Origin of the sequence: Salipiger abyssi (assembly GCF_001975705.1) — a bacterium.
GTDB classification, from domain to species: Bacteria; Pseudomonadota; Alphaproteobacteria; order Rhodobacterales; family Rhodobacteraceae; genus Salipiger; species Salipiger abyssi.
Window position 1 is genome coordinate 443,001 of sequence record NZ_CP015093.1, and the last position, 57,671, is coordinate 500,671.

Annotated in this window: 43 protein-coding genes and 1 pseudogene (2 of these 44 cut by a window edge); 28 read left to right on the top strand and 16 right to left on the bottom strand. The window is 66.5% G+C overall.

What is annotated here, in order from left to right; genetic code table 11:
* From Ga0080574_RS05800 to Ga0080574_RS05835, 8 genes are all read right to left on the bottom strand, one after another.
* Window positions 1-1,080, bottom strand: the 5' portion of a protein-coding gene (locus Ga0080574_RS05800) for a DEAD/DEAH box helicase (protein ID WP_076695997.1). It extends 213 nt beyond the left edge of the window; 1,080 of the gene's 1,293 nt are visible here — the first part of the coding sequence; its start codon is at window positions 1,078-1,080; the stop codon falls past the left edge of the window.
* Window positions 1,081-1,342: 262 nt separating this feature from the next.
* Entirely contained in the window at window positions 1,343-2,734 is a 1,392-nt protein-coding gene (locus Ga0080574_RS05805; protein ID WP_076695999.1) for an amidase family protein, read from the bottom strand.
* A 25-nt stretch (window positions 2,735-2,759) separates the two neighbouring features.
* Window positions 2,760-3,659, bottom strand: a complete 900-nt coding sequence (locus tag Ga0080574_RS05810) for a 2-hydroxyacid dehydrogenase (RefSeq protein ID WP_076696001.1) — start codon at window positions 3,657-3,659, stop codon at window positions 2,760-2,762.
* Window positions 3,656-5,275: an ABC transporter ATP-binding protein gene (locus tag Ga0080574_RS05815; RefSeq protein ID WP_076696003.1), complete on the bottom strand. Its 1,620-nt coding sequence runs from the start codon at window positions 5,273-5,275 to the stop codon at window positions 3,656-3,658. The genes Ga0080574_RS05810 and Ga0080574_RS05815 overlap by 4 nt, the downstream gene beginning before the upstream one ends.
* Window positions 5,272-6,111 (bottom strand): ABC transporter permease, encoded by an 840-nt coding sequence (locus Ga0080574_RS05820; RefSeq protein WP_076696005.1) that lies wholly within the window; start codon window positions 6,109-6,111, stop codon window positions 5,272-5,274. The genes Ga0080574_RS05815 and Ga0080574_RS05820 overlap by 4 nt, the downstream gene beginning before the upstream one ends.
* Window positions 6,108-7,085 (bottom strand): ABC transporter permease, encoded by a 978-nt coding sequence (locus Ga0080574_RS05825; protein WP_076696007.1) that lies wholly within the window; start codon window positions 7,083-7,085, stop codon window positions 6,108-6,110. Before Ga0080574_RS05825 ends, Ga0080574_RS05820 begins: the two co-directional genes overlap by 4 nt.
* Window positions 7,086-7,184: 99 nt before the next feature.
* On the bottom strand, window positions 7,185-8,732 hold the full coding sequence (locus tag Ga0080574_RS05830) for an ABC transporter substrate-binding protein (protein ID WP_076696010.1): 1,548 nt from the start codon (window positions 8,730-8,732) through the stop codon (window positions 7,185-7,187).
* Window positions 8,733-8,823: 91 nt separating this feature from the next.
* Complete coding sequence (locus Ga0080574_RS05835; RefSeq protein ID WP_076696012.1) at window positions 8,824-9,594, bottom strand: class II aldolase/adducin family protein; 771 nt, start codon at window positions 9,592-9,594, stop codon at window positions 8,824-8,826.
* Window positions 9,595-9,721: 127 nt separating this feature from the next.
* Here Ga0080574_RS05835 and Ga0080574_RS05840 point away from each other — a divergent pair, with 127 nt between their 5' ends.
* The 13 genes from Ga0080574_RS05840 (at window position 9,722) to Ga0080574_RS05900 (ending at window position 25,388) form a co-directional block, all read left to right on the top strand.
* Window positions 9,722-10,423, top strand: a complete 702-nt coding sequence (locus tag Ga0080574_RS05840; protein WP_076696014.1) for a GntR family transcriptional regulator — start codon at window positions 9,722-9,724, stop codon at window positions 10,421-10,423.
* Window positions 10,420-11,448, top strand: coding sequence for a histone deacetylase family protein (locus tag Ga0080574_RS05845; protein WP_076696016.1), 1,029 nt, complete (start codon window positions 10,420-10,422; stop codon window positions 11,446-11,448). Before Ga0080574_RS05840 ends, Ga0080574_RS05845 begins: the two co-directional genes overlap by 4 nt.
* Complete coding sequence (locus tag Ga0080574_RS05850; RefSeq protein WP_076696018.1) at window positions 11,445-12,728, top strand: ArgE/DapE family deacylase; 1,284 nt, start codon at window positions 11,445-11,447, stop codon at window positions 12,726-12,728. Before Ga0080574_RS05845 ends, Ga0080574_RS05850 begins: the two co-directional genes overlap by 4 nt.
* Window positions 12,729-12,824: 96 nt before the next feature.
* Window positions 12,825-14,207, top strand: coding sequence for an aspartate aminotransferase family protein (locus Ga0080574_RS05855; RefSeq protein ID WP_076696020.1), 1,383 nt, complete (start codon window positions 12,825-12,827; stop codon window positions 14,205-14,207).
* A gap of 513 nt (window positions 14,208-14,720) precedes the next feature.
* A complete protein-coding gene (locus Ga0080574_RS05860) occupies window positions 14,721-15,068 on the top strand; it encodes a hypothetical protein (RefSeq protein ID WP_076696023.1) in 348 nt (115 codons plus the stop codon).
* 20 nt (window positions 15,069-15,088) lie between these two features.
* Window positions 15,089-16,894, top strand: coding sequence for a calcium-binding protein (locus Ga0080574_RS05865; RefSeq protein WP_156876307.1), 1,806 nt, complete (start codon window positions 15,089-15,091; stop codon window positions 16,892-16,894).
* A 618-nt stretch (window positions 16,895-17,512) separates the two neighbouring features.
* Complete coding sequence (locus Ga0080574_RS05870; RefSeq protein ID WP_237219326.1) at window positions 17,513-18,931, top strand: hypothetical protein; 1,419 nt, start codon at window positions 17,513-17,515, stop codon at window positions 18,929-18,931.
* A gap of 70 nt (window positions 18,932-19,001) precedes the next feature.
* Complete coding sequence (locus Ga0080574_RS05875) at window positions 19,002-20,063, top strand: dipeptidase (RefSeq protein WP_076696027.1); 1,062 nt, start codon at window positions 19,002-19,004, stop codon at window positions 20,061-20,063.
* A 69-nt stretch (window positions 20,064-20,132) separates the two neighbouring features.
* Entirely contained in the window at window positions 20,133-21,734 is a 1,602-nt protein-coding gene (locus tag Ga0080574_RS05880) for an ABC transporter substrate-binding protein (RefSeq protein ID WP_076696029.1), read from the top strand.
* 40 nt (window positions 21,735-21,774) lie between these two features.
* On the top strand, window positions 21,775-22,794 hold the full coding sequence (locus Ga0080574_RS05885) for an ABC transporter permease (RefSeq protein WP_076705713.1): 1,020 nt from the start codon (window positions 21,775-21,777) through the stop codon (window positions 22,792-22,794).
* Window positions 22,791-23,702 (top strand): ABC transporter permease, encoded by a 912-nt coding sequence (locus Ga0080574_RS05890; protein WP_076696031.1) that lies wholly within the window; start codon window positions 22,791-22,793, stop codon window positions 23,700-23,702. The genes Ga0080574_RS05885 and Ga0080574_RS05890 overlap by 4 nt, the downstream gene beginning before the upstream one ends.
* 70 nt (window positions 23,703-23,772) lie before the next feature.
* Entirely contained in the window at window positions 23,773-24,630 is an 858-nt protein-coding gene (locus Ga0080574_RS05895; protein WP_076696033.1) for an ABC transporter ATP-binding protein, read from the top strand.
* Window positions 24,627-25,388 carry an ABC transporter ATP-binding protein gene (locus Ga0080574_RS05900; protein WP_076696035.1) on the top strand — a complete coding sequence of 254 codons (762 nt, stop codon included), beginning with the start codon at window positions 24,627-24,629 and terminating at the stop codon, window positions 25,386-25,388. Before Ga0080574_RS05895 ends, Ga0080574_RS05900 begins: the two co-directional genes overlap by 4 nt.
* 162 nt (window positions 25,389-25,550) lie before the next feature.
* On the opposite strand, the gene Ga0080574_RS05905 is transcribed toward Ga0080574_RS05900, so the two are convergent.
* The gene (locus tag Ga0080574_RS05905; RefSeq protein WP_076696037.1) at window positions 25,551-26,579 is read right to left on the bottom strand and encodes an LLM class flavin-dependent oxidoreductase; all 1,029 of its coding nucleotides are present in this window, start codon (window positions 26,577-26,579) and stop codon (window positions 25,551-25,553) included.
* 143 nt (window positions 26,580-26,722) lie between these two features.
* Between Ga0080574_RS05905 and Ga0080574_RS05910 the strand changes: the two genes are divergently transcribed.
* The 11 genes and pseudogenes from Ga0080574_RS05910 (at window position 26,723) to Ga0080574_RS05960 (ending at window position 41,453) form a co-directional block, all read left to right on the top strand.
* Window positions 26,723-27,562, top strand: a complete 840-nt coding sequence (locus tag Ga0080574_RS05910; RefSeq protein ID WP_076696040.1) for a GNAT family N-acetyltransferase — start codon at window positions 26,723-26,725, stop codon at window positions 27,560-27,562.
* A 99-nt stretch (window positions 27,563-27,661) separates the two neighbouring features.
* Window positions 27,662-28,246: an ANTAR domain-containing response regulator gene (locus Ga0080574_RS05915; RefSeq protein WP_076696042.1), complete on the top strand. Its 585-nt coding sequence runs from the start codon at window positions 27,662-27,664 to the stop codon at window positions 28,244-28,246.
* The gene (locus tag Ga0080574_RS05920) at window positions 28,243-29,418 is read left to right on the top strand and encodes an ABC transporter substrate-binding protein (RefSeq protein ID WP_076696044.1); all 1,176 of its coding nucleotides are present in this window, start codon (window positions 28,243-28,245) and stop codon (window positions 29,416-29,418) included. Before Ga0080574_RS05915 ends, Ga0080574_RS05920 begins: the two co-directional genes overlap by 4 nt.
* Window positions 29,419-29,688: 270 nt before the next feature.
* Window positions 29,689-31,050, top strand: a complete 1,362-nt coding sequence (locus Ga0080574_RS05925; RefSeq protein WP_076696046.1) for a CmpA/NrtA family ABC transporter substrate-binding protein — start codon at window positions 29,689-29,691, stop codon at window positions 31,048-31,050.
* Between the two features lie 102 nt (window positions 31,051-31,152).
* Window positions 31,153-32,235 (top strand): ABC transporter permease, encoded by a 1,083-nt coding sequence (locus Ga0080574_RS05930; protein ID WP_076696048.1) that lies wholly within the window; start codon window positions 31,153-31,155, stop codon window positions 32,233-32,235.
* Window positions 32,236-32,257: 22 nt separating this feature from the next.
* Entirely contained in the window at window positions 32,258-33,952 is a 1,695-nt protein-coding gene (locus tag Ga0080574_RS05935) for an ABC transporter ATP-binding protein (RefSeq protein WP_076696050.1), read from the top strand.
* A gap of 72 nt (window positions 33,953-34,024) precedes the next feature.
* On the top strand, window positions 34,025-34,966 hold the full coding sequence (locus Ga0080574_RS05940; protein ID WP_076696053.1) for a GAF domain-containing protein: 942 nt from the start codon (window positions 34,025-34,027) through the stop codon (window positions 34,964-34,966).
* A gap of 12 nt (window positions 34,967-34,978) precedes the next feature.
* Complete coding sequence (nirB, locus tag Ga0080574_RS05945) at window positions 34,979-37,411, top strand: nitrite reductase large subunit NirB (protein ID WP_076696055.1); 2,433 nt, start codon at window positions 34,979-34,981, stop codon at window positions 37,409-37,411.
* Window positions 37,412-37,532: 121 nt separating this feature from the next.
* Window positions 37,533-37,865 carry a nitrite reductase small subunit NirD gene (gene nirD / locus Ga0080574_RS05950; RefSeq protein WP_076696057.1) on the top strand — a complete coding sequence of 111 codons (333 nt, stop codon included), beginning with the start codon at window positions 37,533-37,535 and terminating at the stop codon, window positions 37,863-37,865.
* Window positions 37,865-40,497: pseudogene (locus Ga0080574_RS05955) on the top strand (molybdopterin-dependent oxidoreductase). The gene nirD and the pseudogene Ga0080574_RS05955 overlap by 1 nt, the downstream one beginning before the upstream one ends.
* Complete coding sequence (locus Ga0080574_RS05960; protein WP_076696059.1) at window positions 40,494-41,453, top strand: glycosyl transferase family protein; 960 nt, start codon at window positions 40,494-40,496, stop codon at window positions 41,451-41,453. The pseudogene Ga0080574_RS05955 and the gene Ga0080574_RS05960 overlap by 4 nt, the downstream one beginning before the upstream one ends.
* On the opposite strand, the gene Ga0080574_RS05965 is transcribed toward Ga0080574_RS05960, so the two are convergent.
* The 6 genes from Ga0080574_RS05965 to Ga0080574_RS05995 all read right to left on the bottom strand — a co-directional run bounded on the left by Ga0080574_RS05965 (window position 41,437) and on the right by Ga0080574_RS05995 (window position 49,372).
* Window positions 41,437-42,180 carry a maleate cis-trans isomerase family protein gene (locus Ga0080574_RS05965; RefSeq protein WP_076696061.1) on the bottom strand — a complete coding sequence of 248 codons (744 nt, stop codon included), beginning with the start codon at window positions 42,178-42,180 and terminating at the stop codon, window positions 41,437-41,439. The two genes, Ga0080574_RS05960 and Ga0080574_RS05965, sit on opposite strands and share 17 nt — an antisense overlap.
* A complete protein-coding gene (locus Ga0080574_RS05970; protein ID WP_076696063.1) occupies window positions 42,177-43,325 on the bottom strand; it encodes a M24 family metallopeptidase in 1,149 nt (382 codons plus the stop codon). The genes Ga0080574_RS05965 and Ga0080574_RS05970 overlap by 4 nt, the downstream gene beginning before the upstream one ends.
* Window positions 43,326-43,640: 315 nt before the next feature.
* Window positions 43,641-44,435, bottom strand: a complete 795-nt coding sequence (locus Ga0080574_RS25830; RefSeq protein WP_156876309.1) for a hypothetical protein — start codon at window positions 44,433-44,435, stop codon at window positions 43,641-43,643.
* A 135-nt stretch (window positions 44,436-44,570) separates the two neighbouring features.
* Window positions 44,571-45,679, bottom strand: a protein-coding gene (locus Ga0080574_RS05980) for an IS3 family transposase (RefSeq protein WP_156876303.1) whose coding sequence is annotated in 2 segments (ribosomal slippage) — window positions 44,571-45,430 and window positions 45,430-45,679 — 1,110 coding nt in all. Because the reading frame shifts where the segments join, the coding sequence is not laid out codon by codon here.
* Between the two features lie 368 nt (window positions 45,680-46,047).
* Complete coding sequence (gghA, locus tag Ga0080574_RS05990) at window positions 46,048-48,453, bottom strand: glucosylglycerol hydrolase (RefSeq protein WP_076696065.1); 2,406 nt, start codon at window positions 48,451-48,453, stop codon at window positions 46,048-46,050.
* A 313-nt stretch (window positions 48,454-48,766) separates the two neighbouring features.
* Window positions 48,767-49,372: a 2-hydroxychromene-2-carboxylate isomerase gene (locus Ga0080574_RS05995; RefSeq protein ID WP_076696067.1), complete on the bottom strand. Its 606-nt coding sequence runs from the start codon at window positions 49,370-49,372 to the stop codon at window positions 48,767-48,769.
* 395 nt (window positions 49,373-49,767) lie between these two features.
* Between Ga0080574_RS05995 and Ga0080574_RS06000 the strand changes: the two genes are divergently transcribed.
* From Ga0080574_RS06000 to Ga0080574_RS06015, 4 genes are read left to right on the top strand one after another with little or no spacing between them, the layout of a single operon-like run.
* The gene (locus Ga0080574_RS06000; protein WP_076696069.1) at window positions 49,768-51,237 is read left to right on the top strand and encodes a hypothetical protein; all 1,470 of its coding nucleotides are present in this window, start codon (window positions 49,768-49,770) and stop codon (window positions 51,235-51,237) included.
* 48 nt (window positions 51,238-51,285) lie between these two features.
* Window positions 51,286-51,873, top strand: coding sequence for an ImuA family protein (locus tag Ga0080574_RS06005; RefSeq protein ID WP_076705715.1), 588 nt, complete (start codon window positions 51,286-51,288; stop codon window positions 51,871-51,873).
* The gene (locus Ga0080574_RS06010; RefSeq protein WP_076696071.1) at window positions 51,788-53,278 is read left to right on the top strand and encodes a Y-family DNA polymerase; all 1,491 of its coding nucleotides are present in this window, start codon (window positions 51,788-51,790) and stop codon (window positions 53,276-53,278) included. Before Ga0080574_RS06005 ends, Ga0080574_RS06010 begins: the two co-directional genes overlap by 86 nt.
* Complete coding sequence (locus Ga0080574_RS06015) at window positions 53,275-56,613, top strand: error-prone DNA polymerase (protein WP_076696073.1); 3,339 nt, start codon at window positions 53,275-53,277, stop codon at window positions 56,611-56,613. Before Ga0080574_RS06010 ends, Ga0080574_RS06015 begins: the two co-directional genes overlap by 4 nt.
* 336 nt (window positions 56,614-56,949) lie before the next feature.
* Here Ga0080574_RS06015 and recN read toward each other — a convergent pair whose 3' ends face one another.
* Window positions 56,950-57,671: the end of a DNA repair protein RecN gene (gene recN, locus Ga0080574_RS06020; protein ID WP_076696076.1), read on the bottom strand. Its footprint extends 931 nt past the window's final position; only the last 722 of its 1,653 coding nucleotides appear in the window; its start codon lies beyond the right edge, outside the window — the gene reads right to left on this strand; the stop codon is at window positions 56,950-56,952.

Sequence of the window (57,671 nt, forward strand, 5' to 3'; positions counted from 1 at the left end):
GATCTGGCGCAGCAGATCCGCCTCGTCCGGCGCGCAAAGCGCAATCGCCTCGCCTTCGCGCCCGGCGCGCGCGGTACGGCCGATGCGGTGCACATAGTTGTCCGGCACCTCGGGCAGATCGTAGTTGACCACATAGGCCACGCCCGGAATGTCGATGCCGCGTGCCGCCACGTCGGTCGCCACCAGCACGTTGATCGTGCCGTCGCGGAACGCCTTGATGGCGCGGTCACGCTGGCCCTGGCTCTTGTTGCCGTGGATCGAGGCGGCGTTGAACCCGTCGGCCACCAGCCCCTTCATCAGCTTTTCGGCACCGTGCTTGGTGCGTGCAAAGACCAGCGTCAGCGCGTCGGTATCCATCGACAGGATCTCGCGCAGCTTGCGCGGCTTGGCGGGTTTTTCGAGGAAATGCACCGACTGGGTGATCTTGTCGGCGGCCTTGCCCGGAGGCGAGACCTGCACCTTGCGCGGGTTGGTGAGATAGGCGGCGCTCAGCTCTTCCATCTGCTTCGGCATGGTGGCCGAGAACAGCATGGTCTGGCGCGGCGTCCCCAGCGCCGGCGCGATCTTGCGCAGCGCGTGGATAAAGCCGAGATCGAGCATCTGGTCGGCCTCGTCCAGCACCAGATAGCTGGCGGAGGACAGATCCACCGCGCGCCGCTCCATCAGGTCGATGAGCCGGCCCGGCGTGGCCACCAGAATATCGGTGCCGCGCGACAGGAAATTGATCTGCCGGTTGATGGACTGGCCGCCCACCACGGTCGAGACGCGGATGCGGGTGCCGTCGGTGAGCTGCTTGAGGCTCTCGGCGATCTGGTTCACCAGCTCGCGGGTGGGCGCCAGGATCAGCGCCTTGACCGTCTTGGGCGCGGGCTTGCCCGGGCTTTGCAGCAGCCGGTCGATCAGCGGCAGACCGAAGGCCAGCGTCTTGCCGGTGCCGGTCTGGGCGAGGCCCAGCACGTCGTGACCTTCGAGCGCCAGCGGGATCGCCTGGTTCTGGATCGGGGTGGGTTCCTTGAAACCATTGCGGCTCAGGGCGTCGTTGAGCGCCGGCGAGAGGCCGAGCATGTCGAAATCGAACAAGAGATATCCTTTGTCGAACCGCGCCCGTCATCAGGTGCGCGGCAAAGCGTGCCGGACGCCGGAACGGCGGCGCGGCCAGGGTGCGGCGCGGCCTCGGGACAGGCGGGCGTATCCCGCGCCATCCGGCCGTCGCATCGAGAACCCTGCGTGATGGGGAATCGGACTGGGCAACGCTGATGCGCCCTCATGCGGGCGCGGCTAGCTCACGCGGCAGCGCAGCGTTACCTGCCCATTTGGGCCCTGAAAGCGCTTCTGTCAAGCTTTATCGCGGCAGCAGCGCCGGAAAGCCAAAGCCGCGTTCGAGCAGCTCGCCCGCCTCCAGGCAGATATCCTCGCGCCAGGGCGGCGCCACGAGCTGCACGCCGGAGGGGATGCCGTCCACCACGCCGGAGGCCACCGAGAGCCCGGGCAGCGCCAGCAGCGGGATGGCGATCTGCGGCAGTTGGACTTCCCAGAGCCGGGTCAGCACGTCGCCGCCGCGCAGGTCTTCGTCCTGCTGGAACGGCAGCTCGCCCGAGACCGGCATGAGCACCACAGGATAATCCTCCAGAAAGCCGCGCCAGGCGCGGATCAGCGCCGAGCGGCGCGCAAAGATCTCGCCGAAGCGTGCCACGTCGATGGCCGCCGCGCGGTCGGCATAATGGCGCAGCAGCGCGATGGCGCCGGCGTCGCCCTCCTGCTCGGCCTGTGCCAGCTTGGCCTCGTGCCCGTCCGAGAGCCAGAGGTCGATCTGAAGCTGCACCGCCTCGCGCAGATCGGGCAACTCGGTGGGCTCTTCGACCTCCCATCCAGCAGCGCGGAAGAGCGCTGCGGCGCGGTCGAGATCGTCGAGAATGCGCGGATCGGTGTCGATCCCGCCGGGGCGTTTCACCAGCGCCACGCGCCGGCGGAAGGTCGGCCCGATGAGCGGCACCGGCGCTGTCCAGGGATCGTCGGGCGCATAGCCCGCCATCGCCTCCAGACCCAGCCGCAGGTCGTCGACGCGCCGCGCCAGCGGGCCCGAGACCGCCATGATCTGCGGCCCGATCCCCCGGTCGGGACCGGAATGGTTGAACTGCGGCACGCGCCCCGAGGTCGGGCGCAGCCCGTGGATGCCGCAGGCATAGGCGGGATAGCGGATCGAGCCCGCGATATCGGTGCCATGAGCGATATGGCCGAGCCCCGTGGCCGCCGCTGCCGCCGCCCCGCCCGAGGAGCCGCCGGCGGTCAGCGCGGGGTTGTGGGGGTTCTTCGTCTCGCCATGCATCGCGTTGGTGGTGAACCAGCGATAGGAAAAGGCCGGCGTGTTGGTGCGCCCGACGACGATCGCATCCTTCTGCCGCATATGCCGCAGGAACGGGTTGTCCTGCGGCGCGATCACATCCTGAAAGAGCCGCGTGCCGTTGGTGGTGGCATAGCCCTTCTGATCCGACACCACCTTTGTCGTCACCGGCACCCCCGCCAGAACGCCCACCTGCTGTCCGTCCGCGATGCGCCGGTCGAGCGCCTCGGCCTCCGCCATGGCGTCGGCGCCGCAATCCTGCACGATAGCGTTGATCTGCGGATTGACGCGCGCGATGCGGTCGAGCGTGTCGCGGATGACGGTCGAAGCCCGGAGCTCGCCCCGGCGGATGCGGGCGGCGAGCTCGCGGGCGGAGAGGTCGTTGTGGTCCATGGTCGGAAATGCCTTTGAAAGAGGGTCAGCCGCCGCCAAGCGCCCGCATCCGGTCGCGGATGCCACGCACGACAAAGGTCGGCTCGGGGATGGAGGCCACATGCGGCGTGATCACCACATCGCGATGCGCCCAGAGCGGGCTGTCGGCCGGCAGGGGCTCGGTCTCGAACACGTCGAGCGTGGCGCCGCAGAGATGGCCCTCGTCGAGCAGGCGCAAAAGCGCCGCCTCGTCCACCTGCCCGCCCCGGCCCATCTGGATGAGCGCCGCGCCGCGCGGCAGCTTGCGCAGGAACGCCTCGTCGATCATGCCGCGCGTCTGATCGGTGAGCGGCAGCACGTTGATCAGAATGTCGGTCTCCGCCAGAAACGCGTCGAGCTGACCCTCCCGGAAATGCCGCATGCCGGGCTCGGGCGGCTGCGGGGCCGAGCGGGAATAGCCCGTGACCGGATAGCCCAGCGCCATCAGCCCGCGCGCGATGGCGCGGCCCATATGACCGAAACCGAGGATGCCCACACGCTTGTGGGTCGGCGACAGCCGGGTGATCTCGCGCTGCCAGACCCGCTCGCGCTGCCGGGCGAGATAGAGCGCCATGTGACGGTGGTGCCAGTGGACGTGAAAAGCGGCATACCCGGCCATCTGGAGCGCCTGATCGTCATCCTCGACCCGGAACACCGGCACGCCCTCGGGACGCGAGGGGCAGGCCATGATCGCATCCGTGCCTGCCCCGGCGGAGAAGATCGCGCGCAGGTTGGGATAGGGCGCAAAGGCATCCTCCGCCGGCTGGAAGGTGAAGACGAAAGAGACCTGCTCCGGCCGCTCGACGCTATGGGGCGCGACCACCCGGATCTCCGGCGCCTCGGTTTCGAAATAGGGCCGGTAATAAGGGTACATGTCGAAACCGGCATTGGTGACGACGCCGATCATGCGCTTGCCGTCCTTTGCTGCTCCCAATCGGCGCCGGGCACCGCCGCGAGAAGCTGGCGGGTGTAGTCCTGCTGTGGCGAGAGGAAAATCTCGTGCACCGTGCCGATCTCCACCAGCCTGCCCTTCTGCATCACCGCGATCCGGTCGCAAAGCTGGGCAGCGACGCGCAGGTCGTGGGTGATGAAGAGGATCGACAGCTCCAGCTTTTCGCGCAGCTCGCGCAGCAGGTCCAGCACCTGCGCCTGGATCGACACGTCGAGCGCCGACACCGCCTCGTCGGCGATGATCAGCTCCGGGTCCATGGCGAGCGCCCGGGCGATGCCGATGCGCTGGCGCTGGCCGCCGGAGAATTCATGGGGGAAGCGGCTGGCGGCATCGGCGCCGAGCCCGACGATCTCCAGCAGCTCGCGGGCGCGTGCCTCGGCCTCTTTGCGGGGAATGCCGCGCGTGATCGGCCCGTCGGTGATCGCCCCCATGATGCGCTGGCGCGGGTTGAGCGAGGCGTAGGGGTCCTGAAACACCATCTGCACCTTGTGGCGCTGCTTGCGCAGGTCTTCGTCGCTGAGGGCCGCCAGATCGGTGCCGCCCACCAGCACCTGCCCGCCATCGGGGGTGACCAGCCGCACGGCGGTACGGCCCAGCGTGGATTTGCCGGAGCCGCTTTCGCCCACCAGCCCCAGCACCTCGCCGCGCGCCACGGTGAGCGAGACGTCGTCTACTGCGCGCACCTCTCGCACCGGTTTGAAGAGCCCGCCGCCGGTGCGGTAGATCTTGCGCAGCCCCTTGATCTCCAGCGCTGGCGTTTCGCTGAGCTGCCGCGCGTCGGGCAGCGTGCCGGTGGGGATCGCGTCGAGCAGGCGCTTGGTGTAGTCGTGCCGGGGGTTGTCCAGCACCTCGGCGGCGGCGCCGCGTTCGACCACCCTGCCCTCGCGCATGACGATCACCCGGTCGGCGATCTCCGCCACCACGCCGAAATCATGGGTGATGAACATCACCGCCATGCCGCGTTTCTCGCGCAGATCCAGAATGAGTTTCAGGATCTGCGCCTGTGTCGTCACATCCAGGGCCGTGGTCGGCTCGTCGGCGATGAGCAGTTTCGGCTCCAGCGCCAGCGCCATGGCGATCATCGCCCGCTGCCGCTGCCCGCCCGAGAGCTGGAACGGATAGGCGCGGATGATCTTTTCCGGGTCGGGGAGCTGCACCTCGCGGATCAGCGCCAGTGCCTTCTCGCGCCGTTCCGATTGCGTGAAACGGTCATGCGCGGCAAACACCTCGGCGATCTGGTCGCCGATGCGCATCAGCGGGTTGAGCGCGGTCATCGGCTCCTGAAAGATCATCGCGGTGGAGGCGCCGCGCAGCGCCTGTTTCTCCGCCTCCGGCAGACGCAGCACATCGCGCGCCTCGAACATGGCGCGGCCGGCTTTCACGCTGACGCCGGGCGGCAAGAGGCCCATCAGCGCGTTGGCGGTCATGGATTTTCCGCTGCCGCTTTCGCCCACCACGCAAAGGATCTCGCCCTTCTCTATGGACATGCTCACATCCTCGACCGCAAAGGGCCGGTCGGCGCCCTGCGGCAGGCCGATGGTCAGATGCTCGATGGAGAGTGTCGTGCTCATGCCTTGCCCTTCCGCGACAGATGCGGGTTCAGCGCGTCGTTCAGCCCTTCGCCGATGAGGTTCAGCGCCAGCACCGTGATCACGATGGCGATGCCGGGGAAGAAGCTCAGCCACCAGCTCGACCGGATCACCGTGCGCGCGGCGCCGATCATGTAGCCCCAGCTCATCGCATTGGGATCACCGAGGCCGAGGAAGGAGAGAGACGATTCAAGCAGGATCGCGGTGGCGACCATGAGCGAGGCCATGACGATGATCGGCGACACCGTGTTGGGCAGCACCTGACGCACCAGAATGCGCGGCTTCGACAGGCCCGCCAGCGTGGCGGCATCGACGAATTCGCGCTTGCGCACCGACATCACCTCGGCTCGCACCAGACGTGCCACCGGTGGCCAGCTCACGATGGCGATGGCGAGTGTGATTGAGGCCAGCGTCGGCTCGAAGATCGCCACCAGCACGATGGCCAGCGCGAAATTCGGGATGGTCTGGAAGAACTCGGTGAAGCGCATGGCGCCTTCGTCGACATAGCCGCCATAAAAGCCCGCGAGCGCCCCGAGCGGCACGCCGATCAGCAGCGCCACCAGGGTCGAGACCAGCCCCACCAGCAGCGACACCCTTGCGCCATAGGCAAGCTGGGCTGCCACGTCGCGGCCCAGCGTGTCGGTGCCGAGCGGCAGCGCCTGCATGGTGAAGGGCGCGAGGAAGGGCCGCTGCACCATCTGCCATGGGTCGTGGGAAAACAGCAGCGGCGCAAAGATCGCGATGAAGATCACGGTGAGCAGCAGCAGCACGCCCACCATGGCACCGATATTGGAGGAGAAGCGTTTCCACATGCTCATGAGCGCGCTCCGATACGGGGATCGACGATGCGATAGACGATGTCGGTCACGATATTGAACAGGATCACCATGGCGGCGGAGACGAGGAAGACCCCGAGAATGGTGTTGTAATCCCGCGCGGCGAGGCTCTCGAACATCAGCCGCCCGATGCCCGGCCAGGCAAAGACCGTCTCGGTCAGCACCGCGCCGCCCACCAGCTGGCCGGCCTGAAGCCCTGCCAGCGTGACCACCGGCAGGATGGCGTTGCGCAGGATGTGGCGGCGGCGGATCACCGGGCCGGACAGGCCCTTGGCCTTGGCGGTCTTGACGAAATCGGCGGTCGAGACCTCCAGCATCGAGGCCCGTGTCATGCGCATATAGACCGCCATGAAGAACAGCCCCAGCGTCAGCGCCGGCAGGATCAGGTGTTTCAGGATATCGAGCGCGCGGGCAAAGCCGGAATAGGCCGAACCCACGGTCTCGTAGCCGAAGCCGGGCAGCCAGCCCAGCCAGACCGAGAACACCAGCACCGCCATCAGCGCCAGCCAGTAGAGCGGCGTGGCGTAGAACAGCAGCGCCAGCGTGGTCAGCAGCGAATCCGACACCTTGCCGACCCGCGCCGCCGCCGCGACCCCCAGCGCGATGCCGCAGCTCAGCGAGATCACGAAGGCGGTCAGCGTCAGCAGCAGCGTGGCGGGCAGCCGCTCGGCGATGAGGTCGATCACCGGCGCGCCCTGGCGGAAGGAATAACCCAGATCGCCCTGCACGATGCCGCCGACATATTTGCCGAGCTGGACGTAGAAGGGCTGATCGAGGCCGAAGCGCTCGCGCAGCTGTTCGATCATCTGCTCGTCGGCGGCACCGGCCTCGCCGGCCAGCACCACCGCCGGGTCGCCGGGGGCGGCGTGCAGCAGGAAGAAATTCAGGACCGCGATGGCCAGCAGCGTGAGCACCGCCTTGGCCAGACGCGCGAGGATGGCGGCGAAAACGGGCATGCCGGTCGCTTTCTCCTTGTCAGGCGTTCCGATTGGGCCGGGCAAATTCCTTCGAAGGAATTTGCAAATCTTTTCGAAAAGATTTGCCCGGCCCGGCGGTTACTTCTCGATCCAGGCGTTGCGCGGGCCGTCATTCACACCGATGCCGGTGGTCACGAGATCCTTGATGTTGCAGCGGTAGATGGTCGGGAATTCCAGCTCCAGCATCCAGGCGACCGGCACGTCGTCGACGATTTCCTTCTGGATCTCCTCATAAGCGGCCTGACGCTCCTCGGGCGAGACCATGGTCGCCGCGGCGAACCATTTCTCGTCGAGCTCGGGGTTCTCGTAGCCCTCGACATTGTTCCAGGGGCTGCCCTTCTTGATGCGGTCGGCGGTGTAGTTCCGCGACACGCCCAGCGCCGGATCGCCGTACTGGTAGAGATAGGTGAAGGCCATGTCGTAATCCCACTGGGAGGTCTTCTCGTTCCAGCCCGCGACATCGGCGCTGTCGATCTCGACATTGATGCCGACCTCGGTGAGGTTCTGGCGCACCGCCTCGGCCCAGCGCTGCCAGGTCTCGCCATAGGGCAGCGGCAGGATGCGCACCGGCTCGCCGTCATAGCCCATCTCGGCCAGCAGCTCCCTGGCCTTGTCGGGGTCGTAATCGTAATGGGTGACGTCGTCGGAATAGAAATTCGTCTTGGACGAGATCGGCCCCGTGGGCACCTTGCCGAAGCCGTTCCAGACCACATCCTTCATGAATTCGCGGTTCATCGCGTACATGACGGCCTGACGGAACAGCTTGTTCGAGGTCGGACCCTCGCGGTTGTTCAGCCACATCCAGGCATGCGGCGCGAAGAATTCCCAGCCCTCGCCGGTCGAGCAGACGCCCTCCATCTCGGTCAGCCGCGGCACATCCCAGTTCTCCACCGAACCGCCGGGCAGCACATCGACCTCGCCGGTCTCGAAGGCCACCGCGCGCGAGGCGGCGTCGGGGATCACCCGGTAATAGACCTCGTCGAGATAGGGCAGACCGTCGATATAGTAGTCCTCGTTCCTGACGAGATGGATATAGCTGCCCTTCACCCATTCATCGAACTTGAACGGGCCGGTGCCGATGGGCGTGGCGTTCATCTCGTTGGTGGCGAAATCGGTGCCCTCGTAGATATGTTTGGGGATCATCGGCATGGTCGCCGCCTCGAAGACGCTGATGAAGGGGCCGAAGGGCTCTTTCAGCTTGAACTCGACCGTCAGCGGATCGAGCGCGGTGACGCTCTCCACATAGGCCAGCGAGGCGCGCAGGCGGGCATGGGTCTCGCGCAGGAAGACATCGGCCGAGAACACCACGTCATCGGCGGTGAAATCCTCTCCGTCGTGCCACTTCACCCCCTCGTGCAGCTTGAAGGTGTAGGTGAGGCCGTCCTCCGAGATCTCCCAGCTTTCCGCCAGCCCCGGCTGGGGTTCGAGATCGGTGTTGTAGATCAGCAGGCCCTCGTAGATGTCGCCGGCCACGAGCTGGGTCGGTCCGTTCTGCACCAGCCCCAGCATGAGCCCCGGCGGTTCCGGCTGCACAACGATATCGAGACGCCCGCCGGCCTCTTGCGCGGCAAGCGGCGCCGCCAGCGCGGCGGCGATCAGAAAGGTTGTCGCTTTGAGATGTTTCATGGTTTCCCTGTCGGTTTTTTTCCGGTTCTGAGGTTCGGTCCGTCTTGTCGCGGACTCTGCCGCCCCGGATCTGGCCGGAGCGAACGAAGGGCTATCCCTGATAGCCGGGGGCCGCCGTTTCGAGCTGGCGCAGATAGGCGTCCCATTCGGGATCGCGCCCGCCCCGCTCTTCCTGCTTGTCATAGGCGGATTGATATTGCCGGGCGGTATGTTCGGCCACCTCGTCAGAGAGCACCACCGGCGTCAGCCCCATGCTCAGCGCCGCCACCTGCGCCTTGCAGGAGCGTTCGAGATTGATCGCCAGCTTCACCGCCTCGGCCACCGAGCGGCCGAGGATCAGCGTGCCGTGATTGCGCAGCAGCATGACCTGTTTCTCGCCGAGATCGGCGATGATGCGGGCGCGCTCTTCGAGATTGAGCGCGATGCCCTCGTAATCGTGAAAGGCGATGCGGTTGTGGAACTGCGCCGACCACTGGTTGAGCGGCAGCACCCCCTCGCGCACCGAAGAGACCGCCACCCCCGCCACCGTATGGGTGTGCAGCACGCAGGCGGCATCGTGGCGCGCCATGTGCACGGCGGAATGGATGGTAAAGCCCGCCGCGTTCACGCCGGCGCCATAGGGGTCGTCGATCACCGCGCCGGTCTCGTCCACGGTGACCAGATTGGCCGCCGTCACCTCGTCGAAGCGCAGCCCGTAGGGGTTGAGCAGAAAGCGCTTCTCGCCCCCCGGCCCGTCGGGCATGCGCGCCGAGATATGGGTGTAGATGCCGTCATCCATCCCGAAGAGCGCGATCAGCCGGTAGGCCGCCGCAAGATCGCGTCGCATCCGGGAAACCGTCTGTTCCAGCGCACCGTCGGGCATGAGAGTCGTCCTTTTCCGTTGCCTGCCTAAAGAAAGAACATCCTTGCATCTTTGGTCAAGGAAATTGTCGACAATCGACGAAAAGACAATTAACCTGACCGAAAGATGTGCTTTCACACCCGGCGCCATGGACCAGCAGAACGACAGTGACGGATTTCGGCCGCTCGACCGCGAGGGGCTCGTTCAGCGTGTCGCGCGGCGGCTGAGCAAGGCCATCGTCACCGGTCAGCTCGCCCCCGGCGCGCGGCTCTCCGAATCGGTGGTGGCACGGCAGCTCGGCGTCAGCCGCGCCCCGGTGCGCGAGGCGGCGCGGCTGCTGGAGACCACCGGGCTGGTCACCTACGAGCCCAATCGCGGCTTTTTCGTGCGCGGCTTCACCTCGCGCGAGCTGGACGATCTCTACGAATTCCGGCTGGTGATCGAGATCGCCGTGATCCGGCGGCTGATCCGCAACGGGCTGGGCGAGACCGAGGCCAAGCTCACAGCCCAGATCGACGAACTGCACCGGGTGGCGGGGCCCGCGTTCGACATGCTGACCCAGGTCGAGGCCGACATGCAGTTTCACCGGCTGCTCTGCGCCGGCTCCGGCAATCCGCGATATCTCGCGGTTTTCGAACAGATCGCCGTCGAGACCGAGCTGTCGATCATGCTGATCGGCCAGCTCTACGACGATCCGCAACGGCTGGCCGAGACCCATGTGCCGATCCTCGAAACGCTGCGCAGCGGCGACGAGGCGCGGGCGGTCGAGGCGATCAGCTATCACATCGGCGAGGCGCGCACGCTCGTCACCGAACAGTTTCGCAAACTGGAAAGCGACCGGACAGAATGAAATGCTACTACGCTCCCGAGACCGAGGCGCATGACCCGGTCTTCCGGCTGACCCACGGAAAGATCCTGCGCAACGCCGAACAGGCCGAGCGCGCCAGGCTGCTGCTGGCCGGGCTCGACGCGCTGTCCCTGCCCACGGAAGAGCCGCCCGAGGCGCCACAGGCAGCGCTGGAGGCGGTGCACACGCCGCAATTCCTGAGCTTCCTGGAAACCGCCTGGGAGGAATGGCAGAAACTGCCCGACTGCGGCCCCGAAGTGGTGCCCAACGTCTTTGCCCAGCGCAGCTTTGCCACCTATCCCGACAGCATCGTCGGGCGCGCCGGCTGGCATATGGGCGACACCTCCGCCCCCATCGGCGAGCATAGCTGGCGCGCCGCGCGCCGCGCCGCCGATTGCGCCGTGGCCGCCGCCGACGCGGTGCTGGCGGGCGACGCCGCCGCCTATGCGCTCTGCCGTCCGGCGGGCCACCACACCAGCGCCGACATCACGGCGGGCCATTGCCTGATGAACAATTCCGCCATCGCCGCCGCCCGCCTGCGCAAGGGGCACGACCGGGTGGCGACACTGGATATCGACGTGCATCACGGCAACGGCACGCAGGCGATCTTTTACGACCGCGCCGATGTGCTCACCGTCTCGATCCACGCCGATCCCAACAGCTATTACCCGTTCTTCGTGGGCTATGCGCATGAGACCGGCAGCGGCGCCGGCGCGGGGCACAACCTCAACTTCCCCCTGCCCCGCACCACCACCGACGAGCGCTGGCTGGAGAGCATCGCGCAGGGACTGGCGCGCATCGCCGCGTTCGCGCCCGGCGCGCTGATGGTCAGCCTCGGGCTCGACGCGCATGAGAAAGACCCGCTGAAGGGCATGCAGGTAAGCTGGGACGGCTTCCGCCGCGCCGGCGAGATGATCGCGGCGGCGGGCTATCCCACCGTGCTGGTGCAGGAGGGCGGCTATCTCTCGCCGGATCTCACCACCTCGCTCGTCTCCTTCATGACCGGCTTTCTGGGGCGCGAGACATGAGCCTGTCGCCGGAGCTGACGCAGAAGATTCTCGCCGAGGTCGCGGCCGGCTTCGAGGAACAGATCGCCTTTACCGAGGCGCTCGGCCGCTATCCCAGCCTGCGCGGGCAGGAGCACACCGCGCAGGATTTCCTGCATGACGCGCTGAAGACGCGCGGCTACGCCATGGACCGCTGGGCCATCGACGTGGACGAGATCAGGCACCATCCCGGCTTTTCTCCGGTGACGGTCGATTATTCCAACGCCATCAATGTCGTCGGCACCCTGCGCCCGCGCGAAGAGACGGGGCGCAGCCTCGTGCTCAACGGCCATATCGACGTGGTGCCCACCGGCCCGCTGGAGATGTGGAGCGCGCCGCCCTTCGAGCCGCACCGCGACGGCGACTGGCTCTATGGGCGCGGCGTCGCCGACATGAAGGCCGGGATTGCCGCGAATGTCTTTGCCGTGGACGCGCTGGCCCGGCTCGGCTACCGCCCGGCGGCCACGCTCTACCAGCAATCGGTGGTCGAGGAGGAATGCACCGGCAACGGCGCGCTGGCGGCGCTGCTGCGCGGCTACAGGGCCGATGCGGCGATCATCCCCGAACCGGTGGATGACAAGCTGGTGCGCGCCAATACCGGCGTGCTGTGGTTCCGCGTGCGGGTGCAGGGCGTGCCCGTGCATGTGCGCGAGGCGGGCTCCGGCGCCAATGCCATCGAGGCCGCCTATGAGCTGATCCGGGGCCTGCGCGAACTGGAGGCCGCCTGGAACGCCCGCAAGACCGATCACCGCTATTTCGAAGAGCTCGACCACCCGATCAACTTCAATGTCGGCAAGATCGCGGGCGGAGACTGGGCCTCGTCGGTGCCGGCCTGGTGCGAATTCGACTGCCGCATCGCGCTCTATCCCGGCGAGAAACCCGCCGAGGCCGCGCGCGAGATCGAGGACCATCTGCGCCAAGTCTCCGAGAGTATCTCCTTCCTGGCCAACAACCCGCCCGAAATCGTCTTCAACGGCTTTTTCGCCGAGGGCTACGTGCTGGAGGAAGGCTCCGAGGCGGAAGGCACGCTCGCCCGCGCGCATCTGTCGAGCTACAGCGCGCCGATGCAGAGCTTTGTCAGCCCCGCCTATCTCGACGGGCGGGTCTTTGTGATCTACGGCGACACGCCCTGCATGGTCTATGGCCCCGTCTCCGAGGCGATCCACGGCTTTGACGAACGGGTCAGCCTGTCCTCCGTGAAACGAATAACCGGCACCATCGCGCTATTCATCGCAGAATGGTGCGGATTGGAGGAAATATGATCAAATCTTCCGTGACCTTTCCCGTACACTTCCCCTAGTCTCTGACCCAGAGCGCCCAGCGCCACGATTCCCCTCACGTTCAAACCGGAGTATCCCATGAACCAGCGTCCGAATTCGCTTCACGCCTCCGACATCGCCCATTCGATGCACCCCTACACCAATATGCGCCTGCATGAGGAAAAGGGTCCGATGATCATGACCAAGGGCGACGGTGCCCGGGTCTATGACAGCGACGGCAAGGAATATATCGAGGCGCTGGCGGGGCTGTGGTCGGTGGCCGTGGGCTTCTCGGAAACCCGTCTCGCCGATGTCGCATACGAGCAGCTCAAGAAGCTGCCCTATTACCACACCTTCGCGCACAAGGCGCATGAGCCGTCGATCCGCCTGGCCGAAAAGCTGGTCGAGATGACGCCCGAGGGGCTGAACCGGGTGTTCTTCACCAATTCCGGCTCCGAGGCGAACGACACGGTCATCAAGATGGCCTGGTTCCTCAACAACGGCCTTGGCCGCCCGGAGAAGAAGAAATTCCTCGCCCGCAACAAGGCCTATCACGGCATCACCATCGCGTCCGGCTCGCTCACCGGACTGCCGGCGAACCACAAGGATTTCGACCTGCCGGCGATCCCGGTCACCCACCTGACCACGCCGCATTACTGGAAATTCGCCAATGAGGGCGAGAGCGAGGCCGAATTCACCGCCCGCCTGCTGAAAGAGCTCGAAGACACCATCCTCGCCGAAGGCCCCGAGACCATCGCCGGTTTCATCGGCGAGCCCGTCATGGGCGCCGGCGGCGTGATGACCCCGCCCGAAGGCTACTGGCCGGGCGTTGCCGAGATCTGCGCGAAATACGACATCCTGCTGGTGGCCGACGAGGTGATCAACGGGTTCGGTCGCACCGGCGCGCGCTTCGGCTGCGAGCGCTACGGCTTTACCCCCGACATTCTGGTGACCTCGAAACAGCTCACCTCCTCCTACATGCCGCTCGCCGCCATCGTGGTGAACGACAAGGTCTATAACGCCATCGCCGACAACACCGCCAAGCTCGGCACCTTCGGCCATGGCTTCACCGGCTCCGGCCACCCGGTCGCCTGTGCCGTGGGTCTCGAGAACCTCAAGATCATCGAAGAGAAAGACCTGATGGGCAACGCGGCGCGTCTGGAGCCGATGTTCCAGGAGGGGCTGCGCAAATTCGCCGATCACCCGCTGGTGGGCGAGGTGCGCGGCATCGGCCTGATCGCGGGCGTGGAAATGGCCAAGGACCGCGAAAAGCGCCAGTCCTTCGAACCGGCGGGCATGATGGCGGCCAAGGTCACCGCGCTCTGCGCCGAGGAAGGGCTGATCGTGCGCTCGGTCTACGAGACCGTGGCCTTCTGCCCGCCGCTGATCGTGACCGAAGAGGATATCGAGCAGATCCTCGCCCGCTTCGGCCGCGCGCTCGACCGGGCGCTGGACTGGGCCAAGGAAGAAGGCCTGCTCTGAGCAGCGTCACCGCGTGAACGGTTTGCGGCCCGGACGATACGTCCGGGCCGTTTTTCGTATTTGACGGGACCGGCCTCCGCCTGGGTGGGCAAAGCGATGGCATCGGGAAGCGCCCCCTGCCGCCATGCGCACCCGATCTGCCCCCTTTCGAGCGGGCATTCTCAAGACGGAACGCCCATCGAAAGCGCATCGGCGCCAGAACAATCATCGAATATTCGACACGATCGGACCGATTTGCGATCTATAAACCCCGGCAGACCGGGCGATGCACATCAGTGCCACCGGATATAGCGCGGAGAAAATCCGAAACGCTTTCATGCGCAAATCATGCCGCGCATATAGATCATCGCGCCCCATTGTATTCCGGTGTGTTTTTCGATTTGCTCCACTCTCGTGGAAAGGGTGTTCATAAGATCCCCTTCTCCCTTTACGTTACGTGACAGCCCTATGCCCGCTCTCACGGAAAGCCATCTATCCGGCGGGGCGACCCGCCTCGTATCGAGGAGCGAACCCATGTCTAACCATCTGCTTTTAGAAGAGATTCTCCCATTCACTTCGGCACCGGAGATTGAAACAAGTCTCGAAGATCCCGTGGTAAGCGACACGCAAAGCTTCGCGATGGCAGACGGGACGATTATGACCCTCAATAGCATCGACGGCTACACTTACCTATTTGGCGGGCTTGACGGATATGAGCGGGTTTCCGCCGGAGAAGTGCAATTAAACCATATCGCGGCTGACGGCACCCTGATTTCTTCCACAACGGTTGCGAGCGTCAGGAACGATCTCCGGGATACGGTCGTTACAGCGATTTCGCACAATTCCAGATTGGCCCGGATGGTCTGCCGCAGGCCTATATAAACTATGATTACGAGATTGGCGTGAATGATGACAGCATCTACTTTGGCCGTCATGTGTCCGTCGTGCCAATTTCCGAAGACGGCCTGATCGGCGATCCATTCGACCCAACCGACGGATACACGGATTTCATCACTAACGGTGGTGTTTTCGAGCTACCGGATGGAACCAGCGTTACGCTGAGATATGCGAACACATCGTCTGCCTTGATCCCCGCCAATAGTGGCTTGCTGATGCAACATGCGGACGCCGACGGCATGCCTCTGGGCGAGGAATCCGACCTGAGCGATCTTCTGGGACCGGGAAGCAGCATTGGCGCGCGCCTCGACGAATCGGGCAACATCGCCATCCTCCAGGCCAGCCGTGACAACGTCTTGACAGAGATCACGTTCTCGCCGGATGGCAGCCTGGTTTCGCGCGAGCAGCTTTACAGCCAGCAGGACACGTCCGAAATCCTGGAATTCTCAGAGCCCCAGCTCGAGCAGGTTTCGCCAGACGGTGGTGGCGCAAGGCTGAATCTGACACCGGAGGATGACGGGTACGACATCTCGGTCCTCAGTTTGGACGATGACGGGATGCAGGACGGTGTGCCGCTGTCTTTCGGTTCACGCGAAGCGGCCATCCGGTACGAGACGGCACTTGGGGATGACGGGACGGTCTGGATGCGGTTCGCCGACCGCACGATCGAAGATGGACGCTCGGTCTATTCATGGGAAAATGGCGCATTCCGGATCATCACCCCCCGCGACCTTAGCGACGAAGACGACTTCGAATTCCTGAGCGCCCCGGAAGCCGTGGATGGCGGCGCCGGAGACGATGTGATCATGGGCAGCGATGGGCTTGACCGCTTGCTCGGCGGCGAGGGCGCCGACGTGCTGGTCGGGGGCGCCGGCGACGATCTGATGCATGGCGGTGCGGGCAATGATGTGCTAATGGGCGGTGAGGGCGATGCCGATACCGCCTTTTACCGCGCGAACTGGGCCGATTACAGCGTCAGCGCCGATGGCGATCGACTCTGGATCACCGGCACCGGCGATGCGGCGATCGATGGTGAGGACCGGTTGACAGGGGTTGAGCGGCTCGTCTTCACCGACCTCGCCGTGAGCGTGGAAGATTTCCTCGCCCACTATGGCGACAGTTTCGCGGGCACTGAGGGGGACGACCTCTTCACCGGCAACGCCGGCGCGAACCGCCTGGAAGGGCTGGGCGGAAACGATACGCTGAACGGCGGAGACGGTCCCGATACGCTTCTGGGCGGTGACGGCGGCGATCTGCTGACAGGCGGCGAGTCTTCCAGCGATCTGCGTGACGAGATCCACGGCGGCGCGGGCAACGACATGCTGATCGCGGGTTACGGGAACGATTTTGCGGTGGGCGACGATGGCAACGACACGATCGAAGGTGGCTTTGGTGCCGACACATTGGCCGGCGGCTCGGGCGCCGATGTGGTCACGGGCGGTGCGCTCAGTGACATGCTGCTGGGCGGAGAAGGCGACGACTTCCTGAATGGCGGTTATGGCTTTGACCGCCTGAACGGCGGCGCAGGTGCGGACAGGTTCTTCCATCTCGGCACATCTCCGCATGGCACGGACTGGCTACAGGACTACGACAGCTCAGAGGATGACGTTTTGATCTGGGGCGGCGGCGCCGTGTCCGCCGACGATTTCCTGGTGCAATTCGCCGAGACTCCCGGCGCAGGACAAGCGGGCGTTGAAGAGGCGTTCGTCACCCATGTCCCGAGCGGCCTGGTTGTCTGGGCACTTGTGGACGGTGCCGACCTCGATTCCATCACGGTTCTATCCGCAGGCGAAAGCTTCGACATCATGTAGGTGCTGCGCCATGCGCCAGACCTTTCGAGCGGCGCTCGCGTAAACCGTTTCGGTTCCGCGCTTTATCTCGGGAGCCCCCGGACGGCGGTGCCCCTGATCCATCCTCTTCAGGAGGGTGGATCACGTCCCTACCGCTGCCCCACGCCCGGATCCGGTTTGCCGACCGCATCCCCGAAAGGCTCGTCCGGAACATCGCGTCCGGAACCAAAACCATGGGCGGTACTCTGATGCCGCATCGAAACACGCGGCACTCCGCGCCTCACTCCGACAAGGAGCAGGTGGGTACGACATCGCAATACAAATCATGGATGGACAAACGCGCCGCAACCAGTCGATGGCTTCCAACCAGACCGGGCTTTCGTCGCGACGAGCCATACCTCAGCGAGGGCAATAAAAACCTCCGCCCAAAATCGACCTGATCGGATTTTGGCTTTGGTTCCGTCGCGCGGGGCCTTTTTCGTTTGCCCGGATCCCGCGCCCGGTGACGCTTGGCTGACGGGTCGCGCCGGCGGCGGGGCGATTGCAGCCCGGCGGGAATGGTGATCTACAACGGGAATATCCCATCGGAGCCGCACCCTTTGGCGGCGCCGAGCTCCCGGACAGGCCGAAACGCGCCCCATGGCAGAGACTTCCAGCCCCGCGCAGGCGATGGCGCCCCCCCTTCCCGACCGCGTCGCCGGGCTGCTGCTGATGGCGGTCACCGGGCTTGTGGCGCTGCGCGAATGGGGCGGGCCGGCGGCGCTCGACCCGCTGCTCTTCGTGCTGCTGGGGCTGCTGGTGGCGGTGCTCTTCTTTCAGGTCCGGCCCGGGCGCAAGGGGTTTGTCATCGCGGCGCTGGCGCTCACCGGGGCGCTGATCTGGCGCGGCGGCGACTGGCAGGAGGTGGTGCTGCGCGCCGCCCGCTCCGCCGCCTTCATCGGCGCCTTCTTCACTGCGCTGGCGACGCTGCGCAGCGCCGCCGAGCCCTCGCAGGCGATCCGCGCGGGCGGCAGCTTTCTGGCGCGCCAGCCGCCGGGGCGGCGCTATCTGGCGCTGACCATGGGCGGCACCGCCTTTGCGCTGATCCTCAACTACGGCGCGATCTCGCTGCTCGGCAGCCTCGCCACCGCGGCGGCGCAGGAAGAGCCCGATGCCGAGATCCGCAACCACCGCCGCCGCCGCATGCTGCTGGCGATCCAGCGCGGTTTCATCACCTCGCTGCCCTGGTCGCCGCTGTCCTTTGCCGTGGCCATCACCACCGTGCTAATCCCCGGCACGAGCTGGGGCAGCGTGCTGCTGCCGGCGCTCGGCACCGCCGCGCTGATGACGCTGATCGGCTGGGGTCTGGATACGCTGTTCAAGCCGCGCCTCAGCCACCCCGCCAAGACACCCGAGCCCGAGGGCTCCTGGGCGCTGATGCTGCCGCTGCTGGCGCTGCTGGCGATCCTCGCCGCCAGCGTGCTGGTGCTGGGGGCGCTGACCGGCATTCGGGTGGTCGGGCTGGTGCTGGTGATCGTGCCGGCGATGGCGCTGGTCTGGGCGGTGCTCCAGGCGCGCGCCGGCGCCGCGCCGCTGCGCCGGCGGCTGTCGGATTACTGTTTCCGCGAAATGCCGGGCTATCGCGGCGAGGTCCTGCTGCTGATGATGGCGGGCTATATCGGCACGGTCGCGGCGCCGCTGCTGGTGCCGCTGGTCAAGGCCAGCGGCTTTCATCCCGAGGATCTGCCGCCCTGGCTGGTGCTGGCGGGGCTCGTCTGGGTGATACCCCTCGCCGGGCAGTTCGCCATGAACCCGATCCTCGCAGTCACCATGATCGCGCCGCTGCTGCCGAGCCCCGCCGAGCTCGGCGTCACGCCGGTGGCGCTGGTCACCGCGATCACCGCCGGCTGGGCGCTTGGCGGCATCAGCTCGCCATTCACCGCCACCACGCTGCTCACCGGTTCCTTCGGCAATGTCAGCGCACGTCATGTGGGTCTGCGCTGGAACGGGAGCTATATGGTGACCGCTTTGGTGGCATTGCCGCTCTGGGTTCTGGCCTATGCCTATCTGCTGAGCTGAAATTTGCTTGCACACGAATGACTCGCGGTGCCAGTCTCGGTCCAACCAAGACTGCGGAGCCCGCGATACCATGACGTCCCCCCTCATCGACCCGCCGATTTTCGACGGCCATAACGACCTGATCCTGCGCCTGCTGCGCGACACCGCCACCGCAGAGGGTGTCGCCTCCGGGCTGCCCGACGGCCATATCGACCTGCCCCGCGCCAAGGCTGGCGGCTTTGCCGGCGGGTTCTTTGCGATCTTCGTGCCCTCGCCCAGCAACAAGGCCGAGCGCCAGGACGAGATGAACAAGCCCGAATACGATATGCCGCTGCCGCCGATGATCTCCTTCGAAGAAGGCCATGACGTCACCATGCGCGGCGTCGCGGCGCTGGAGGCGCTGGAAAACGCCGGCGCGGTCACCATCTGCCGCAGCGTGGCCGAGCTGGAAACCGCGATCCACGGGCCGGACATGGCGGCGATCATGCATATCGAGGGCGCAGAAGGCATCGACCCGGAATTCGAGACCCTGCACGCGCTGCATGCGCGCGGGCTGCGCTCGCTCGGGCCGGTCTGGTCACGCCCGACGATCTTCGGCCATGGCGTGCCGTTCCGATTCCCCGCCTCGCCCGATACCGGGCCGGGGCTGACCGAGCATGGCAAACGGCTGATCGCCGAGTGCAATGCGCTCGGAATCATGGTCGATCTGAGCCACCTAAATGAGCAGGGGTTCGATGACGTCGCGTCGCTTTCCGACGCGCCTCTGGTCGCCACCCATTCCAATGCCTGGGAGGTCACCCCGCACTCGCGCAACCTGACAGACAGGCAATTGCAGGTGATTGCCGAAAGCGACGGCATGGTCGGAATCAACTTCGCTTCCGCCTTCCTGCGCCCTGACGGGCAGATGGACAGCGATTTTTCGCTTGACCTGCTGCTCCGCCATCTTGACCATTTGATCAAATTTCTGGGCGAGGACCGCGTGGGCTTCGGATCGGATTTCGACGGCGCGCTGGTGCCGAAGGATATCGGCGACTGCGCGGGCCTGCCCAACCTGCGGGCGGCGATGGCCGGTCACGGCATCGGGCCCGAGCTGATGGAGAAACTGGCCTACCGGAACTGGCTGCGCGTGCTGCGCCGGACCTGGGGCGACTGAAGAGCAAACGACAAGGCCACGCAATAACGGGCCGGACAAAAGACAACATAACCGTAGGGAGTAAATATCATGAAACAGTCACGCAGCTTGCGCGCCGCCGCGCTGGTCGCCGCCCTGATGGGCTCGGCCGCCCTGCCCGCCATGGCGGAAACCCCGCCCAACATGCTGGTGATCGCCAACCGCATCGACGACATCAAGACCTTCGACCCCGCCGAAAGCTTTGAATTCGCCGGTGCCGACGTGTCGCGCAACGTCTATGAAAAGCTGGTGAATTTCGACCCGCTCGATCTCGACGCGGGCTTCGGGCCTGAACTGGCCGAAAGCTGGGAGATCTCCGAGGACGGCACCGAGATCACCTTCACCATGGCCGAGGGTCATGTCTTTGCCTCCGGCAACCCGGTGACCGCCAAGGACGCGGAATTCTCGCTGCGCCGGGCGGTGATCCTGAACAAGACGCCCAGCTTCATCCTCACCCAGTTCGGCTTTACCCCCGAGAATGTCGAGGATACCATCGTCGCCACCGACGACAGCACGCTGGTGATCAAGCTCGACCAGAAATACGCGGTCTCCTTCGTGCTGAACTGCCTGACCGCCACCATCGGCGGTATCGTCGACATGGAAACCGTCATGGCCAATGAGGTCGACGGCGACATGGGCGCGGAATGGCTGCGCACCAACACCGCCGGCTCCGGCCCCTACAAGGTGGTGGACTGGAAGCCCAACGAATCCGTGCTGATGGATCTCAACCCCAATTACGGCGGCGAGAAACCGGCGATGGAGCGGGTGATCGTCCAGCATATCCAGGAATCCGCCACCCAGCGCCTGCAACTGGAGCGCGGCGATATCGACATCGCCCGCAACCTCAGCCCCGAGGACATCGCCTCTGTCAAGGAGACCGACGGGCTCAAGGTCATCGACGAGCTCAAGGGCCGTCTGATGTATTTCTCGGCCAACCAGAAGAACGAGATGCTGAGCGATCCCAAGGTGCTCGAAGCGCTGAAATGGGCCACCGATTACGAGGGCATGGCCGGCAGCTTCCTCAACGGGCAATACACCGTGCATCAGGCCTTCCTGCCGCTGACCTTCCTCGGCGCGCTCCAGGACAAGCCCTACAGCTTCGACATGGACAAGGCCAAGGCGGCGCTGGCGGAATCGGGCTTCCCCGATTGCGGTCCGATCAAGATCTCGGTCCGCGAGGCGCAGGAGCGCATCGACATCGCGCAATCGCTGCAAAACACCTGGGGCCAGCTCGGCTGCGAGGCAGAGCTGATCGTCGGCACCGGTGCACAGACACTCGACCGTTACCGCGCGCGCGAGCATGACATCTATCTCGGCGCCTGGGGCCCGGACTATCCCGACCCCAACACCAACGCGGGCACTTTTGCCTACAACCCGGACAATTCCGACGAGGCCGGCGCCACCGGCCTGCTCGCGTGGCGCAACGCATGGGGCATTCCGGAGATGAGCGAGGAAACCCTCGCCGCGGTCACCGAGAACGACACCGACACCCGCCGCGAGATGTATCTGGCGCTTCAGAAGGAGCATCAGCAGGTCTCGCCCTTCGGCATCATGTTCCAGCAGATCGAGCAGCACGCGATGCAGGAGAATGTGCAGGACTTCATCTCCGGCGGCGCCACCACGGCGGCCTCCTACTGGGTCGTGACCAAGTAACGTGGCCGATCTTTCGCAAACTCCGGGCGGGCAGCGCAGGCTGCCCGTTCCCCGCTGGCTGAAAAAGACCGCCGGCACGGCGCTGACCGTCGCGGTCACGCTGCTGGGGCTGTTGTTCGTCACCTTCATGATCGGCCGGGTCATGCCCATCGACCCGGTGCTCGCGGTGATCGGCGAGCGCGCGACGCAGGCGCAATATGACGAGGTGTTCCGCGAGCTCGGCCTCGACCGACCGCTGCTTGTGCAATTCGCGATCTATGTGAACGATGTGCTGCATGGCGATTTCGGCACCTCGATCCGCACCGGCCAGCAGGTCTCCGACGACATCGCCCGCGTCTTCCCCGCGACACTGGAACTGGCGACGCTGGGCACGCTGATCGGCGTCTTCATCGGTGTGCCGCTGGGGGTGCTGGCGGCGGTTTTCCGTGGCCGCTGGATCGACCAGCTGGCGCGGCTCGTGGGGCTTGTGGGCTATTCCATGCCGATCTTCTGGCTGGGGCTCGTGGGGCTCTTGATCTTCTACGGCATTCTCGGCTGGGTCGCGGGGCCGGGACGGCTCGGCGTGTTCTACCAGGGGCTGGTGCCGACGCGCACCGGGCTCCTGCTGGTCGACAGTCTGATCGCCGGCGACTGGACCGTCTTCAAGGACGCCTTCAGCCACATCATCCTGCCGGCCTCGCTGCTGGGCTATTTCAGCCTCGCCTATATCAGCCGGATGACCCGCAGCTTCATGCTGGAGCAGCTCAATTCCGAATACATTACCACCGCGCGGGTCAAGGGCCTGTCGGAATGGGCGGTGATCTGGCGCCATGCCTTCCGCAATATCCGCATCCAGCTCATCACCGTGATCGCGCTGGCCTATGCCAACCTGCTCGAAGGCTCGGTGCTGACCGAGATCATCTTTGCCTGGCCCGGCATCGGCCAGTACATCACCACCTCGCTGCTGGCCAATGACATGAATTCGGTGCTGGGCGGCACGGTGGTGATCGGCACGATCTTTGTAGCGCTGAACATCTTCTCCGACCTGCTCTACCGTTTCTTCGATCCGAGGGCCAAATGAGCGATACGTCTCTCCGCGCCTGGCTTCTGGCCGACGCCCCCGCCTCGCGCGCCCAGGCGCGCGCCGCCGCCTGGTATGCGGGCTGGCTGAAACTGCGCGGCAACACACTGGCCATGGCCGGGCTGGTGGTGCTGGTTCTGCTGATCCTCGCGGCCCTCCTGGCACCGCTGCTGGCCACGCAGGACCCGTTCGTGCAGGATCTCGGCGCGCGGCTGAAACCGCCGGGGTGGGAGGGCCATATCTTCGGCACCGACAGTCTCGGGCGGGATATCTGGTCGCGCATCGTCTATGGCGCCCGCATCTCGCTCTATATCGTCGCGCTGGTGGCGCTGGTGGCGCCGCTGCTGGGGCTGATCATCGGCACCGTGGCGGGCTATATGGGCGGCATCATCGACGTGGCGCTGATGCGCTTCACCGATATCTTCCTCGCCTTCCCTCGGCTGATCCTGGCGCTGGCCTTTGTCGCCGCCCTGGGCGCGGGGATCGAGAACGCGGTGCTGGCGATCTCGCTCACCGCCTGGCCGCCCTATGCGCGGATCGCCCGGGCCGAGACGCTGACCATCCGCAATTCCGATTTCATCCATGCCATCAAGCTTCAGGGCGCCGGCCCCTTGCGCATCATCACGCGCCATGTCTGGCCGCTCTGCATCTCTTCGCTCGTGATCCGCGTCACCCTCGACATGGCGGGCATCATCCTGACCGCCGCCGGGCTCGGCTTCCTCGGCCTCGGCGCGCAACCGCCCTCGCCGGAATGGGGCGCCATGGTCTCGGAGGGGCGCAAATACATCCTCGATTACTGGTGGGTCGCCACCATCCCGGGGCTTGCCATCTTCACCATCTCGCTCGCCTTCAACCTGCTGGGCGACGGGCTGCGCGACGTGCTCGATCCCAAGGAGGCCGGGAAATGACCCCTCCCCCGGCCCGCCACGTCTTCTCTTTGCAAATACGCACCGGCCCGACAGCGGCCAGAGGCGCACCATGACCAATCTTCTCGACGTCGAAAACCTCCGCGTCACCTTTCCGACCCGCTCCGGCAGTTTCGAGGCGGTGCGCGGCATCTCCTTCTCGCTCGGGCGCGAACGCCTCGGCATCGTGGGCGAGAGCGGCTCCGGCAAATCCATGACCGGGCGCGCCATCCTGAAGCTCATCCGCAAGCCCGGCATCGTCACCGCCGACCGCATGCAGATGGGCGGCACCGATCTGCTCACCGCCTCGGAACGCGAGATGCGCAGGATCCGCGGGCGCCATGCCTCGATGATCATGCAGGATCCGAAATTCTCGCTGAACCCGGTGATGACCGTGGGCAGCCAGATCACCGAGGCGCTGCTCACCCACGAGAAACTCTCCCGTGCCGAGGCGCGCAAGCGCGCCGTCGCCATGCTCGACGCGGTGGCGATCCGCGATCCGGAGCGGGTGATGTCGCTCTACCCGCATGAGGTCTCGGGCGGCATGGGTCAGCGCATTATGATCGCCATGATGCTGATCCCCAACCCCGAGATCCTGATCGCCGACGAGCCGACCTCCGCGCTCGACGTGTCGGTGCAGCTCCAGGTGCTGGAGATCATGGACAAGCTCGTCACCGACCGTGGCATGGGGCTGATCTTCATCAGCCACGACCTCAACCTCGTGTCGAATTTCTGCGACCGCATCCTGATTATGTATGCCGGGCGCATCGTCGAGGTCTGTCAGGCCGGCAAGCTGCACGAGGCGAAACACCCCTATACGATAGGCCTGCTGAATTCCGTGCCCGATCTCGAACACCCCCGCCCGCGCCTCGACGCGCTGCAACGCGATCCCGCCTGGCGTGAGGCCCCTTCCGTGAGCGCGCTGACATGAGTGCCATCGAGATCCGCGACCTCTCGGTCTATTTCGGCGAAGGCGCCGAGCAGATCCGTGCCGTGAAATCCGCGAACTTCATCGTGGCCGAGGGAGAAAGCTTCGGCCTCGTCGGCGAATCCGGCTCGGGCAAATCCACCGTGCTGCGCGCCATCGCCGGGCTGGTCGACAGCTGGACCGGCGAGATGTCGGTGCTGGATACGCCGCTCGGCCGCAAGCGCGCGCCGGCCTTCTTCAAGCAGGTGCAGATGGTGTTTCAGGACCCTTACGCCTCGCTGCACCCGCGCCATACGGTCGACCGGGTGCTGGGCGAGGTGCTGAAACTGCACGGGTTTTCCGATATCGACACGCGCATCGACAGGCTGCTCGACGATGTCGGGCTCGGCAAGGGCTTCCGCTTCCGCTACCCGCACCAGCTGTCAGGCGGCCAGCGCCAGCGCGTCGCCATCGCCCGCGCACTCGCGCCCGAGCCACGCATCGTGCTGCTCGACGAACCGACCTCGGCGCTGGATGTGTCGGTGCAAGCGGAGATTCTCAACCTGCTCTCGGATCTGCGCGCCGAACGCGGGCTCACCTACCTGATGGTGAGCCACGATCTCGGCGTGATCGGCCATATGTGCGACCGCATCGCGGTGATGCAGCATGGCGAGATCGTCGAGCTGCTGGATGTGGAGAAGATGCGCGCGCTTCAGGCCGAGCATGCCTATACGCGCCACCTGCTCGACAGCTCGATCCGCAGCGTGCGCGAGACCTCCTGACCGCGCACCCGGCCGCGATGGACGGCCTGCCTCCGGCGGGGATATTTATGGCCAATGGAAACAGGCTGCCGCGCGCGGAACCCCATGTTTCAATTGGCCCCAAATATCCCGGAGGTGAAGCGCGCCCCGGCGCGCGAAGGGGGCAGCGCCCCCTCCCTTTTCTCAGCCGGCCTTTCGCAATTCCGGCGCCACCTTCGTGCCCAGAACCTCAATGGCCTTGAGCATTTCCGAATGCTCGATCACCCCGATCGCCATCTGCATCGACACCCGGTCGAAGCCCAGATCCTCGCGCAGCCCGAGGATCTTGTCGACGATCTGCGCGGGCGAACCGACGAACTGTGCGCCCTCGGGGCTCATGGCGGCGTCGAACTGCGCGCGGCTCTGCGGGCCCCAGCCGCGCTCGCGCCCGAGCTGGTCCATCACCGCCTTCTGCGCCGGGAAGAACAGATCCGCCGCACGCTTGCCGTCTTCGCCCACGAAACCGTGCACGTTGAGCGAGACCCGTGCCTTCTCGGCATGGCCCGACTCTGCCGCCGCGCGGCGATAGAGATCGGCCAGAGGCGCAAAGCGGCGCGGCTCGCCGCCGATGATCGCCAGCGCCAAAGGCAGGCCCAGCGCACCGGCGCGCACCATGCTCTGCGGCGTGCCGCCCGCCGCGATCCAGACCGGCAGCGCGCCGTTCACGGGGCGCGGATAGATGCCCAGCCCCTCGACCGCCTGCGTATGCGTCGTGCCCGGCCAGCTCAGCCGTTCGCGCTCGTTGATCGCCAGCAGCATCGCCAGCTTTTCCTCGAAAAGCGCGTCGTAATCGCCCAGATCGTAGCCGAAGAGCGGGAAGCTCTCGATGAAGCTGCCGCGTCCGACCATCAGCTCGGCGCGCCCGTCCGAGAGGTTGTCGAGCGTCGCGAACTGCTCGAAGACCCGCACCGGATCGTCCGAGCTCAGCACCGTGACCGCCGAGCTCAGCCTTATGCGCCCGGTGACCGAGGCCGCCGCCGCCAGCACCGTGGCGGGCGAGGAGACCACGTAATTGGGCCGGTGATGCTCGCCGAGGCCGAAGAGATCCAACCCGACCTCGTCGGCCAGCCGGATTTCCTCGAGCAGGTCCGACAGGCGCCGGCGCGCGTCGATCCGCTCGCCGGTGGCCGGGTTGGTCCCGAGATCGCCGAATGTGTACAGTCCGATTTCCATGGCGCGTGCTCCGTTCTTTGCCCCCAACCTAGCGCCACCCGCGCGGGCCGAAAGCCCCCCGCACCGCACAAGCGCTGTGCGCCCGCTTGCAAATCGCGCCGCGCTCCGCATTCTGGGGCGCAACCGGAGAGGGAGCCAGAGCCATGACCAGAACAGCCGCGCCGAAGATGCGGGTGGCGCGACAGGAAGAGGTCGCGCTGATGCTCGACTGGGCGGCGGCGGAAGGCTGGAACCCCGGGCGCGACGATGCGGCCGCGTTTCATGCCGCCGATCCGCAGGGGTTTTTCCTGGCCGAGTGCGACGGCGCGCCGGTGGCGGCGATTTCGGTTGTGAACCATTCCGACAGTTTCGCCTTTCTCGGGCTCTATCTCTGCCGGCCCGAGTGGCGCGGGCGCGGCGTGGGGTTCTCGCTCTGGCGGCACGCGCTGACGCATGCGGGCGGGCGCACGGTCGGGCTCGACGGGGTGGCCGAGCAGCAGGAGAATTACGCCCGCTCGGGCTTTGTGCTTACCGGCAGTACCACGCGGCTGGAGGGTATGGCCGCGGCGCCCGCACCGATGCGCGCCGCCACAATGGACGACCTGCCGGCGCTTTCGGCGCTGGACAAAGCCGCCAATGGCATCGCACGCCCGCGCTTTCTGAGCGCCTGGCTCGCCCCCTGCCCGACACGGCGCAGCGTGGTACTGGACGGCGCACAGGGGCCGGCGGGGTTCGCCACCGCAAGGCTCTGCCGCGAAGGCTGCAAGGTCGGGCCGGTGGTGGCACCCGATCTCGACGCGGCGCTGGCGCTCGCCGATGCCGCAGCAGCGGCGGTGGGCGCTGAGCGCTATATCGTCGATGTGCCCGGCCCGCAGCCCGCATTCCGCGCGGCGCTGGAGGCACGCGGCTTTGCCGCCACCTTCGCCACCGCCCGCATGTATCGCGGCACCCCGCCCGAGAGCGCGCCGACGCTCTTTGCCCCCGCCACCCTGGAGCTCGGCTGACAGCGCCTGCGCTCAAAAAACAGGCACCCCGCCCAGAGAACGGGCGGCACGACCGGGGACGGCTTTACTTCACACCGAAAGCTTGCTGTTGCTGGCCGTATGAGTGCCGCGCTTTCGATCATCGTCGTCGAACCGGACCGTGACCGCGCCATGCTGATCGTCGACAGCCTGCGCGAGGCGGGCGAGTACGAGATTCACGTCATTTCCGAACCCACCGGGCTGGCCCGCAGGATCCAGGCGCTGATGCCGGATGTGGTGCTGATCGACATCGAGAGCCCCTCGCGCGACATGCTGGAGGAACTGGCGCTGGCCTCGGGCCCGCTGGAGCGCCCGGTGGCGATGTTCGTCGACCGTGACGATGCCGGGCTGACCGATGCCGCCATCGAGGCCGGGGTCTCGGCCTATGTGGTCGACGGGATGCAGCCGCAGCGGGTGAAGCCGATCATGGATGCGGCCATCGCGCGGTTCCGCATGTTCCAGCGCATGCGCACCGAGCTTGCCGAGACCAAGCGCGCGCTGGAAGAACGCAAGATGATCGACCGCGCCAAGGGCATGCTGATGAAGGCGCGCGGCGTCGATGAGGACGAGGCCTATGCACTCCTGCGCAAGACCGCGATGGATCAGGGACGGCGCGTCGCCGAGGTGGCGGCGGCACTGGTGACGGCGGCGGGGCTGCTGGGATGATTGCCGCGACGCTCTCTGTCGGCTTTTTGCCGCTGGTGGATGCGGCGCCGCTGATCGTGGCGCATGAGATGGGCTTTGCCGCCGAAGAGAGCATCGCCATCGCGCTGCGCCGGGCGCCCTCCTGGTCCTCGGTGCGCGACATGCTGAGCTTTGGCCGGGTCGAGGCGGCGCATATGCTCTCGCCGGTGCCGGTGGCCGCCGCGCTGGGGCTGGGCGGCACCGGGACGCCGCTGTCGGCGGTCTCGGTGCTCTCGGCCAATGGCGATGTCATCGGGGTCAGCAACGAGCTCGCCGCGCGGATGCGCGACGGCGGGCACGATTTCGCCTTCAACGACGCGCGTGCGGCGGGCGCCGCGCTCATTGCGCACGCCGCACGCCCGCTGCGCCTGGGCGTGCCCTTTCCCTTCTCGATGCATGCGGAGCTGCTTTATTACTGGCTCTCCGCCCTCGGCCTGCCGGCGCCGCAAAGCGTCGATATCCGCACCGTGCCGCCCTCGCTCATGGCCGATGCGCTGGAGGCGGGCGAGATCGACGCGTTTTGCGTCGGCGAGCCCTGGGGCTCGATGGCGGTGGAGAACGGCGTCGGCACGCTGCTGCTGCCGGGCAATGCGATCTGGCGCTTTTCGCCGGAAAAAGTGCTGGCGGTGCGCAGCGACTGGGCCGATGCCGAGCCCGAGCTGATGGGCCGGCTGATCCGCGCGGTCTGGCGCGCCGGGCGCTGGCTGGCCGAGCCGGGCTCGCCCATGCTGGCCGCCGAGCTGCTGAGCCGGTCGCAATATCTCGACCTGCCCGCCGAAATCCTCGACCGGGCGCTGACCGGGCGGCTGGTGATCTCGCCCCAGGGCGAGGAGCGCACGGTGCCCGGCTTTGTCGAGTTCCACCACAACGCCGCCACCTTCCCCTGGCGCAGCCAGGCGGAATGGATCGGCCTACAGCTCGCCGCGCGCACCGGGCTCGACCGTGCCACCGCCGCGCGCAGCGCCGCGTCGGTGTTCCGCAGCGATATCTACCGCGCCGCGCTGGCCCCCACCCGCGCCGAACTGCCCGGCGCCTCGGCAAAACGCGAGGGCGCGCTCGACGCCCCAACCGCCGTGCCCGGCGCCTCCGGGCATCTGACGCTCGGGCCGGATTCGTTTTTCGATGGTCGGATTTTTGAGCCGAACCAGAAGTGATGCCCAGTTATTGTGCAAATGCAGCGTCAGAATTTGACCACCCGGTCAAAGGTGCCAGTTTCGGACAAAATATAATTGCGCGGCGGGGCGAGTCTGCCTCATAGACCTCTCACGACACCGGCAATGGCGCCTGTGTCCCGAATTTCTCCCAGCGTTTGGGATTTATGAGCAAAGCCGCTCGACTGCTGCGACATCCGTCGCGGTGAGTCAGCGGCTTTTTTGTTTTGCCCGATCGCAACCGGGCGCATCACCAAGGGACGGACCGACAGAATGAAGAACCTTCTCCTCACGCTCTCCGCCACCACGGCACTTGCTTCCCCCCTGCTGGCGCAGGATCTCGAAAAGGACGAACTGACCTTCGGCTTCATCAAGCTGACTGACATGGCACCGCTCGCGGTGGCCTATGAGAACGGCTATTTCCTCGACGAAGGCCTGTTCGTCACGCTGGAGGCGCAGGCCAACTGGAAGGTGCTGCTCGACGGCGTGATCGGCGGCCAGCTCGACGGCGCGCATATGCTGGCCGGCCAGCCGCTGGCGGCGACCATCGGCTACGGCACCGAGGCGCATATCGTCACCCCCTTCTCGATGGACCTCAACGGCAACGGCATCACCGTGTCGAACGCGATCTGGGAAGAGATGAAGCCCAATATCCCCACCAATGCCGACGGGCTGCCGCAGCACCCGATCAGCGCCTCGGCCCTGAAGCCGGTGGTCGAGAAGTACAAGTCCGAGGGCAAGCCCTTCAATATGGGCATGGTGTTCCCGGTCTCGACCCACAATTACGAGCTGCGCTACTGGCTCGCCGCCGGCGGGCTGGAGCCCGGCTATTACTCGCCCGAGAACGTCACAGGCCAGATCGGCGCCGACGTGCTGCTCTCGGTCACCCCGCCGCCGCAGATGCCCGCCACGCTCGAGGCCGGCACGATCTATGGCTATTGCGTCGGCGAGCCGTGGAACCAGGCTGCGGTGTTCAAGGGCATCGGCGTGCCGGTGATCACCGATTACGAGCTGTGGAAGAACAACCCCGAGAAGGTCTTCGGCATCACCGCAGAGTTTGCCGAGCAGTACCCAAACACCACCAAGGCCGTGGTGAAGGCGCTGATCCGGGCGGCGATGTGGCTCGATGAGAACGACAATGCCAACCGTATGGAAGCGGTCGAGATGCTGTCGCAGCCGGAATATGTGGGGGCCGATGCCGAGGTGATCGCCAACTCGATGACCGGCACTTTCGAATACGAGAAGGGCGACAAGCGTGAAGTGCCCGATTTCAATGTGTTCTTCCGCTACAACGCCACCTACCCGTACTACTCAGATGCGGTCTGGTATCTGACCCAGATGCGCCGCTGGGGGCAGATCGCCGAGGCGAAATCCGATGAGTGGTACGATGAGGTGGCCAAGTCGGTCTACAAGCCCGAGATCTATCTCGACGCCGCCCGCGCGCTGGTCGACGAGGGGCTCGCCGACGAGGCCGATTTCCCCTGGGACAGCGACGGCTACAAGGCCGCCACCCCCGCGGAGGACGTGATCGACGGCATCGGCTATGACGGCCGCCAGCCCAACGCCTATCTCGAAAGCCTGCCGATCGGGCTGAAAGGCGAGCAGACGGTCGTCGGCACCGAGATCGAAGGCTGATCGCCGGCCGCTCCTCCGCCCTTTCGGGCGTCCTCGCGAGGAAAGCCCGCAAGGGCTTGAGGAGCGGCCCCTTCCGCAGCGCTTTTCCGAAGGATCCCAACCATGACAACCGTCGATCCCGAATACGCCCGTGAAGCCGAACGCGACGCCCGCCGGGCCCGCCTCTTCACCCGCATCAACAAGGCCGACGCCTGGTTTCAGGTCCTCGGTCTCGCCTGGCTCACGCCGATCCTGAAAGCCGCCGCCGGCGACAACCCCCGCGCCCAGATGAAGGATATCTGGCGCCTGCTCGGCGTCCCGCTGCTGGCCATCGCGGGGTTCCTGCTGCTCTGGGGCACGCTGGCGCCGCGGGTCGAGACCTCGCTCGGCGCGGTGCCCGGCCCCGCGCAGGTCTGGGAAGAGGCGGTCAACCTGCACGAGGACGCCCAGGCCAAGGCCGCCAAGAAGGAAAAATTCGAGGCGATGGTGGCCAAGCGCAATGACAAGCTCATCGCCGAGGGCCGTGCCGACGAGGTCAAGGACATCGCCTATACCGGCGCGCCCAGCTATTACGAACAGATCTGGACCTCGATCAGGACGGTGTTCTTCGGCTTCCTGATCGGCTCTGCCGTGGCGATCCCGCTGGGCATCCTCGCCGGCCTCTCGCCCTATGCCAATTCCGCCATCAACCCGCTGGTGCAGATCTTCAAGCCGGTCTCGCCGCTGGCATGGCTGCCCATCGTGACGATGATCATCTCGGCGGCGGTGGCGACCAATGACGGGCTCTTTTCCAAGTCCTTCCTGATCTCGGCGATCACGGTGACGCTCTGCTCGCTCTGGCCGACGCTGATCAACACCGCGCTGGGCGTAGCCTCCATCGACAAGGATCTGGTCAACGTCTCCAAGGTGCTGAAGATGAATACCTGGACCAAGATCACCAAGCTGGTGCTGCCCTCGGCCCTGCCGCTCATCTTCACCGGTCTGCGCCTCTCGCTCGGGGTCGGCTGGATGGTGCTGATCGCCGCCGAGATGCTGGCGCAGAACCCCGGCCTCGGCAAGTTCGTCTGGGACGAGTTCCAGAACGGCTCGTCGCAATCGCTCGCCAAGATCATGGTCGCGGTCTTCACCATCGGCATCATCGGCTTCCTGCTCGACCGCGTGATGTACGCCCTGCAGTCGCTCTTCACCTTCTCGAACAACCGCTAAGATCAGCGGAAGGGACAAAACCATGAGCATTCTCAAATTCGACAATGTCTCCAAGAGCTTCGGCACCGGCCTTCACGAGAACAAGGTGCTGAAGGGGATCGACCTCGACGTTCAGGAAGGCGAGTTCCTCGTGCTCCTCGGCTTTTCCGGATCGGGCAAGACGACGCTGATCAACCTGATGGCCGGGCTCGAAAAGCCCACCAAGGGCAAGGTCACCTTCAAGGGCGCCGAGATCGAAGGCCCCGGCCCCGAGCGCGGCGTGATCTTCCAGAACTACTCGCTGATGCCCTGGCTCACCGTGAACGGCAACGTGCAGCTGGCGCTGGACTCGGTCTTCCCGCAGATGTCCAAGGCCGAGAAGGCCGAAACGGTGGCGAAATACGTCAAGATGGTCGGGCTCAGCCACGCCACCACCCGCCGCCCGGCGGAGCTGTCGGGCGGCATGCGCCAGCGGGTCAACGTCGCCCGCGCCCTGGCGATGAACCCCGAGATGCTGCTGCTCGACGAGCCGCTCTCGGCGCTCGACGCGCTGACCCGCGCCAACCTTGCCGACGAGATCGAGGCGATCTGGAACGCCGACAAGAAGACCTGCGTGCTGATCACCAACGATGTGGACGAGGCGATCATCCTCGCCGACCGCATCATCGCGCTCAATCCCGACGGCACCCTTGGCGAAGAGTTCAGGGTCACCCTGCCCCGCCCGCGCGACCGGGGCGAGATGAACCACAACGACGAGTTCAAACGCCTGCGCGCCGCCGTCACCACCTATCTGATGGACGTGGGCATCGAAGCCAAGGCCGAGGGCACTCACAGCCTTCCCGACATCACGCCGATCCACGGCGCGGCCTCCGACCTGCCCGCTGCCGTTCAGGACGCCTCGGGCAGCACCCGCGAGGACCGCTTCCTCGACTTTTCGCAGCTGCACAAGGTCTACCCGACGCCCAAGGGGCCGCTCACCGTGGTGGAGGACTTCAACCTCAAGATGGACAAGGGCGAGTTCATCTCGCTGATCGGCCACTCGGGCTGCGGCAAGTCCACCGTGCTGACCATGGCCGCCGGGCTCAACAGCATCTCCAAGGGCGTCATCAACCTCGACGGTCGCGCCGTGCTGGGCGCCGACCCGGAGCGGGCCGTGGTGTTCCAGTCGCCCAACCTCTTCCCCTGGCTCACCGCGCGCGAGAACTGCGCCATCGGCGTCGACAAGGTCTACCCGCGCGCCTCCCAGGCCGAGCGGCAGGAGATCGTGGAATACTATCTCGAACGCGTGGGCCTCGCCGATGCGATGGACCGGGGCGCGGCGGATATGTCGAACGGCATGAAACAGCGCGTCGGCATCGCCCGCGCCTTTGCCCTCTCGCCCAAGCTGCTGCTGCTCGACGAGCCCTTCGGCATGCTCGACAGCCTCACCCGCTGGGAGCTTCAGGAGGTGCTGATGGAGGTCTGGTCTCGCACCAAGGTCACCGCGATCTGCGTCACCCACGATGTGGACGAGGCGATCCTGCTGGCCGACCGCGTGGTGATGATGACCAACGGCCCGCAGGCCACCATCGGCAAGATCGTCGATGTCGACCTGCCCCGCCCGCGCACCCGCAAGGCGCTGCTCGAACACCCCGATTACTACCTCTACCGCGAGCAGGTGCTGAACTTTCTCGAGGAATACGAGCACGGCAAGCACGGGAAATCCGGGGCCAAGGCCGAAAAGAAGAAAGCCGCCTGAAAGGCAGGCGCCCCGGCACCGGGGCGCGACCCAACGCAACCTCTCCATCGCGATTGAAAGGGGGGCAAGACAATGGACACTGTCGTGGACGCACCCGTCAAAACCTTCATTCAGGTCACCGAGATCTGGGTGCCCGAGGCCGACCGGCTGGTTCTGGCGGAGGGCAATTACGGCGGGCTCGCCGCTTTCGAGGAGGCCACCCGCGCCATCAGCTTCGGCAAGGGCGAGGGCCTGCCGGGCAAGGCCTGGGCCGAAGAGCGCCCCGTCGTGCTCAAGGGCTTCGACGGCAGCTATTTCAAGCGCATCGAGGCCGCCGCCGAGGCCGGGCTGACCAGCGCCGTGGCGATCCCGGTCTTTGACGACGCCACGCTCAAGGCCGTTCTCGTCGTGCTCTGCGGCGATGACGAGACCCGCACCGGCGCCATCGAGGTCTGGCACGAGGAAGACGGGCTGATGATGCTGGATGACGGTTATTACGGCGCCGCCAGGCATTTCGAATGGGTCAGCCAGCACACGCATTTCCCGCGCGGCCAGGGCCTGCCCGGTGGGGTCTGGTCGGCCAACACGCCGATGCTGTTCCGCGATCTGGGCTCGGGCTACCGCTTCATCCGCGCCGACAGTGCCGGCAAGGCGGGGCTCACCACCGGGCTCGGCCTGCCGATCCCGGTGCCGCAGGACAAGACCTTTGTGCTCACCCTGCTTTCGGCGCGCGGCACCCCCATCGCCCGGCGCTTCGAGATGTGGGACGCGCGCCCGGTCAAGGTCGGCAAGGAAACCGCCGCGATCCTCGCCGACGGCATCTGCGAGCGCGACGGCCCGCTCTGGACCGACGATACCCAGCAGGAGCCGCGCCGGGTCACCGCCCATCAGGGCAATATCGGCAAGGTGCTGGCCACCGGCCTGCCGCTTGTCGCCAGCGGCAAACCCTCGCTGACCGAGGGCTATGACAGCATGGTCGCGCTGCCGATCTACGACGACGGCGCGATCTCCCACATCGTCGCCTGGTATTGCTGAGAGGACATGAGGATGCAGAAACTCGTCGTCATCGGAGCGGGCATGGCCACGGGCCGGATGCTCGAACATCTGCGGGACACCGATCCCGGCGCCTACGACATCACGCTGTTCAACGCCGAACCGCGCGGCAATTACAACCGCATCATGCTGAGCCCGGTGCTGTCGGGCGAGAAGAGCTTTGCCGAAATCGTCACCCATGACGAGGGCTGGTATGCCGACAATGCCATCACCTGCCGCTTTGGCGAGAAGGTGCTGAGCGTCGATACCGAGCGCAAGGTGGTGACCGGCGAACAGGGCGAGGTTGCTTATGACAAGCTTGTCTTCGGCACCGGGTCGTCGGCCTTCATCATCCCCGTGCCCGGGCATGACCTGCCCGGCGTCGTGGCCTTCCGCGATCTGGAGGACACCACGGCGATGACCGAAGCCGCCGGAAAGCCAGGCGCGCGCGCCGTGGTGATCGGCGGCGGCCTGCTCGGGCTCGAAGCCGCCGCCGCCCTGCGGCTGCGCGGCATGGAGGTGACGGTGCTGCACATCGCCTCGCACCTGATGGAGCGGCAGCTCGATCCCGCCGCCGGCTACCTGCTCAAGAAGGATCTGGAAAAGCGCGGCATCGAGGTGCTGCTCGAAGCCTCCACCAAGGAGATCATCGGCAACGGTCGCGCCGAACAGGTAAATCTTGCCGACGGCACCGAACTGCCCTGCGATATCGTGGTGATGGCCGTGGGCATCCGCCCCGCCGTGACACTGGCGCAGGAGGCGGGCGTCGCCTGCGGCCGCGCCATCAAGGTCGACGCGCAGATGCGCACCGAAACCCCCGATGTCTTTGCCGTCGGCGAATGCGTCGAGTTCGAAGGCAATCTCTTCGGCCTCGTCGCGCCGCTTTACGATCAGGCCAAGGTGCTGGCAAAAACCCTGCTGGGCGAGGACACGAGTTTCGCCATGCGCGAGCTGTCGACGAAGCTCAAGGTCACCGGCTGCGATCTGTTCTCGGCGGGCGATTTCGCCGAAGGCGAGGGCCGCGAGGACATCGTCTTCCGCGATCCGGCGCGCGGCATATACAAACGGTTGGTCATCGAGGACGACAGGCTCATCGGCGCGGTGATGTATGGCGACACCGCCGATGGCAACTGGTTCTTTGGCCTGATCAAGGACGGCACCGATATCTCCGAGATGCGCGAGACGCTGATCTTTGGCCCCGCCTATCAGGGAGGCGGCTCCGTGGACCCTCTCTCAGCCGTTGCAGCATTGCCGCCTGATGCGGAGATCTGCGGCTGCAACGGCGTGTGCAAGGGCGATATCGTGGCGGCCATCGAGGGCGGCGCCACCGATCTGGGCGCGGTGCGCGCGATCACCAAGGCGAGCAATTCCTGCGGCACCTGCACAGGGCTGGTGGAACAGGTTCTGTCGGTCACGCTGGGCGACGATTTTGTGCTGCCCACCGCGCAACCGGTCTGCGGCTGCACCGATCTCACCCATGAGGACGTGCGCCGGCTGATCAAGGCGCAGGAGCTGAAATCTCAGGAAGCGGTCTGGCAGGAGCTGGGCTGGAAAACCCGTAACGGTTGCCATGTCTGCCGCCCGGCAGTGAACTTCTACCTGCTGGCCGACTGGCCGCTCGACTATCGCGACGACCCGCAGAGCCGTTTCGTCAACGAGCGCAACCACGCCAATATCCAGAAGGACGGCACCTATTCGGTGATGCCCCGCATGTGGGGCGGCATGACCACGCCGGAGGAACTGATCGCCATCGCCAGAGCGGCGGAGAAATACGGCGCCACGGTCAAGGTCACCGGTGGCCAGCGCATCGACCTGCTGGGCGTCAGGAAAGAGGATCTGCCGGCGATCTGGCACGATCTGAACGAGGCCGGCATGGTCTCGGGTCACGCCTATACCAAGGGGCTGCGCACGGTGAAGACCTGCGTCGGCTCCGACTGGTGCCGCTTTGGCACGCAGGACAGCACGGGGCTCGGCATCAAGCTCGAAAAGAAGCTCTGGGGGTCGTGGACGCCGCACAAGGTCAAGCTCGGCGTTTCGGGCTGTCCGCGCAACTGCGCCGAGGCGACCTGCAAGGATGTCGGCATCATCTGCGTCGACAGCGGCTATCAGATCGGTGTCGGCGGCGCCGCCGGCATGGATGTGAAGGAGGTCGAGCGGCTTGTGGACGTGAAGACCGAAGCGGAGGCGATCGAATGGACCACCGCCTTTGTCCAGCTCTACCGCGAGCACGCCAAGTATCTCGACCGTCCCTATAAGTGGCTCGCCAAGGTCGGGCTGGACTGGGTCAAGGAGGTGCTCTCCGACGCCGCCGAACGCGCGGCGCTGGTCGCGCGGTTCGAGCTCAGCCAGAGCGTCTATCAGAAAGACCCCTGGGCCGAGCGGGCGGAACCCGAGGCGGCGCGCCGTTTCCAGCCGCTGGCCGACCTCACCGTGCAGGCGGCGGAATGAGCCCCGCCGCCCCGCGCCCCGGACCTGTTCCGGGGCCTTCCCCCTCTCCTGCCCCTTGGCACAGGAGGCCCCGGGTCAAGCCCGGGGCGGGAGACAACGCAACCCAACCGGAGGCGCTCGCATGAGCTGGATCGACATCGGACATATCGAAGACGTGCCGCTGCGCGGGGCGCGGCTGGTCAGGACCGCGGCGGGCTGCGTCGCGGTGTTCCGAACCGACGAGGCGGAGGTCTTTGCCGCCTCCAACACCTGCCCGCACAAGCAGGGCCCGCTCTCGGAGGGCATCGTGCATGGCCAGAAGGTCACCTGCCCGCTGCATAACTGGGTGTTCGACCTGAACACCGGCGAGGCGCAGGGCGCCGACGAGGGCCGCATCGCCACCTACCCGGTGCGCATCGAGGCCGGGCGCATCCTGCTCGACGGCGCAGCGCTCGCCAAGCGGAGTGCCGCGTGATGAAAGCTGACAGGGTTTGCGAAATCCGCTCCACCTGCCCCTATTGCGGCGTGGGTTGCGGCGTCTGCCTGAGCGCCGATGCGGCGGGCGGGCTCGAGGTGCGGGGCGACCCGGACCATCCGGCAAATTTCGGCAAGCTCTGTTCCAAGGGCTCGGCCCTTGGCGAAACCGTCGGCCTTGAGGGCCGCCTGCTGGCCCCGCGCGTGGGCGGCACCGACACCGACTGGGACAGCGCGCTGTCGTTGGTCGCGGGCCGGTTCAAAGAGATAATCGAGCAGCACGGGCCGGAGAGCGTGGGTTTCTACGTCTCCGGCCAATTGCTGACCGAGGATTACTATGTCGCCAACAAGCTGATGAAAGGCTATATCGGCGCGGCGAATATCGACACGAATTCAAGGCTCTGCATGGCCTCCACCGTGGCGGGGCACAGACGGGCCTTCGGCACGGATACGGTGCCCGGCACCTATGAGGATCTCGAAGAGGCGGACCTGGTGGTGCTGGTGGGCAGCAATCTCGCCTGGTGCCACCCGGTGCTCTACCAGCGCATCCTGCGCGCCCGCAAAAAGCGCCCGGAGATGAAGCTGGTGGTCATCGACCCGCGCCGTACCGCGAGCTGCGACGGCGCCGACATGCATCTGGCGCTGAAAGCGGGCACAGACGCGGCGCTCTTCAACGGGCTGCTCTGCGCCATCCATGACGCGGGCGCCGTCGACAAGCACTTTGTCACCCATGTGAACGGTTTCGACGAAACGCTGGCCGCCGCCTCCAGCGACCGCGACGCAGTGACCGGGCTTTCCGACGACGACCTGCGCGCCTTCTACGATCTCTGGATCCGCACGGAAAAGGCGGTCACCGTGTTCAGCCAGGGGGTCAACCAGTCCTCCTCCGGCACCGACAAGGTCAACACGATCCTCAATTGTCACCTCGCCACCGGACGGATCGGTCTGCCCGGCATGGGGCCGTTCTCGGTCACCGGCCAGCCCAACGCCATGGGCGGGCGCGAGGTCGGCGGGCTTGCCAATATGCTGGCCTGCCATCTGGAGCTGGAAAACGCCGATCACCGCGCGGCGGTGCATGAATTCTGGGGCTCGCCCGCCATCGCGCAGGGGCCCGGGCTGAAGGCCGTCGAGATGTTCCGTGCCGCCGGCGAGGGCCGGATCAAGGCGCTGTGGATCATCCACACCAACCCCGCAGTCTCGATGCCCGATGCCGATGCGGTGCGCCGGGCCATCGCCGATTGCGAGTTTGTCGTGGTCTCCGACATCACCGCCGAGACCGACACCGCGCGGCTCGCCGATGTGCTGCTGCCCGCCAGCGCCTGGGGCGAAAAGGAGGGCACGGTCACCGGCTCGGACCGGCTCATCAGCCGCCAGCGCGCCGCCCTGCCCGCGCCGGGACAGGCCCGGCCCGACTGGGATATTCTCGCTGAGATCGGCCGCCGCATGGGCTGGTACGAGGCCTTCGATTACGCCTCGCCCGCCGAGATCTTTCGCGAATACGCGGCGCTGTCGGGCGTTGCGGGCAAGCTGGGGCGGGATTTCGATATTTCGGGAAAAGCCGAAATGGACGACCGCGCCTATGATACCATGGCCCCCTTCCACTGGCCGCAGAGCGCCGGACGCCGGGGCGGACGCTTCTTTGCCGACGGCAAGTTCTACCACCCCGACGGCAAGGCCCGCATGGTGCCGGTGCGCTATCGCCCGCCCGAGGCAAAACAGGCGCCGCGCTATCCGTTCCGCTTCAACACCGGGCGCATCCGCGACCAGTGGCACACGATGACCCGCACCGCGCGCTCGCCGCGTCTGGCCGCGCATCTGGCCGAGCCCTTCCTCGATCTGCATCCCGGCGATGCCGCCCGGCTGGGGATCTCCCATGCCGATCTGGTGCGCGTCGAAAGCCCGGAGGGCCGCGCCATCCTGCGCGCGCGGCTCACCGATGCGCAGCAGCCGGGCGATGTCTTTGCGCCGATGCACTGGACCGGCGAGACCGCGCCCTGTGCCCGCGTCGATGCGCTGGTGGCGGCGGTGACCGACCCTGTTTCGGGTCAACCCGAAAGCAAGGCGAGTGTCGTGGCGGTGACGAAATTCCAGGCCGCCTGGTACGGGTTCGCCGTCTCCTCGCGGGCGATGACCCCGCGCAGCGCGTACTGGGCGCGGGCGCGCACCCGGGCGGGCTGGCGCGCGGAACTCGCGGGCAGCACGCAGCCGGAGGACTGGGAGGCCGAGGCGCGCGCGCTCTTCGGCCTGCCCGATGCGGAAGCGCAGACACTGATCGACCGGCGGCGCGGGCTGGCGCGCATCGCCTTTCATCGGGACGGCCAGCTTCTGGCGGCGCTCTTCGCCGGGCCGCAGCCGGTGGCGGTGAAGCGCGACTTCCTCGCCACCCTGCCCGGCTCCGACGCGCCCGACGCGCTCACCGGCCAGCCCCCGCCGACCGGCCCGACCCCGGCCCGCTGGTCTGCTCGTGTTTCAATGTCGGGCTCAACACCATCCTCGCGGCAATCGAGGAGAAAGGTCTCGTCAGCGTCGACCAGATCGGCGCGGCGCTGGAGGCGGGCAGCAATTGCGGCTCCTGCCGGCCCGAGCTGGCGGCGATCCTCGCCGGCACCCAGACCATGGAAGCGGCGGAATGAGCCTTGGCGCCCATGTCCGCACGCTGGGGCGCGGGCCGGGGCGCTCGCGCGCGCTGACCCGCGACAAGGCCGAAGACGCCATGCGGCTGATGCTGTCGGGCGAGGCAGACCCGCATGCGGTGGGCGCGCTGCTGATGCTCCTGCGGATGAAGGGCGAGACTGCCGAGGAGATCGCGGGCTTTGCCGGCGCTGCGCAGGCCAGCCTGCCGTCGCTGCCGCAACCGGCGCTCGACTGGCCCAGTTACGCGGCGGGGCGCACGCGCGGCCTGCCCTGGTTCCTGCTCTCGGCGCGGCTGGTGGCGATGGCCGGCCACAGCGTGCTGCTGCACGGATGGAACGGCGCCGACCGCGCGGTGCGCGGCGGGCTGGCGGCGGCGGGCATCCCGGTGGCCGAGACACCCGATCAGGCCGCGCCGCTGCTCAACCGCCACGGCATCGCCTATCTGCCGCTGGAGACGCTCTCTCCGCCGCTCTTCAGACTGCTCGGGTTGCGCGAGGTGCTGCATCTGCGCTCCTGCATCAACACGGTCTGCCGGATGCTGAATCCGGGCCGCGCCAAGGCCAGCGTGCAGGGCGTGTTCCACCCCTCCTACCGGCTGTTGCAGGCCGATGCAGGGCAGATCCTCGGGCTTAACGCGCTGAGCGTGATCAAGGGCGGCGGCGGCGAGGTGGAGACCCATCCCGGCAAGGAGATCGCCGTCTTCGGCCTGCGCGGCGGCCAGCCCTGGGAGACCAGCCTTCCCGCGCTGCTGCCCGACGAAACCCGGCGGCTCGACGATGGCACCAGCGACATGGCGCTGCTTTCGGCGCTCTGGTCCGGTCAGCGGCGGGATCGCTTTGCCGAGGCGGTGGTGCTGGGCACCGCTGCGCTGGCGCTCGACACGCTGGGGCATGCGGAAGCGATGGCCGAGGCGCGGATGCTCTGGGAGAAACGCCCCGTCACCTCGCCTGCGTGAACAGTCGCCCCGGCGCGCGTTTCGGCGGCGCGATCCCCGCGAGCCGCATCATGTGCCAGGCCAGCACCTGATTGCTCGACAGCACCGGCAGGCCCAGCGCCGCCTCCAGCTCCGGCAGCACCGCCAGCGTGCGCAGATTGGTGCAGGAGAGAAACAGCCCGTCCACCTCCGCCTCGCCCGCCACGCGACAGGCCGCGTCATGCAGGCTCTGTGGCCCGATCCGCGCAACCAGCGCCTCCTCGGCCAGCTCGAAACTGCCGAAGGCCGGCGTCTCGATCCCCGCCTGCGCCAGCACCGCGCGCAGCCGGGCCGAGACCGGCGCCACATAGGGTGAGATCAGCCCCAGCCGACGCAGCCCCAGCACGCCGCAGGCCGCGATCAGCGCCGAAACCGGCTCGGTCACCGCCTCGGTCTCCACCACCGCGCCGATCTGACCCGCCACATGGCCCGCGCCGATCTGCGCCGTGCCCGAGGTGCAGGCATAGCCCACCGCGCGGAACCGCGCCCAGGGCGGAAAGAGCCCGGCGGCCTGCGACAAATGCCCCTCCATCTCGGCCAGCGTCTCCGGCGTGACCTCCGCCCCCGAGGGCACGCGACTGATCAGAAACCGCGTCGCGGCGGGGATCAGGCGGCGCATGTCGCCTTCCACCGTCTCGTCCGATTGCAGCACGATGAGCCCAAGCGCCTCCTGCGCCGGGCCCAGCCGGCAGGGCAGCGGCGCGCTCATGCGGCGATCTCCATGATCTCCGGCCCCGCCACCGGGGACAGCCAGCGCGCGCACTGCTCGGTGATCACGATATTCTCCTCATGCACCAGTATACGGCCTTGCCCCATGGAAATCAGCGGCTCCAGCGTCAGCACCATGCCCGGCGCCAGCACCGTGTCATCCGCCGGGATCAGCGAAGGCGGCTCGGTGAGTTGCATACCAAGCCCATGCCCCAGCCGACCGCTCTCGACTCCGCCGCCGGTGACCGCCGCCATGGCGTGATAGAGATCGCAGACCCGGGCACCAGGCCGCGCGGCAGCAAAGCCCGCCTGCGTCGCGGCGATCAGCGCGGCATGGGCCTCGCGCAGCGCGGGCGACGCGGGGCCGATGGAAAAATTCCGGTCGAAATCGCAGAAATACCCGTCGCGCACGAGCCCGGTGTCGAGCATCAGCACATCGCCTTGCCTCAGCGGCGCGTCGGTCGCGGGGGAGATCACGTCCGCATAACCACCGGGCGCGGCGGCACCGGCGAGATAGGGCACCCAGTCGGCGCCCTCCTCCAGACACAGCATCTGGAAGCGCCGGAACACATGGCTCAGCGGCACACCCGCGCGGGCGATCTCGGGCACGCGGGCAAAGGCGCGCCCTGCGATGGCGCAGGCATGTTCGATACAGGCGATCTCGTCAGCGGATTTCACCATACGCAGGCGGCGCAGGATCCCCGCGTCATCGCCAAAGCTGCGCAACGGCAGCGCCGCCCGCAGTGCCGCCCAGGACTCCAGCGGCATGCGCAGATGTGTCTCCCCGCCGCTGGGCACACCGATGGCGCCGCCCGTCGGCACAAATTCCGCCAGCGCCGAGGCCAGCAGCGACACGCCGTCATCGGCGTAATCGGGCGAGGGCCAGCAGCGGATATCCGCGATCCAGCCCTGCGCCATGAGCGGCTGGCCGATCCCCGGGATCACCGCCACCGGATCGCCGCGCACCGGCACGATCAGGAACCAGGGCCGCGTCGAGCTTTCCCAGAACCGGGTGAGGAAGCCCGAGATATAACGGATCTCCGGCTCGGTGGTGAGCAGCAGCGCATCGCGCCCCGCCCGCGCCATGCCGCTCTGGATGGCGGCAAGGCGGGCGCGGTATTCGGCCTCGGGGAAGATCATGGCCATGCGGGCGGAACGGAAAAACGCATTCCCCCATGGGAGGCCGCTTTGATGTCAGGGTCAATGCCTTGGCCTCACCGGCGGGCAAAACCGCGTGGCTGAGGGTGGCCACTGCCTCGCCCGTGTCCGATGTGAGAGGTCAGGCGGGACGGGCTTTGCGGGGATATCGCTGAATTGGATGAATATTGGACGGTGAAAAGCGGCGCTTTTCTTCGGTGCCGCGAAAGGCTGGAGTGAGCCCAGAGTGCATGATGCTGCGCTCGTAACGAACGTCGGCAATGCAGAAGGCTACTGATCGAGCCTCGAGGACGAAATGCGGATTCATTCAAAAAACTGAGGCTTCGAGGGGTGTAAATCTTTCATGACTTCTCGGCGCATCGAAATCGCCAGCCTGTCATGAAAGATGTCCAGAGCGGATTCAGCCTCTGTCGTAGAAAGCCATCCATCTTCAATTCTCCAGCGGCGGAAGAACACCCAATCTATTGCGTTTCTACGCGAGAATTCGAGAGAGCGTTGAGCTCGCTCTCTTGTTGGAACCTCACCAAGTCGCGCCTTCGGTCCGTACTTCTCTCGCCCTTCAGCGAGCTTTTCCTCATGCCAAGCTATTAGTTCGTCGATGTGCTCTTCGCTGATCTCAGTTAACTCCAAAATCTCGGCCGTTATCTCATCTGGAATGGTAGCTGTAGCTTTTTGAACCGCATCCAAAAACCGTTCGTCGCGCAGGAAGTCTAAGGGCCAATTCTTCGGCGAAGTTCTCCACAGAATGAATTCCGCCTGTTGCGCCCAGCCGCCGTTTGAGACCAGGCCAAGTTGCTGAAGCAACAGCAAAACGTCATCATTGCAGAGTGCACAGCCCAATCCAAAACGAGCTGTAATATTGGGGGTCGGGGGTGGCGGTGGATCTTTCATAGCGATCACAAAGCCGTTTCCTATACGAGTTGGCGGGAGCCTTCCATCGGGCAACAGGAACGAAAGCTTGTTTTGTTGGTTTGCAAGCCAAAGAACGGAGATACAGATGTCATCCCATCGCGGCATAGTAGCCGGTTGTGCAGGAACATCTTTAGGTACTGCTCCCCAATCCGTTGCATCTGCAAAACCAAGCTTGACCAAGGCCATGCATCCGATTTGGTAGGCCGTAGACGCCATGTCATACCAGCCCGGCCGATCCGTAGCCTTCGGCAAAGTTTCTGCAAGGAAGTGCGCGACGTTGCTGCGCCAGTTTTGACCTGCTCCCCATAGAGTCCGCGTTTTTTAGTTCGCTCTGTTCAGGGTTTGGTCCTCTACTGACCGTTGGTGATACTCCCACGGTGTGAGCCCGTCGAGGCTCGTGTGGGGGCGATGGTGGTTGTAGTCTTCGCGCCAGGCCGAGATAAGCTCCCGGGCGTGGCGCAGGTTGGCGAACAGGTGCTCGTTCAGGCACTCGTCGCGCAGGCGGCCATTAAAGCTCTCGACGAAGCCGTTCTGCATGGGCTTTCCTGGCGCGATGTAATGCCACTCGACCTTGCGGTCCTCCTGCCATTTCAGGATGGCATTCGATGTCAGCTCCGTTCCGTTGTCACTGACCACCATACATGGATAGCCGCGCACCCGGGCGATGCTGTCGAGCTCACGGCCGACACGTTGCCCCGACAGCGAAGTGTCCACGACCGTCGCCAGGCATTCCCGGCTGAAGTCGTCGATGACGCACAGCACCCGGAACCGGCGCCCGTCTGAGAGGCTGTCCGAGACGAAGTCCAGGGACCATCGCTGGTTCGGCCCTTGTGGGATCGCCATCGGGGCCCTCGTTCCGATCGCGCGCTTGCGACCGCCGCGCTTGCGCACTGTCAGGCCCTCTTCCCGGTAGATCCGGTAAAGCTTCTTCCAGTTCACCTTCCAGCCTTCGCGACCAAGAAGCAGGTGCAGCCTTCGATAGCCGAAGCGACGCCGTTCGCTGGAAATCGCCTTCAGCCTCTCCCGCAGCTCGGCGTCTACAGGTCTAATTGATCCACGTCGATACACACGCGGGTCGATCCCGGCCAGGGCACAGGCCCGCCGCTGGTTGTAGTTCTTCTCTGTCATGGCCCAGTCCACGGCTCGTCGCCTTGCACCGGGCTTCAGAAGTTTTTTCCCAGCATCTCCTTGAGCGTGGCCACATCCAGCATCTGCTCCGCGAGCATCTTCTTGAGCTTCGCATTCTCAGCCTCCAGCGCCTTCAGCCGTTTGGCCTCCGACACCTCCATGCCGCCATACTTCGAGCGCCACTTGTAGAACGTGCCGTCACTGATGCCATGCTTCCGGCACAGCTCCTTGGCACCTATCCCGGCCTGGTGCTCCTTTAAAATGCCAATGATCTGCTCTTCGCTGAAACGGCTTTTCCGCATTGTCTGTCTCCTCGTTTGGAGAACAGGCTAACTTCAAAACGCGGACTTTTCAGGGGAGCAGGTCAGTTTTGTTGGTCATTACCCATGGTCAGTCTCGGAGAGTTTTATGTGCCGACTTAATGGCTGTTGGCATAACAAACAGCAACTCTGCCAATCTCGCGTCCTCAAGAGCAGTTAGAAGTCCACTAAGCTGACTTTGGCGCAGCCGCAGCGAAAGAGCGCTTCGTCCCGCACACCGGACCTTCGTATCCCGGCAAGGCGCGTAGCCGGCATGGCCCTGAAATGCCTGACACCCAGCCCCAGCACTCCGACCGGCTCAAAAATCGGCTGAACGGCATCGGCGATCCGCGCCGATGCCTGCCCGCCCCTCAGTGCGGCTCGCCCGCCAGCGGCGTCACGTCGATGCCGCGGGTGAAGACCAGCCCCATGGAATCGCGCAGCACCAGCGGCCCGCCGATATAGTCCGGCCCGATCCCGGGGCTGCGGATCGTGAGGTGCCAGTCGTTGCGGCTGACGCTGTCGGGCAGCAGGTCGAGCGGGTCGATATCCTCGGTCTCGCCGCCCTCCATATGGCAGACGACAAAGACCTCGCCCCCCTCCGGCGCATTGCGCAGCGCGACAAAGACCGTGCGCCCCTCGATCGGTTCGAGATAGCGGAAATGATCGTCGTCGCGGAAATTCTGCCGCAGCCACGGGTTGTTGAGCCGGAACATGCGCAGCCGCCGCATGGCATTGGTCTGCGCCGGGTCGAGCTTCGACGTGGAATGCGAGACGTTGCAGTATTCGTGCATGTCGTCCATCCAGGCCCGCGCGATCTGTTTCAGCGTGCCCACGGTGAAGGGGCGCGGCCCGGAAAGCGGCGGCTCGACCGCGTTCAGCAGCGTGGCGATGGTGTTGAGGTCGTAATCGGTCACCTCGACCAGCGCCGGCAGGAATTCGAGGAACCGCGCCAGATCCTCGCGGGTCTCGAAGCCCAGCTCCTTGAGCCAGCGGAAGGCGCCGGGGATCGAATAGCTGTATTCGTCCACCTGCCATTTCAGCGAGATCGCCTCTTCGGCCACGACCTTGACGCCGTATTTGTCGTCCTGATTGCGGATAAAGCCCCAGCTCGCCCGCGCGGTGGCGTTGAGGAAATCCATCGGCACGCCGGGCAGCGCCGCATAGGTCAGGATCGACACGGCGGGGTTGTCATAGGCCTTGTCGAGGATCTCCATCTTGGTGTCGCCGAGCCGGGTGTTGATATTGAGCTTGGGGTTCACCTGCGTGCCCCGGCGCAGCGTGTCGTGATTGGCCGTGCCGGAAATCCAGTTCGAGCCGCGTTTCAGGATCTCTTTCAGGCGCCAGTATTTCGACAGCCAGAACGTGTAGATGAAGGGTGTGTTGTGCGCAAAGGTCAGCGGACCCCACTGGAACACATCCGGATCGGTCTCTTTCTGGCTCTCGATCACCGCGCGGTAATCCGAGCTCAGCTCCCAATCTTCCTGCGGCCAGGGGCGGCCGTCCTCGAAGACGAACCACGGGTGATAATCGACGCCGGCGACGTTCTGCACGATATCCGACATCTCTTGCAGATATTCGTCGTCGTGGCGCATCTCCTGTATAGAGACATCCCACCACTTGAAATCCTGCGCACCGTCGACGCGCACGCCGTCGGCGCCGAAATCCACCTTGCGGCGCTGCATCTCCAGCAGGATCGCGCGGACGAAGGGGTTATGGTAGTCGAGATTCTGGCCGTACATGTTCGGCCCGGCAAAGAAATGGCTGTTGAGCGCACCGAGCCCCTGATTGTCGGCGTGGCCAAAGACCACGTCGAGCACCAGCATCTTGGGCCAGCGCGGGAAATTGTGCAGCACCGCCGCCAGATCGACCAGCTCGTCGGGCCGCGCGGTCTCCAGCAGCACCGGGTTCACCGTGGCCATGCCGGAAATCACGATGTCATAGCCCCAGTTCGTCGTGTCCGGGCGCATCAGATGCGCGGTGACGCTGGTCTCGTCGCTCTCGGTATCGGTCCAGAAATTCGGGCCGGCCTCGTAGACCGTGGTGGGCTCCACCGGCAGCAGCTGCACCGCGTCGTATCCGGCAAACAGCTCCTCGTCCGGCTCCAGCACCAGCCCGTTGGCCACCCGTGCGGCAAGCCGCTCGAACTGGCGGGTAAGCGAGGCCAGCGTGCCGCCCGGCGTGGCGGTGGGCACATGCACCTGCAAAATCGAGGTGGGCGGCGCGAATTTATGCGGGCCGTCCTTCTTCACCTGCTCGAAATAGCCCTTGTCCTGCCGCCGCGCCTGCATGGCGCCGACATCGTAGATCTCGGCAGGGGAGAACGCGCCAAAGGGCAGCGAGGCGGCGAGCGGGTCGAGGATGCGGTGATAGACCCCTTCGTGATCGCGATAGGTCAGCGCGTAGAAATCGCCGATCCTGTCGCGGTCGCCGGAGATCAGCCCGGTGGCGGCGGCAAAGGTGAAGCCCTCGCATCGCGCCACCGGCAGCAGCGCGCGGTCGAAGGTGACATCGGCCTGGCTCGCGGTGAGATCGAGCTCCTCGCGCGGGCGCAGGATTTCGAGGAACACGTCGCCATCGGCGATGCGCCAGTCGAGCAGCTCCGGCGTCCAGAAGCCGAACTCCACCCTGTTGCCCTCCACCAGCGCGCCCAGCCGCCGGGCGATCTCGCGCCCCGCGGCGAACCGGTCTGGCGCGGTGTTGAGCACCTCCTGGCACCATGCGGCGCGGGCGGCGGCTGCGTCGGAATCGCTGGCGATGGAGGGCATGTCTTTCATGTCGTCTCTGTCCTGTCGTTGCGCGGGGCACAGTGCGCGAAATGCACCTGTCGCCCCTGCGCGATGGCTTCGGATGTGACGGAAGAGCGGCACGGCGCCAGATGCCCGAGCGCGGCGCCAGGGGGCGCAGAGCGGGCCTCTTCCTGCCGGAGCGGCGGGCGGAGAGCCGCAACCGCGCCGTGTTCACCCGTGCAACCTAAAGCGATGCGGCGCGGCTTCAACGCAAAATCCCCCGATCCGGCGGGACCGGGAGGATTGCCTGTCGGACTGCCTGTCTGCGGGGCAATGGATGACGTAAGACCAGCCTGTGCCGTCAGGCGGCGGCCTTCATCAGGGTTTCGCGCATGAAGTCGATGCGATCCTGCCCCCAGAAGCGTTCGCCGTCGATCACATAGGTGGGCGAGCCGAACACGCCGGCGGCGATGGCGCGCTCGGTGACCGCGTCGGCCTCGTCGCGGATCTCTTCGCTCTCGGCCACATGCAGCAGCTCGAAGGCGGGCATGTCGATCTGCCGCAGCGCCTCGCCGAGATCGCCGGGATCGGCGATGTTGCGGCCCTCGGCCCAGACGCCGCGCAGGCAGGCCATGCTGATCGCGTCCTGATCGAGCCCCAGCCGTCCGGCGGCGAGGATCACGCGGCCGGCGAGACGCGGGCAGGTCGGGTAATGGGTCGGCACTTTCGCCATGCGCAGCCCGCGCAGCCGGGCCCAGCGGGCCTGATCCTCGATACGGTAGCTGCGCCGCACCTCGGACTGGTCGAAGGGCGCGACGGTCTCGGCGGCCTTATAGACCTGATGCGGGATGATCGGCAGGAACCGCACATGCGCGCCGGTCTCGCGCGCCAGCGCCATCAGGGCCTGATGCCCCAGATAGGCGTATCCCGACACCGGCGAAAAGTAATACTCGATGACCTTGCTCATGGCAGCCCCCAGACACAGCGTTTCCGTGGCGGTCCTCCTCGGCGGCCCCGGCTCCTCGGAGCCCCGAACCGGATCGTTGACATCAGTCGGCGCGCGATGCGCTTGGCTTGTCAACAAATGGGCGGGGCCGGGTGTTCCGCGCAAATCCTGTGCCGGAGGTTTCGGCAGAAACATCTCTCCGGACAGGCGAACGCCCGGTTTTCAGGCAAATTTGAATCGAAACCGACCGCGCCCTGCCCCACCCCGCCAAGATTTCGCCCCACTCCGAAACGCCGCCGTGTCGCGGGCGCCGGGTCCGGCGCTATGCAATACGCCGCGGCACAGGCAGGCAGAGGAGTGCCTCTGCCCCGCCGCATCCCGCTTGATCACCGCCCACGCCCGGGGCATGAGAAAGCATGAAGCTTGTTTTCACCGCGCTTTACGGTTTTTGCCTGATCCTGTTCTGGCTGGATCGCAATCGGAACTCCGCCGTACGCCGGATCATCAACGAGGCGAACGCGGCGCTTCTCCGCCTGCTCGAAAACGTCTTCCGCAAGGGGCTGTTCCTCATGTCGGAGCAGAGGTCGTGGGCGGCGGTGCGGGCGCTGTTCGGCAGCTTTCTCCGCCCCGGGCGGCAGCTCCGCCGGGCGGCGCTCTGGAGCCTGGCATTCCTCGTCCTCTCGATCTCGGGGTTCGAACTGAACGCGCATCTGCGGCGCAATCAGCCGGTGCCGCAGACCGATCACCTGACGAACGCTGTCACGGCAATCCTCGACTACAAAAACGCCCGGAACTGCCTTGTCGTGACCGGGGATGTGGCGCTTTGCAAAGAGGCCGGCTTTCTCATTCTCGATACCGCCTCTCTCAGCGCCCGGCTGCAATCCATGGGGCCTTACTGGTCCAGCGACATGGATTTCAGCACCGGCGAAACCAACGATCTCGAAACCTCGATCTTTCTTCTGGGCCTGGGGGAAGAGATAGCGCGGACACATCTGTCGCTTGTTCTGGCGGAGGGGAACGCCTATCTCGACCTGAGTTCCGAACTTTCGACCTCCATCTTACAGAGATCCGGCTGGTTTACCTCGACCTTCTATGCCACGGTCCTGCTGCCAAGCCTCTATCTTTCCTGCCTCATCACCACCGCGCTGATCTACTTTTCCAAGGAGATCCGGCTCGACAGGGATATCTACCGCGGCGGTCTCATCCTCGGTTCGGCGCTTCTGGATTTCGCCTTTTGCGTAGTACTGTTCTTTATCCTGACCGCCATCATCTATTTTCTGGGCCCGATCCTGACCCATCTCGCGGGACGTTTGTACGACGGCTACCTGATCCCGGAAGACCTGCGGCCGCAGCTTTTCCATTATATAAATGATGTCTTCGCTCCGCGTGCTCTCGACTATTACGCGCAGCACGGCACCGCCCTCGGCGAGCCCTGGCGCACGCTCTTTGACGCGCTTGAAGAGGCGTTTTCGCCAGACGCCGCGGACGCTGCCGAAGAAACGGCGCAGGTTCGCTCCCTGTTCACCGATATGACGCTGTCGAATACTCCGATCTCCAGCACCATTTCGCTGCAACCGACCTTCTTCGAAACGCTGATCGCGACGGGCCGTCTGGTTGTCTGGGATGTTACGACAATCCTGCGCGGATTCTGGAGCTATATTCCGATAGAGGCGGCGATCCGGAACTGGATGATCCTGATAACCCTGCTGCCGCTTCTCCTGCATATCGCGATCGTCGCGGCGAACCTCTTTTACGCCGCTGCGATGCTGTTCGTGACACGACCCCTGATCGAGCTGACGCGCGTCGCCTCGGAAACCAGCGCGACAAAGTTCTATGGCGGCGCGCTGGCCTTCACCCTGGGCGTGCTGGGGATCTGGATCCTGTAGCGCTCCCGGCCCTTCCGCCCGCCCCCTCTGCCCGTGTATCCTGTGCCCATGTCCGCGAATCTGTCCCAGTGCTTTCCACTGCGCCGGTCCCGCGTCCACGAGGTCTGCGGCCCCGGCGCCACGAGCTTTGCCGCGATCCTCGCCGCGCGCGGAACGGGGCCGGTGCTCTGGGTGCGGCAGGGCTGGGATCATCAGGCGCTGCACCCTCTGGGGCTGGCGCGGGTCTTCGATCCGGCGCGGCTGCTCGTCGCGCAGGCGCCCGGCCAGGTCGATGCGCTGGCGGTCAGCGAAGAGGCGCTGCGCGACGGCGCCGTGCCGCTGGTGGTGACCGAGATCGTCCAGCCGCTCGACCTGCGACAGGGCCGGCGGCTGCAACTGGCCGCCAAGGCGGGCGCCACGACGGGGCTCTGCCTGATCCCCGAGGGCATGGGCAGCAACGCCGCCGAGACCCGCTGGCACGCCGCGCCCCGGCTGGCGGCAGAGGGCGAGGACTCGACAGCGCTGCGCTGGGAAATTATAAAGAACAAATCGGGAACACTTGGGGCCTGGGATGTTCGATGGGATGACACGGCGCATCGTCTGCATGTGGTTCCCCCGGCTGGCGAGCGACCGGGCTCTGCGCGCGCGTCCGGTTGACGGGGCGCCCTTCGCGCTGCTTCTGACCCAGGCCAATGCCGAACGGCTGCATTGCCTCAACGCGCCGGCCGAGGCGCTGGGGCTCTATCGCGGCATGAGCCTCGCCGATGCCCGCGCCTTCTGTCCCGACCTGATCACCGCCCCCGCCGATCCGCCGCGCGAGGCGCGCTTTCTGTCCACCTTGCGCCGCTGGGCCACGCGCTATTGCCCCTGGGTCGGGATCGAGGGGCGGGATGCGCTGGTGCTCGATGTCACCGGCGCGACGCATCTGCATGGCGGCGAGGCGGCGATGCTGGAGGATATGCGCGCCCGCGCCACCCGCGCCGGGCTGAACCTGCGGCTGGGGCTGGGCGACACGCGCGGCGCCGCCTGGGCGCTGGCGCATCACGGCGAGGGCGCAGCGCCGCCCGGCGACGGGCTGGCGACGCTGGGACCGCTGCCGGTCGAGGCGCTGCGCCTCGCGCCGGACACCGTCACCGGTCTGCAACGGCTGGGCCTGCGCCGCATCGCCGATCTGGCCGCAACGCCGCGCGCCCCCCTCGCCCGCCGCTTCGGCCCCGAGCCGCTGCGGCGGCTCGATCAGGCGCTCGGGGCGCAGCCCGAGCCGGTCACGCCGGAGCCCGATCCGCCGCATTACGGCGTCCGTCTCAGCCTGCCCGAGCCCATCGGCCGCACCGAGGATGTGATGGCCGGCGCCGCCCGGCTGCTGGAACCGCTCTGCGCCAAACTGCTGGCACAGGAGGCCGGCGCGCGGGTGCTGGCGCTGAGCCTGCGCCGGGTCGATGGCGGCAGCCAGTCGGTGGAGCTGCGGCTGGCCAGCCCGATGCGCGACGCCGCCCGCATCCTGCCGCTCTTCGCCCGCGGGGTGGAGGCCGCCGAGGCGGGCTTCGGCATCGACCAGCTGCGGCTGGAGGCGACGCAGGTCGAGGCGCTGCCGGTGCAGCAGCTCGGCGGCCCGGTCGCGGCGGTCGCGGCGGGCGGCCCGGCGCTCGACGATCTGGTGACCCGGATCGGCACCCGCATCGGGCTGGAGAACGTGCAGCGCTTTCTGCCCGCCGACAGCCATATCCCCGAGCGCGCCTTTTCCATCGCCCCCGCCGCCTTTTCCCGCGCCGCGACGGGCTGGCACGCGCCGCGCCCGCGCCCGCTGCGGCTGTTCCCGCCCGAGCCCATCGCCGCCACCGGCCCGCGCCCGCCCGGGCGCTTTCGCTGGCGCGCCATGGCGCTCGACACCGCCCGCGCCACCGGCCCCGAGCGCATCGCGCCCGAATGGTGGCTGCCCGATGACAACTGGCAGCGCGGCGTGCGCGATTACTGGCAGGTCGAGACCCGGCAGGGCCGCCGGCTCTGGCTCTTTCACACGCCGCAGCAGCCGGGCTGGTTCGTGCAGGGGGAATTCGCATGACCGCCGCCCTGCCCCAACCCACGCCCCCCGCCTATGCGGAGCTGTGCGTCACCTCGAATTTCACCTTCCTCACCGGCGCTTCGCATCCCGAAGAGCTGGTCGCCCGCGCCGCCGAGCTGGGCCTCGCCGCCATCGCCATCACCGACCGCAATTCGCTGGCCGGCGTGGTGCGGGCCTATAGCGCGCTGAAGATCCTGAAGGAAAAAGCCGAGGAAACGCTGCGTATCCGCTCCCGGCACCGGGTGGACAGCTGCTCGCGGCAGGAGGTCGGCACGCCGGAGGAAATCCCCCATCCCGCCGCGCCGCAGTTGCCGAAGCTCATCACCGGCGCCCGGCTGGTACTCGAGGACGACCCGGTGGAGTGGCTCGCCCTGCCGGTGGACCGGCCCGGCTATCACCGGCTGGCGCGGCTGCTCTCCACCGGCAAGCGGCGCGCCGAAAAGGGCCGGTGCCGGCTGCATCTGGAGGATCTGCTGGAGGGCTGCGCCGGCATGATCCTCATCGCCCTGCCGCCGCCCGATCTGGCACAGGCCACCGCCCCGGTCCGCGCCCTGCAAAGGCGCTACCCCGGCCATGTCTTTCTGGGTGCCGCGCCGCGCTATGACGGCTCCGATCAGGCCTGGTTCGACGCCTGCGCCCATGCGGCGCTGCGGCTCTCGGCACCGATGGTCGCGGTGGGCGACGTGCTTTTGCACCGCGCATCGCGGCGCCGGCTCGCCGATGTGCTGACCTGCCTGCGCGAGGGGCTCACCATCGACGCCATCGGCACCCGCGCCCTGCCCAATGCCGAGCGCCGGCTGAAGGGCGCCCCCGACATGGCGCGGCTCTACCGCAACCACCCCGCCGCGCTGCGCCGCACGCTGGAGATTGCCGCACGCTGTGCCTTCGATCTTTCGGAACTCAGCTACGAGTATCCCGACGAGATCGCCGACGGTGAAACGCCCCAGGGACGGCTGCGGCGCCTTGCCGAGGCGGGGCTGGTCCGGCGCTACCCGGACGGCGCGCCGGATAAGGTCCGCAAACTCATGGAAAAGGAGCTGGCGGTGGTCGGCGAGCTGGGCTTTGCCGCCTATTTCCTCACCGTGAACGACATCGTGACGCATGCCCGCAGCGAGGGCATCCTCTGCCAGGGGCGCGGCTCGGCGGCCAATTCGGTGCTCTGCTTCCTGCTCGGCATCACCGACGTGACCCCGGACATGATCGGCATGGTCTTTGAACGCTTCGTCTCGCGCCATCGTGGCGAGCCGCCCGATATCGACGTGGATTTCGAGCACGAGCGGCGCGAGGAGGTGATCCAGTGGATCTATGAGAAATACGGCCGCCACCGTGCCGGGCTCTGCGCCACGGTGATCCATTTCCGCTCGCGCGCGGCGATCCGCGAGGTCGGCAAGGTGATGGGGCTGAGCCAGGACGTGACCGCCGCGCTGGCGGGTCAGATCTGGGGCATGTCCGATGGCGGCGCCGATCCCGAGCGCATCCGCGAGCTGGGGCTCGATCCCTCGGACCGCCGGCTCGCCCAGACCATTGAGCTGATCGGCGAGATCATCGGCTTTCCCCGCCACCTGTCGCAGCATGTGGGCGGCTTTGTCATCACCCGCGGGCGGCTCGACGAACTCTGCCCGATCGAGAACGCCGCGATGGAGGATCGCACGGTCATCGAATGGGACAAGGACGATATCGACACGCTGGGGATACTGAAGGTCGATGTGCTCAGCCTCGGCATGCTGACCTGCATCCGCAAGGCCTTTGGCCTGCTGCAGGATCACGAGGGCCTCCGCCACCGGCTCGACACCGTGCCGCAGGAGGATCCGGCCACCTATGCCATGCTGCAACGGGCCGACGCCATCGGGGTGTTTCAGGTGGAAAGCCGGGCGCAGATGAATTTCCTGCCCCGGATGAAGCCCGCCACCTTCTACGATCTGGTGATCGAGGTGGCCATCGTGCGCCCCGGCCCGATCCAGGGCGGCATGGTGCAGCCCTATATCCGCCGCCGCCAGAAGCTCGAAGAGCCCGAGCCCTTCGGCCCGGCGTTGAAGGAGGTCACCCGCAAGACGCTGGGGGTGCCGCTGTTTCAGGAACAGGCGATGCAGATCGCTGTGGTCGGCGCCGGCTATTCGGCGGAGGAGGCCGACAAGCTGCGCCGCTCGCTCGCCTCCTTCCGCCGCATGGGCACCATCGGCGAGCATCGCGACCGCTTCCTCGCCGGGATGCGGCAGAACGGCTATGACGACGAGACCGCCGAGCGCTGCTTTGCCCAGATCGCGGGCTTTGCCGATTACGGCTTTCCCGAAAGCCACGCGGCGGCCTTTGCCATGCTGACATACGTGTCCTCCTGGCTGAAATGCCACCACCCGGCGGTGTTTGCCTGCGCGCTGCTGAATTCCCAGCCGATGGGGTTCTACGCCCCCGCCCAGATCGTGCGCGACGCGCGCGAGCACGGGGTCGAGATCCGCCCGATCTGCGTCAACCGCAGCGGCTGGGACAACGCGCTGGAGCGCCGCGCCGACGGCGCGCTGGCGCTGCGGCTGGGGTTCCGCCAGATCAAGGGATTCGGCAAGGAGGAGACGGAGTGGATCGCGGCGGCGCGCGGCAACGGCTATCCCGATCCCGAGAGCCTCTGGCTGCGTGCGGGTCTGGCACCGGCGGTGCTGGAGCGGCTGGCCGAGGCCGATGCCTTTGCCGGGCTCGGGCTCACGCGGCGCGATGCGCTCTGGCAGGTGCGCGCAATCCGGGCGCCCGCGCCGCTGCCGCTCTTCTCCGATCCGCTCGACGGCGAGGGGCTGCGCGAGCCTGCGGTGGCGCTGCCGCCGATGCATCTGGGCGAGGAGGTGGTGGAGGATTACGTCGCCACGCGGCTGTCGCTGCGCGCCCATCCGATGGAGCTTCTGCGCCCCGCCCTGCCCGGGCTCACGCCGCATGCGGAGCTGGCGACCACGCCGCTGCAGCGGCTCAGCGTCTGCGGGCTGGTGATCACCCGGCAGCGGCCGGGAACGGCCTCGGGGGTGATCTTCCTGACGCTGGAGGACGAAACCGGCGTGTCGAACGTGGTGGTCTGGCCGAAGGTCTATGCGCGCTATCGCCGCGTGGTGATGGGCGGGCGGCTGCTGCGGGTCAGCGGCCATCTGCAACGCGAGGGGATCGTGGTGCATCTGATCGCGGAGCGGATCGAGGACATGTCGGCGCGGCTCTCCGATCTCGGCCACCCGCTGGACGAGGCGGTGGGCATCACCTCCCCCGCCGCCGACGACGCCCCGCGCCCGCCACGCTACCCGCCCCGCGCCCGGCATCCGCGCGAGCAGGCGAAGCGGCTGTTCCCGAGCCGGGATTTTCATTGAGTGGGGTGGGTTTAGATGGCTGCTCCATCACCGAGCCCCAGGCCCGGAGCCAAGGGCGAAGCACGCCGGGCCCAGCGGCGCTGCCGCTTTGGCGACGTGTGCGCTGACTTGTGAGGTCGTTCGGATCTGGCTGGGATAAAGTAAGAGGTTCAACGTGCAGAGCGTCAGCCCACGTGCCGCCGCTGGGGCCGGCTCCCGCTGCGTTGCTGACAAGCCCGGCATGGCCTATCGCCCTCGCCCTCCCCAAAGACCAACCGCTGAGGCCCCGGATCAAGTCCGGGGCGGGAGATGCGTGATCCGTAGGGGGTGGGTGTCCAACCCACCATCCGCGCCAGCCTACCCCGCCAGCAGCGCCCGTGCCGCCGCGCGGGCCTCGGGGGTGACCGTGTCGCCCGAAAGCATCCGCGCCAGTTCGTCCTCGCGCGCATCCGCATCGAGCGGTGTCACCGTCGAGAGGGTCATCTCCTGCTCGATCCGCTTCTGCACCCGCCAGTGATGCGCGCCGAGCGCCGCCACCTGCGGCGAATGGGTCACCACCAGCACCTGCCCGCCGCCGGCCAGCGCCTTCAGCCGCCGGCCCACCGCATCGGCCGTGGCGCCGCCGACGCCGCGGTCGATCTCGTCGAAGATCATCGTCACGCCCCGGTTGCGCTCTTCCGAGAGGCAGACCTTCAGCGCCAGCAGGAAGCGCGACAGCTCACCGCCCGAGGCGATCTTGTTCAGCGGTCCCGAGGGTGCGCCCGGATTCGTCGCCACGGTGAAGGCCACCGCGTCGCGCCCCTCCGGGCCCGGCTCGCCCGGCGTGATCTCGGTGCGGAACACCGCGCGCTCCATTTTCAGCGGCGCCAGCTCGGTGGCCATGGCCGCGTCGAGCCGTTCCGCCGCCTGCACCCGTGCCGCGCTCAGGCGCTCCGCCGCCGCATCATAGGCACCATCCGCCTCTTTCACCGCGCGGGTCAGCTCGGCGATATCCTCGGCGCCGCGCTCCAGCGTCGCCAGCCGCCCCGAGAGGGTCGCCGCCAGCTCGGGCAGCGCATCGGGGGCCACCTGATGCTTGC

Excerpts from the sequence above, each read along its gene's own strand:
- Ga0080574_RS05850 (WP_076696018.1), top strand. The coding sequence starts at position 11,445 with ATGAGCCTGTCGCCGGAGCTGACGCAGAAGATTCTCGCCGAGGTCGCG.
- Ga0080574_RS05970 (WP_076696063.1), bottom strand. The coding sequence starts at position 43,325 with ATGGCCATGATCTTCCCCGAGGCCGAATACCGCGCCCGCCTTGCCGCC.
- Ga0080574_RS05895 (WP_076696033.1), top strand. The coding sequence starts at position 23,773 with ATGACCAATCTTCTCGACGTCGAAAACCTCCGCGTCACCTTTCCGACC.
- Ga0080574_RS06005 (WP_076705715.1), top strand. The coding sequence starts at position 51,286 with ATGTCCGCGAATCTGTCCCAGTGCTTTCCACTGCGCCGGTCCCGCGTC.
- Ga0080574_RS25830 (WP_156876309.1), bottom strand. The coding sequence starts at position 44,435 with ATGGCCTTGGTCAAGCTTGGTTTTGCAGATGCAACGGATTGGGGAGCA.
- Ga0080574_RS05930 (WP_076696048.1), top strand. The coding sequence starts at position 31,153 with ATGACAACCGTCGATCCCGAATACGCCCGTGAAGCCGAACGCGACGCC.
- Ga0080574_RS05815 (WP_076696003.1), bottom strand. The coding sequence starts at position 5,275 with ATGAGCACGACACTCTCCATCGAGCATCTGACCATCGGCCTGCCGCAG.
- Ga0080574_RS05825 (WP_076696007.1), bottom strand. The coding sequence starts at position 7,085 with ATGCCCGTTTTCGCCGCCATCCTCGCGCGTCTGGCCAAGGCGGTGCTC.
- Ga0080574_RS05820 (WP_076696005.1), bottom strand. The coding sequence starts at position 6,111 with ATGAGCATGTGGAAACGCTTCTCCTCCAATATCGGTGCCATGGTGGGC.
- Ga0080574_RS05960 (WP_076696059.1), top strand. The coding sequence starts at position 40,494 with ATGAGCCTTGGCGCCCATGTCCGCACGCTGGGGCGCGGGCCGGGGCGC.
- Ga0080574_RS05965 (WP_076696061.1), bottom strand. The coding sequence starts at position 42,180 with ATGAGCGCGCCGCTGCCCTGCCGGCTGGGCCCGGCGCAGGAGGCGCTT.
- Ga0080574_RS05920 (WP_076696044.1), top strand. The coding sequence starts at position 28,243 with ATGATTGCCGCGACGCTCTCTGTCGGCTTTTTGCCGCTGGTGGATGCG.
- nirB (WP_076696055.1), top strand. The coding sequence starts at position 34,979 with ATGCAGAAACTCGTCGTCATCGGAGCGGGCATGGCCACGGGCCGGATG.
- Ga0080574_RS05840 (WP_076696014.1), top strand. The coding sequence starts at position 9,722 with ATGGACCAGCAGAACGACAGTGACGGATTTCGGCCGCTCGACCGCGAG.
- Ga0080574_RS05805 (WP_076695999.1), bottom strand. The coding sequence starts at position 2,734 with ATGGACCACAACGACCTCTCCGCCCGCGAGCTCGCCGCCCGCATCCGC.
- Ga0080574_RS05995 (WP_076696067.1), bottom strand. The coding sequence starts at position 49,372 with ATGAGCAAGGTCATCGAGTATTACTTTTCGCCGGTGTCGGGATACGCC.
- nirD (WP_076696057.1), top strand. The coding sequence starts at position 37,533 with ATGAGCTGGATCGACATCGGACATATCGAAGACGTGCCGCTGCGCGGG.
- Ga0080574_RS06015 (WP_076696073.1), top strand. The coding sequence starts at position 53,275 with ATGACCGCCGCCCTGCCCCAACCCACGCCCCCCGCCTATGCGGAGCTG.
- Ga0080574_RS05910 (WP_076696040.1), top strand. The coding sequence starts at position 26,723 with ATGACCAGAACAGCCGCGCCGAAGATGCGGGTGGCGCGACAGGAAGAG.
- Ga0080574_RS05905 (WP_076696037.1), bottom strand. The coding sequence starts at position 26,579 with ATGGAAATCGGACTGTACACATTCGGCGATCTCGGGACCAACCCGGCC.
- gghA (WP_076696065.1), bottom strand. The coding sequence starts at position 48,453 with ATGAAAGACATGCCCTCCATCGCCAGCGATTCCGACGCAGCCGCCGCC.
- Ga0080574_RS05830 (WP_076696010.1), bottom strand. The coding sequence starts at position 8,732 with ATGAAACATCTCAAAGCGACAACCTTTCTGATCGCCGCCGCGCTGGCG.
- Ga0080574_RS05870 (WP_237219326.1), top strand. The coding sequence starts at position 17,513 with ATGGCAGAGACTTCCAGCCCCGCGCAGGCGATGGCGCCCCCCCTTCCC.
- Ga0080574_RS05915 (WP_076696042.1), top strand. The coding sequence starts at position 27,662 with ATGAGTGCCGCGCTTTCGATCATCGTCGTCGAACCGGACCGTGACCGC.
- Ga0080574_RS05940 (WP_076696053.1), top strand. The coding sequence starts at position 34,025 with ATGGACACTGTCGTGGACGCACCCGTCAAAACCTTCATTCAGGTCACC.
- Ga0080574_RS06010 (WP_076696071.1), top strand. The coding sequence starts at position 51,788 with ATGTTCGATGGGATGACACGGCGCATCGTCTGCATGTGGTTCCCCCGG.
- Ga0080574_RS05880 (WP_076696029.1), top strand. The coding sequence starts at position 20,133 with ATGAAACAGTCACGCAGCTTGCGCGCCGCCGCGCTGGTCGCCGCCCTG.
- Ga0080574_RS05810 (WP_076696001.1), bottom strand. The coding sequence starts at position 3,659 with ATGATCGGCGTCGTCACCAATGCCGGTTTCGACATGTACCCTTATTAC.
- Ga0080574_RS05875 (WP_076696027.1), top strand. The coding sequence starts at position 19,002 with ATGACGTCCCCCCTCATCGACCCGCCGATTTTCGACGGCCATAACGAC.
- Ga0080574_RS05935 (WP_076696050.1), top strand. The coding sequence starts at position 32,258 with ATGAGCATTCTCAAATTCGACAATGTCTCCAAGAGCTTCGGCACCGGC.
- Ga0080574_RS05900 (WP_076696035.1), top strand. The coding sequence starts at position 24,627 with ATGAGTGCCATCGAGATCCGCGACCTCTCGGTCTATTTCGGCGAAGGC.
- Ga0080574_RS05845 (WP_076696016.1), top strand. The coding sequence starts at position 10,420 with ATGAAATGCTACTACGCTCCCGAGACCGAGGCGCATGACCCGGTCTTC.
- Ga0080574_RS05925 (WP_076696046.1), top strand. The coding sequence starts at position 29,689 with ATGAAGAACCTTCTCCTCACGCTCTCCGCCACCACGGCACTTGCTTCC.
- Ga0080574_RS05890 (WP_076696031.1), top strand. The coding sequence starts at position 22,791 with ATGAGCGATACGTCTCTCCGCGCCTGGCTTCTGGCCGACGCCCCCGCC.
- Ga0080574_RS05860 (WP_076696023.1), top strand. The coding sequence starts at position 14,721 with ATGTCTAACCATCTGCTTTTAGAAGAGATTCTCCCATTCACTTCGGCA.
- Ga0080574_RS05855 (WP_076696020.1), top strand. The coding sequence starts at position 12,825 with ATGAACCAGCGTCCGAATTCGCTTCACGCCTCCGACATCGCCCATTCG.
- Ga0080574_RS05835 (WP_076696012.1), bottom strand. The coding sequence starts at position 9,594 with ATGCCCGACGGTGCGCTGGAACAGACGGTTTCCCGGATGCGACGCGAT.
- Ga0080574_RS06000 (WP_076696069.1), top strand. The coding sequence starts at position 49,768 with ATGAAGCTTGTTTTCACCGCGCTTTACGGTTTTTGCCTGATCCTGTTC.